We start from the raw sequence: 54,579 nt of genomic DNA on the forward strand, positions 1-54,579 counted from the left end.
CCGGCGCGAGCCGAGCAGCGTCGAAGAGGTCTGACGGGCCTGGCCGGGGGCTCCCACAAGGAGCCCCCGGCCATCCCCGGGACCGTTCAGACCATGATGAAGCGCCTTATTTCTCGCTAACGCGAGGGGCACAACCCCGAAAGAGGGATTGACGCACAGTGCTCGACGTCAACTTCTTCGACGAGCTGCGGATCGGCCTTGCCACCGCGGACGACATCCGGACCTGGTCTCACGGCGAGGTCAAGAAGCCCGAGACCATCAACTACCGCACCCTCAAGCCCGAGAAGGACGGACTCTTCTGCGAGAAGATCTTCGGTCCGACCCGGGACTGGGAGTGCTACTGCGGTAAGTACAAGCGTGTCCGCTTCAAGGGCATCATCTGTGAGCGCTGCGGCGTCGAGGTCACTCGCGCCAAGGTGCGTCGTGAGCGGATGGGCCACATCGAGCTGGCCGCCCCTGTCACGCACATCTGGTACTTCAAGGGCGTTCCCTCGCGCCTCGGCTACCTGCTTGATCTCGCCCCGAAGGACCTCGAGAAGGTCATCTACTTCGCGGCGTACATGATCACGTTCGTGGACGAGGAGCGCCGTACCCGCGACCTGCCCTCCCTCGAGGCGCACGTCCAGGTGGAGCGTCAGCAGATCGAGAACCGTCGCGACTCCGACCTGGAGGCCCGCGCCAAGAAGCTCGAGACCGACCTGGCCGAGCTCGAGGCCGAGGGTGCCAAGGCCGACGTGCGCCGCAAGGTGCGCGAAGGCGCGGAGCGCGAGATGAAGCAGCTGCGCGACCGTGCGCAGCGCGAGATCGACCGCCTCGACGAGGTGTGGAACCGCTTCAAGAACCTCAAGGTCCAGGACCTCGAAGGTGACGAGCTGCTCTACCGCGAGCTGCGTGACCGCTTCGGCACGTACTTCGACGGCTCCATGGGTGCCGCTGCCCTGCAGAAGCGCCTTGAGTCCTTCGACCTCGAGGAGGAGGCCGAGCGCCTCCGCGAGATCATCCGTACCGGCAAGGGCCAGAAGAAGACCCGTGCGCTCAAGCGCCTCAAGGTCGTCTCCGCGTTCCTGCAGACCAGCAACAGCCCCAAGGGCATGGTGCTCGACTGCGTGCCGGTCATCCCGCCGGACCTGCGTCCGATGGTGCAGCTGGACGGTGGCCGCTTCGCGACCTCCGACCTGAACGACCTGTACCGCCGCGTGATCAACCGCAACAACCGCCTGAAGCGACTCCTCGACCTCGGTGCCCCCGAGATCATCGTGAACAACGAGAAGCGCATGCTTCAGGAGGCCGTCGACGCGCTCTTCGACAACGGCCGTCGTGGTCGCCCGGTCACGGGCCCCGGCAACCGTCCGCTGAAGTCGCTGTCCGACATGCTCAAGGGCAAGCAGGGTCGCTTCCGTCAGAACCTGCTCGGTAAGCGAGTCGACTACTCGGCGCGTTCCGTCATCGTCGTCGGCCCGCAGCTGAAGCTGCACCAGTGCGGTCTCCCGAAGGCCATGGCGCTGGAGCTCTTCAAGCCGTTCGTGATGAAGCGCCTGGTCGACCTGAACCACGCGCAGAACATCAAGAGCGCCAAGCGCATGGTCGAGCGTGGCCGCACGGTCGTGTACGACGTCCTGGAAGAGGTCATCGCCGAGCACCCGGTTCTGCTGAACCGTGCGCCGACGCTGCACCGCCTCGGCATCCAGGCCTTCGAGCCGCAGCTGGTCGAGGGCAAGGCCATCCAGATCCACCCGCTCGTCTGCACCGCGTTCAACGCGGACTTCGACGGTGACCAGATGGCCGTACACCTGCCGCTCTCCGCGGAGGCGCAGGCCGAGGCCCGCATCCTGATGCTGTCCTCGAACAACATCCTCAAGCCCGCCGACGGCCGTCCGGTGACGATGCCGACCCAGGACATGGTCCTCGGTCTGTTCTTCCTCACCACCGACGGTGAACTCCGTGACACCAAGGGCGAGGGCCGCGCGTTCGGCTCCGTCGCCGAGGCGATCATGGCGTTCGACGCCGGCGAGCTCGCGCTGCAGTCGCGCGTGGACATCCGCTTCCCGGTGGGCACCATCCCGCCGCGCGGCTGGACCCCGCCGGCGGCCGAGGAGGGCGAGCCGGAGTACCAGACGGGCGACAGCTTCCGTCTGCGTACGACGCTGGGCCGCGCGCTCTTCAACGAGCTGCTGCCCGAGGACTACCCGTTCGTCGAGTACGCGGTCGGCAAGAAGCAGCTCTCCGAGATCGTCAACGACCTCGCCGAGCGCTACCCCAAGGTCATCGTGGCGGCGACGCTCGACAACCTGAAGGCGGCCGGCTTCTTCTGGGCGACCCGCTCCGGTGTCACCGTGGCCATCTCCGACGTCGTCGTTCCCGAGGCGAAGAAGGAAATCGTCGCGGGCTACGAGGCGCAGGACGAGAAGGTCCAGAAGCAGTACGAGCGCGGTCTCATCACAAAGGAAGAGCGCACTCAGGAGCTCATCGCGATCTGGACCAAGGCGACCAACGAGGTTGCCGAGGCGATGAACGCGAACTTCCCGAAGACGAACCCCATCTTCATGATGGTTGACTCGGGTGCCCGAGGAAACATGATGCAGATGCGTCAGATCGCCGGTATGCGTGGTCTGGTGTCGAACGCCAAGAACGAGACGATCCCGCGCCCGATCAAGGCCTCCTTCCGTGAGGGTCTGTCGGTGCTCGAGTACTTCATCTCGACCCACGGTGCTCGTAAGGGCCTCGCCGACACCGCTCTGCGTACCGCCGACTCCGGTTACCTCACCCGTCGTCTGGTCGACGTCTCCCAGGACGTCATCATTCGCGAGGAGGACTGCGGCACCGAGCGTGGTCTCAAGCTCGACATCGCCACGCGCGGCGCCGACGGCGTCCTGCGCAAGGCGGAGGACGTCGAGACCAGCGTGTACGCGCGCTGCCTGGCCGAGGACATCGTCGTCGACGGGAAGGTGCTCGCCCCGGCGGGTGTCGACCTCGGTGACGTGCTCATCGACCAGCTGGTCAACGCGGGTGTCGAGCAGGTCAAGACCCGTTCGGTCCTGACCTGTGAGTCCGCCGTCGGCACCTGCGCCATGTGCTACGGCCGCTCGCTGGCCACCGGCAAGCTGGTCGACATCGGTGAGGCGGTCGGCATCATCGCCGCCCAGTCCATCGGTGAGCCCGGTACCCAGCTGACGATGCGTACCTTCCACACCGGTGGTGTGGCCGGTGACGACATCACCCAGGGTCTGCCCCGTGTCGTCGAGCTCTTCGAGGCTCGTACGCCGAAGGGTGTCGCCCCGATCTCGGAGGCCAAGGGCCGCGTCCGGATCGAGGAGACCGAGAAGACCAAGAAGCTCGTCGTCACCCCGGACGACGGCAGCGACGAGACGGCGTTCCCGATCTCGAAGCGTGCCCGTCTCCTGGTCGGCGAGGGCGACGCGGTCGAGGTGGGCCAGAAGCTCACCGTCGGTGCCACGAACCCGCACGACGTGCTGCGGATCCTCGGTCAGCGTGCGGTCCAGGTCCACCTGGTCGGCGAAGTCCAGAAGGTCTACAACTCGCAGGGTGTGTCGATCCACGACAAGCACATCGAGATCATCATCCGGCAGATGCTGCGCCGCGTGACGATCATCGAGTCCGGCGACGCGGAGCTGCTGCCGGGCGAGCTCGTCGAGCGCTCGAAGTTCGAGACCGAGAACCGTCGTGTGGTCACCGAGGGCGGTCACCCCGCCTCCGGCCGTCCGCAGCTGATGGGTATCACCAAGGCCTCGCTGGCGACGGAATCCTGGCTGTCGGCCGCCTCCTTCCAGGAGACGACCCGAGTCCTGACGGATGCGGCGATCAACGCCAAGTCCGACAGCCTCATCGGCCTCAAGGAGAACGTCATCATCGGTAAGCTCATCCCGGCCGGTACGGGTCTGTCCCGCTACCGCAACATCCGGGTCGAGCCGACCGAAGAGGCCAAGGCCGCGATGTACTCGGCCGTCGGTTACGACGACATCGACTACTCGCCGTTCGGCACGGGCTCCGGCCAGGCCGTTCCGCTGGAGGACTACGACTACGGTCCGTACAACCAGTAAGGCGTACGTCTGACGAAGGGCGCCCACTCCGTTCTCACGGGGTGGGCGCCCTTCGGCGTTTCCAGGACTGATCGGCCGCGGTCAGCGGACGGGCTGGAGGCGGGGCTCCAGGGCACGCAGCCGGGTGTGGTCGCGGGGCCCAGGATCGGTGCGGTACCGGGGGAGTACGGCGGGGAGCAACAGGGAGGGCGCCAGGGCGGCGGCCCTGGCGCCCTCCGGGACGGATCCGGCTCCCGACAGTGCGGTGGGGCTCCGGTCCCGTCCTGCCGGCAGCCCGCTGGACGCTCCGGCCAGGATTCCTCACGCCGCCACCAGCACGGACGCCTTGCTGTCCGCGCGGGCGAGCTCGCCCCGTAACGTGGCGAGCATCCGTTCGCCGCGGGAGACAAGAGGGACGGCGGGTTCGAGGGCGGTTCGGGCGGGGCGTCGGGGGCGTTCATGCGTCGCCTCAGGCGCGGTGGTCGGCCGGCCCGGCGGTCGCGTAGGGCGCCCCGTAGGGGGGCCCGGGTGCCTGTCGGGGGACGTACGGCGTGCCGGACGTGGGCGGCGCGTACGGGTGCTCCGGCACCGTTCCTTGCCCGCCCTACCCTGCCCTGCCCCGCCGGAGCCGGAGATTGCCGCTCGGTCAAGTCGTTGACCGTCGGCAGCTGCGCGCGGGCGGACTCCGTCGTCTGGAAGTCCTCCGGCGAGTCCCCGGCGATCAGTTCCAACTCGTAGACCGCGCCGGGCGAGCAGGCCCTCGTACAGTAAATGTGCCCCTGTCATGTGCCCGTCGATCGTCACAGTGAGCGATCAAGCTACTCACATCGAGTGGTGCATGAACGTGGAACGGCCAGGATCGGGCCACGAACGGATGGTTCAGGGGTGCGAGAAGTCCGGCGTGTCGCGGTGGACTGCATTTGTTTTGACCGAACCCGATGAGGTAGGTACGCTCAGACCTTGTGCCTGGGGTGTGCCTGGGCTCCTGTGCGTGTCGTCAGCCGCTATGGGAGTCCGTGACGGGCCGCCGTAATCTGCGCCCTTCCCGCTTGGCGGCGGGAGTTCACAGTATTCGACACACCCGACCGCGTGGGTCGGGAAATGTTCCAGGTTAGCTTTACTACTCGGCACACAGAAACCGGAGAAGTAGTGCCTACGATCCAGCAGCTGGTCCGGAAGGGCCGGCAGGACAAGGTCGAGAAGAACAAGACGCCCGCACTCGAGGGTTCGCCCCAGCGTCGCGGCGTCTGCACGCGTGTGTTCACGACCACCCCGAAGAAGCCGAACTCGGCCCTCCGTAAGGTCGCGCGTGTGCGTCTGACCAGCGGCATCGAGGTCACGGCCTACATCCCGGGTGAGGGACACAACCTGCAGGAGCACTCCATCGTGCTCGTGCGTGGCGGCCGTGTGAAGGACCTGCCTGGTGTTCGTTACAAGATCATCCGCGGCTCGCTCGACACCCAGGGTGTCAAGAACCGCAAGCAGGCCCGCAGCCGCTACGGCGCCAAGAAGGAGAAGTAAGAATGCCTCGTAAGGGCCCCGCCCCGAAGCGCCCGGTCATCATCGACCCGGTCTACGGTTCTCCTCTGGTGACCTCCCTCATCAACAAGGTGCTGCTGAACGGCAAGCGCTCCACCGCCGAGCGCATCGTGTACGGCGCCATGGAGGGTCTGCGTGAGAAGTCGGGCAACGACCCGGTCATCACGCTGAAGCGCGCGCTGGAGAACATCAAGCCGACCCTCGAGGTCAAGTCCCGCCGTGTCGGTGGCGCCACCTACCAGGTGCCGATCGAGGTCAAGCCCGGTCGCGCCAACACGCTCGCGCTGCGCTGGCTCGTGGGTTACTCCCGCGCCCGCCGCGAGAAGACCATGACCGAGCGCCTCATGAACGAGCTGCTCGACGCCTCGAACGGTCTTGGCGCTGCCGTCAAGAAGCGTGAGGACACCCACAAGATGGCCGAGTCCAACAAGGCCTTCGCGCACTACCGCTGGTAGTCGCTACCCACATCGAGACCGAGAGAAGACTGAGCCGATATGGCTACCACTTCACTTGACCTGGCCAAGGTCCGCAACATCGGGATCATGGCCCACATCGACGCGGGCAAGACGACCACCACCGAGCGGATCCTGTTCTACACCGGTGTGTCGTACAAGATCGGTGAGGTCCACGACGGTGCCGCGACCATGGACTGGATGGAGCAGGAGCAGGAGCGTGGCATCACGATCACCTCTGCTGCCACCACCTGTCACTGGCCGCTGAACGACGTCGACCACACGATCAACATCATCGACACCCCGGGTCACGTGGACTTCACCGTCGAGGTGGAGCGTTCGCTCCGCGTCCTCGACGGTGCCGTGACGGTGTTCGACGGCGTTGCCGGCGTTGAGCCCCAGTCCGAGACTGTCTGGCGTCAGGCGGACCGCTACGGCGTGCCGCGCATCTGCTTCGTCAACAAGCTCGACCGTACGGGTGCCGAGTTCCACCGCTGCGTCGACATGATCGTCAACCGCCTCGGTGCGACCCCGCTCGTCATGCAGCTGCCCATCGGTGCAGAGGCCGACTTCCAGGGTGTCGTCGACCTCGTCACGATGAAGGCGTTCGTCTGGTCCGCCGAGGCGGCCAAGGGCGAGGCGTACGACATCGTCGACATCCCGGCCACGCACACCGAGGCTGCCGCCGAGTACCGCGGCAAGCTGCTCGAGGCCGTCGCGGAGAACGACGAAGAGATGATGGAGCTGTTCCTCGAGGGCGAAGAGCCTTCGGTGGACCAGCTGTACGCGGCCGTGCGTCGCATCACCATCGCCTCCGGCAAGGGCGGCGACACCACCGTCACCCCCGTGTTCTGCGGCACCGCGTTCAAGAACAAGGGCGTTCAGCCCCTGCTCGACGCCGTCGTGCGCTACCTGCCGTCGCCCCTGGACGTCGAGGCCATCGAGGGCCACGACGTCAAGGACGCGGAGACGGTCGTCAAGCGCAAGCCGTCCGACGAGGAGCCCCTCTCGGCGCTGGCGTTCAAGATCATGAGCGACCCGCACCTCGGCAAGCTCACCTTCGTCCGGGTCTACTCGGGCCGCCTGGAGTCCGGCACCGCCGTGCTGAACTCCGTCAAGGGCAAGAAGGAGCGCATCGGCAAGATCTACCGTATGCACGCGAACAAGCGTGAGGAGATCGAGTCGGTGGGCGCCGGTGACATCGTCGCCGTCATGGGTCTGAAGCAGACCACCACGGGTGAGACGCTCTGTGACGACAAGGCCCCGGTCATCCTGGAGTCCATGGACTTCCCGGCGCCGGTCATCCAGGTCGCCATCGAGCCGAAGTCCAAGGGTGACCAGGAGAAGCTGGGTGTCGCCATCCAGCGCCTCTCGGAGGAGGACCCCTCCTTCCAGGTTCACTCGGACGAGGAGACCGGCCAGACCATCATCGGTGGTATGGGCGAGCTTCACCTCGAGGTGCTCGTCGACCGCATGAAGCGCGAGTTCCGCGTCGAGGCGAACGTCGGCAAGCCGCAGGTCGCTTACCGCGAGACGATCCGTCGGGCCGTCGAGCGCGTGGACTTCACCCACAAGAAGCAGACCGGTGGTACGGGTCAGTTCGCCAAGGTGCAGATCGCGATCGAGCCGATCGACAGTGGCGACGCGACCTACGAGTTCGTGAACAAGGTCACCGGTGGCCGCATCCCCCGGGAGTACATCCCGTCGGTGGACGCGGGTGCGCAGGAGGCCATGCAGTTCGGCATCCTGGCCGGCTACGAGATGACGGGCGTCCGCGTCACGCTTCTCGACGGTGCCTACCACGAGGTCGACTCCTCCGAGCTCGCCTTCAAGATCGCCGGTTCGCAGGCGTTCAAGGAGGCCGCGCGCCAGGCCAAGCCCGTGCTGCTCGAGCCGATGATGGCCGTCGAGGTCACCACGCCCGAGGACTACATGGGTGACGTCATCGGCGACATCAACTCCCGCCGTGGCCAGATCCAGGCCATGGAGGAGCGCAGTGGCGCCCGTGTCGTGAAGGGCCTCGTGCCCCTCTCGGAGATGTTCGGCTACGTCGGAGACCTCCGCAGCAAGACGTCGGGTCGCGCAAGCTACTCGATGCAGTTCGACTCCTACGCCGAGGTTCCGCGGAACGTCGCCGAGGAGATCATCGCGAAGGCCAAGGGCGAGTAACTCACCCGAGTTCACGCTTTAGGCTTGACACCGACCGCTGGGGTTCGTGAATCCCGGACCCCGGCGGCGGGTTTCCCAGCAAAGATCACCTGGCGCCGATGAAGCAAGGCGTACAGAACCACTCCACAGGAGGACCCAGTGGCGAAGGCGAAGTTCGAGCGGACTAAGCCGCACGTCAACATCGGCACCATCGGTCACATTGACCACGGTAAGACGACCCTCACGGCCGCCATTACCAAGGTGCTGCACGACGCGTACCCGGACCTGAACGAGGCCTCGGCCTTCGACCAGATCGACAAGGCTCCTGAGGAGCGCCAGCGCGGTATCACGATCTCGATCGCGCACGTCGAGTACCAGACGGAGACGCGTCACTACGCGCACGTCGACTGCCCCGGTCACGCGGACTACATCAAGAACATGATCACGGGTGCCGCGCAGATGGACGGCGCCATCCTCGTGGTCGCCGCCACCGACGGCCCGATGCCGCAGACCAAGGAGCACGTGCTCCTGGCCCGCCAGGTCGGCGTTCCGTACATCGTCGTCGCCCTGAACAAGGCCGACATGGTGGACGACGAGGAGATCCTGGAGCTCGTCGAGCTCGAGGTTCGTGAGCTCCTCTCCGAGTACGAGTTCCCGGGCGACGACCTGCCGGTCGTCAAGGTCTCGGCGCTCAAGGCGCTCGAGGGCGACAAGGAGTGGGGTCAGTCGATCCTGAACCTCATGTCCGCCGTCGACGAGTCCATCCCGCAGCCCGAGCGTGACGTCGACAAGCCGTTCCTCATGCCGATCGAGGACGTCTTCACGATCACCGGTCGCGGTACGGTCGTCACCGGCCGTATCGAGCGTGGTGTCCTCAAGGTCAACGAGACCGTTGACATCGTGGGCATCAAGCAGGAGAAGACCACCACCACGGTCACCGGCATCGAGATGTTCCGCAAGCTGCTCGACGAGGGCCAGGCCGGTGAGAACGTCGGTCTGCTCCTCCGTGGCATCAAGCGCGAGGACGTCGAGCGCGGCCAGGTCATCATCAAGCCCGGTTCGGTCACGCCGCACACCGAGTTCGAGGCCCAGGCCTACATCCTGTCGAAGGACGAGGGTGGCCGTCACACCCCCTTCTTCAACAACTACCGCCCGCAGTTCTACTTCCGCACCACGGACGTGACCGGCGTCGTGACCCTCCCTGAGGGCACCGAGATGGTCATGCCGGGCGACAACACTGAGATGAAGGTCGAACTCATCCAGCCCGTCGCCATGGAAGAGGGCCTGAAGTTCGCCATCCGTGAGGGTGGCCGGACCGTGGGCGCCGGCCAGGTCACCAAGATCGTCAAGTAATTTCCTTGACGGTTTGACCTGGTAGCTCCAGCGAGCACCAGAAGGGGCCCGTACGACTTCGGTCGTACGGGCCCTTTCGCATGCCCGCTCAGGTGGGGCCGGGGCTCAGACCTTGCGGACGGTTCCGGTGCCGGTGGGGGTGTCCGGGCGCCACAGCCACGGCCGGGCGGCGGGGGAGAGGCCCGCGGCCACGGGACCGCGCGGGGTGGCGCGCAGGGCGGGTCCGTCGAGGGTGACCAGGTCGCGCGCGGCGCGCTGGATCCGGCCGCGGTGCAGCAGCTGGAGCGTGCCGCCGGTGTCCCGGCCCAGGAGGTACGCGCCGTCGGCGGTCACGGGTCCGTAGCCGGGGAAGTCGACCGGCGGTCCGGCCGTCGCGGTCAGCGCCGACGAGGCGGGGGCCCGGTAGTAGAGCCGGCCGCCCGCGGCGGCGACGGCGTCGGCGGGCACCGGCAGCCCGGCGAGCGGCGCGGGCCCCTCCGGCGTCCAGTGGTGCACGGTGTCGCGCCCCGGCGCGTACACATGGACGCCACCGTCCTCGCCGACGACCGCGGTCAGTCCGTCCTGTACGGGCCCGCCGCCGAGACCGCGCCACGGGGACCAGCGCCCGTCGCGACCGCGTACCCGTGTACTGATGCCCTGGTCCGCGTTCCGTACGAAGAGATGGACCTGCCCGTCGCGGGCGGTGACGGCGACGGGGACTCCGATGCGGCGGCCCCGCACGGGATCGGTCTCCGGGTTGCCGAGACCGGTCCACGCGCCGAACTCCCCGCCGGGAGCGCGCTGTTCAAGGGCCACGATCTCGCGCAGGTCGGAGCCGCCCCGCCCTTCGAGGGCCGCGAGCCGCAGGCCGAGCAGCAGTTGCCGTCCGTCGCGCAGGGCCGCGGAGCCGAGGGCCGGCGCGAGCGGGCCGCCGCCCAGGTCCGTGGGCCGGCCGAAGACCCCTTGCGGGGTCTCGCGCCAGCGGACGGCACGCATGCCGAGCACGCCGTAGCCGGTGAGCCTGCCGTCCGGTTCCTGGGCCAGGGCGATCCGTGGGCCCGGGTAGCGGTAGTGCGTCGAGCGGACCCAGCCCTTGCGGTTGGTGAGGGGGCGGTCGCCGCCCACGTTGTAGTCGCCGCATCCGGAGGGGTTGCCGCACTGCCAGTCCGGGGCCGCGCCGTACGGCATCAGATGGGCCGCCTTGGCGTGCAGCACGGCCTCGGGGAGGTTGTCGGGCCAGTGGTGGTTGTAGTAGCCGCGGAAGGCGGTGGCCGCGAACGGGGGCGGCCCGTCCACCGCGGTCTGCGACCAGCGGATCAGCGCCGCCCAGGTGAACGCTGCCACGGCCGTGTGGTCGGCGTGGTCGGAGAAACCGGGCTGCTCGCTGTCACGTATGCGCGTCAGCAGATCGCTGTGCTGGATGTCGGGGTCCGGGTCGAGCGTGTGCACCAGAGTGGGCCGGTAGCGCTCGAAGAGGGCCACGAGTACGTCGACGAGACCGTCGTAGTCGTACATCTGTGCCCGGCGCACCGGTGACCCGTCGACGACGACCGTGCGCAGCGGCAGTCCCCGCTCCCGCCACAGTGCCGGGGCGCCCATGTGGCCCGCCGGGGTGTGCATCGCGAGGTCGAGGAAGACCAGCTCGACGCGGCGGCCCCGGTGCTCCAGGGTGTTCACCTCGGCCTGGTGCCCGCCCGCGAGCGTGGTGACCTCGGTGCGCCAGCCGCTGAAGACCGGCAGGCCCAGCTGGGTCGCGTAGGACTGGCGGAGCCCCTGGTGGCGGGCGGAGGCGTACGCGGACTTGTCGGCCGGGGGGTGCGGGCGGCCGGGGATCTTGTTGACGCCGTCGGCCTCGCCGGCGGTGACGTACACGCAGACCAGCGGGATGCCGGTGGCGAGGGCCTGGCTGGTGTCCGGGTTCATGAAGTAAAGGTCGTCGTCGGGGTGGGCGAGGACCTGGAGCAGCAGGGCGTGGTCGCCCTGGACGGCGGGACGGCCGGAGGCGGGGGAGGGGGCGGTGGCGGTGGCCGGGGGCGCGGTCGTGGCCGCGTGGCCCACGAGGCCGGCCGCGGTGGCCGCGGCGACGGCGGCGCCCCCGATGAGGACGGCCCGGCGCCCGTGGACGCCGGGCCCCGCAGGGAGGCCCTCGCCCCTGTCGGCTATTCGCCCGCCGGCTCCGTCCACCGCGTTCTGATCACGTCTGTCCTGCCCATGTCCACGTCGCACGTGTCGTCCTCCGTCCGCCGTAGGCAGCGGTCGGAATGTGCGCTGCTTCTCGGTGCTTCAGCCGAGAAGAGGCTCGTCAGTGGGGTCAGGTTCCATGCAAGGACATCTTCTGTTCACTCGAACCGGCGTTCTTCGCGGGGAGAGTGTTTCGCGTCTCAGCCGCTGACGGCCCACCGCACCGCCGCCGTGACCCCGAGCACGAGAGCGGGCGCGACCCACCCCCACCCGACGACCCGCCGCACGGACGGCAGCAGCCAGAGTGCTGTCGCCGACCCGGCGGCCGCGACGGTGACGACGCACGAGAGCACGATCCCCCCGTACGCGTCGTCGTCCCAACTCCCGGACGGCCGGATGGACATGGCCGTCCAGCAGAAGTGCGCGGCGATGAGCGTGAGCACGCCGAACGGCAGGGCGAGCACCACCCGCAGACAGCCCCGCTCGCCGTCCGGGCGCGCGGGACCGTCGGGGTGTGCGGGAGCGGCGGGGCGGGCCGGGGTCGGGGCGGGGTCCGTCATCGGCGCAGCGCGTTCCTTGCGTCGTGCAGATGGTGGGTGAACCCGCGCCCGGAGGCCCGGGCATCGCCGGCCTCCCGGTAGGGGCCGCCGTTGTGGCGGGCGGCGAGTTCCCGGTGCCGCGCCGGCGTCGTCTCCTCGGCCGGTACGTCGGCGAAAGACAACTTGATCCACTCCCACGTGGGTCTGTTCCGTCTCGGACGGTGCACCGATCCTGGCATCGAGGTGGCGGGAACGGAGCGTGGTTCTCCGTCACTGTTCTGGTGCGAAGGCGCACGGGGGCGGGTATCGGTTCGCGGGGGCCTCCGGACGCGATGTTCTGACCAACTCCTGGGCCCCGCCGCCCAGTTCAGCGACGGAGGCCGTTGGCGCGCCGGGGGCGACCGCCTCTTGCGCGAGAAGTGCTCCCAGTGCAGACGCGGGCCCGCACCACCTTCACGGCTTCGTCCAGGTCCGTGCTCGGTTCGCTCCGCGCTTGCTGAGCGGCCGCCGCGCCCTCGTGCTCCCGATTCCGCGTGGCGCGAGCGTGATGGGCGGACAGGCCGGGATGGTCTCGGTGTCCCGGTCCCGGGCGAGGACCCGGTTCCGCACCGGGACGAGGACGCCCCCGCACAGCGAGTCGGCGGGCGGAAGCGGAAGCGATGACCCATGGGCAGTGACCCGAACGCCGTGACGGCCCGTGCGCAAGGCCCGGAGGGCCCGCGCGGGAGCCCCCGGTTTGACCTTCGTCACTCCAGGGGTACTCTCTACGGCTCGATTGGCCAGGCATGGTCGGCCTGTGGCAGACTGTCGGGGTTGCTCGGTTGAGTGCCGATGCTGCGCGCCTCCCGCCGGGAGGACCGGAAGCGAGTCCCACAGTACTCGTCGCCCCATCTGCCGTAAGGCAGCGCTAGGGCGGACGTACGGGAATCTTTCGGGAAGTGCAGCGAGGGGTTCAGCCAGGCGCCCGGTGGGTTTCTTCCCCCGGCTTCGCGGTTCTTGGGCCGCAGTCCCTCGCAGGGAAATCCGTATGGATATTTCCGTCAGTGAGACTGCGACACGCCCGACCGCGTGGGTCGGAGGAGGACGGAATAGAGCCCGCCAGGTTCCAGAGCGTTTCGAGAGACAGGACTACTAGTAGCCATGGCGGGACAGAAGATCCGCATCCGGCTCAAGGCCTACGACCACGAGGTCATCGACAGCTCGGCGAAGAAGATCGTCGAGACGGTGACCCGCACTGGTGCGTCGGTCGCAGGCCCGGTGCCGCTGCCCACTGAGAAGAACGTGTACTGCGTCATCAAGTCGCCGCACAAGTACAAGGACTCGCGCGAGCACTTCGAGATGCGCACGCACAAGCGCCTGATCGACATCCTCGACCCGACGCCCAAGACCGTTGACTCGCTGATGCGCCTGGACCTTCCGGCCGGCGTTGACATCGAGATCAAGCTCTGAGAGGCGCGGAAGAGATGGCTAAGCAGATCAAGGGCATCCTGGGCGAGAAGCTCGGCATGACCCAGGTCTGGGACGACAACAACCGCGTCGTCCCGGTCACCGTGGTCAAGGCCGGTCCGAACGTCGTGACCCAGGTCCGTACGAACGACACTGACGGCTACGAGTCGGTCCAGATCGCCTTCGGCGAGATCGACCCGCGCAAGGTGAACAAGCCCCTCAAGGGCCACTTCGCCAAGGCCGACGTCACCCCCCGCCGCCACCTCGTCGAGATCCGTACCGCTGACGCCAGCGAGTACACCCTCGGCCAGGAGCTCACCGCTGAGGTGTTCGAGGCCGGCGTGAAGGTCGACGTCACCGGCAAGAGCAAGGGCAAGGGCTTCGCCGGTGTCATGAAGCGTCACAACTTCAAGGGTCTCGGCGCCGGTCACGGCACCCAGCGCAAGCACCGCTCCCCCGGTTCCATCGGTGGCTGTGCCACCCCGGGCCGTGTGTTCAAGGGCCTCCGCATGGCGGGCCGCATGGGCAACGAGCGGGTCACCACCCAGAACCTGACCGTTCACGCCGTTGACGCGGAGAAGGGCCTGCTCCTCATCAAGGGCGCAGTTCCCGGTCCGAACGGTGGCCTCGTCCTGGTCCGTACCGCGGCCAAGGGGGTTTGAGGAACCGATGAGCACCATTGACATCCTTTCGCCGGCAGGCGACAAGGCCGGGACGGTCGAGCTCCCCGCGGAGATCTTCGACGTAGAGAAGATCAGCATCCCGCTTCTCCACCAGGTCGTCGTCGCTCAGCTGGCTGCTGCCCGTCAGGGCACGCACAAGACCAAGCGCCGTGGCGAAGTCCGCGGTGGTGGCAAGAAGCCGTACCGCCAGAAGGGCACCGGCCGCGCGCGCCAGGGTTCGACCCGTGCGCCGCAGTTCGCCGGCGGTGGCGTCGTCCACGGCCCGCAGCCGCGTGACTACTCGCAGCGGACCCCGAAGAAGATGAAGGCCGCGGCCCTGCGCCACGCCCTCACCGACCGGGCCCGCAACGCTCGCATCCACGTCGTCACCGGCGTGGTCGAGGGCGGAGTCTCCACCAAGGCCGCGAAGTCGCTGCTCGGCAAGATCAGTGAGCGCAAGAACCTGCTCCTGGTCATCGACCGTGCCGACGAGGCCGCGCTGCTCTCGGCGCGCAACCTGCCCCAGGTCCACATCCTGGAGCCGGGCCAGCTGAACACGTACGACGTTCTCGTCTCGGACGACGTGGTCTTCACTCAGGCCGCCTTCGAGTCCTTCGTGTCCGGCCCGAAGGCCACTGACACCGAAGGGAGCGAAGCCTGATGGCTACGCGTCACCCGAGCATTGCCCCCAAGGCGGCCAAGGCCGCCAAGGCCGCGCGCGTCGCCAAGGCGAAGCGCCACGAGGCCGAGGGCAAGAACACCGTTGAGACGCCGCTGAGCAAGAGCTTCACGGACCCCCGTGACGTCCTCCTCAAGCCGGTCGTCTCCGAGAAGAGCTACGCGCTCCTCGATGAGGGCAAGTACACCTTCATCGTCGACCCGCGTGCCAACAAGACCCAGATCAAGCAGGCCGTCCAGGCGGTCTTCTCGGTCAAGGTCACCGGAGTCAACACGATCAACCGCCAGGGCAAGCGCAAGCGGACCCGCACGGGCTTCGGCAAGCGTGCCGACAGCAAGCGCGCGATCGTGACCCTCGCTGAGGGCGACCGTATCGACATCTTCGGCCAGGCCTCCTAACGGAGCGCCCTGGTCCGAATATCGGACGAGGACTGAGAAATGGGTATCCGCAAGTACAAGCCGACGACGCCGGGCCGCCGTGGCTCCTCCGTCGCCGACTTCGTCGAGGTCACGCGGTCCACGCCGGAGAAGTCGCTGGTCCGCCCGCTGCACAGCAAGGGCGGCCGTAACAACGCCGGTCGTGTGACCGTTCGCCACCAGGGTGGCGGACACAAGCGCGCCTACCGAGTGATCGACTTCCGTCGTCACGACAAGGACGGCGTGCCGGCGAAGGTCGCGCACATCGAGTACGACCCCAACCGCACCGCGCGCATCGCGCTGCTGCACTACGCCGACGGCGAGAAGCGTTACATCGTCGCTCCGCGTGGCCTGTCGCAGGGTGACCGCGTCGAGAACGGTCCCGGGGCCGACATCAAGCCGGGCAACAACCTGGCGCTCCGCAACATCCCGGTCGGTACCACGATCCACGCGATCGAGCTCCGTCCCGGTGGCGGTGCCAAGTTCGCCCGCTCCGCAGGTGCCTCCGTGCAGCTGCTGGCGAAGGAGGGCCAGATGGCCCACCTGCGCATGCCGTCCGGCGAGATCCGCCTGGTCGACGTTCGCTGCCGCGCCACCATCGGCGAGGTCGGCAACGCCGAGCAGTCGAACATCAACTGGGGCAAGGCCGGCCGCAAGCGCTGGCTCGGCGTTCGTCCGACCGTCCGCGGTGTGGCGATGAACCCGGTTGACCACCCGCACGGTGGTGGTGAGGGCAAGACCTCCGGTGGTCGCCACCCGGTCTCCCCGTGGGGTCAGAAGGAGGGTCGTACTCGTTCGCCGAAGAAGGCTTCGAACAAGTACATCGTCCGCCGCCGCAAGACGAACAAGAAGCGCTAGGAGCGGGTTTAGATGCCGCGCAGTCTCAAGAAGGGACCCTTCGTTGACGGCCACCTCGTAAAGAAGGTGGACGCTCAGAACGAAGCCGGTACCAAGAACGTCATCAAGACCTGGTCCCGTCGCTCGATGATCATCCCGGCCATGCTGGGCCACACGATCGCGGTGCACAACGGCAAGACCCACATCCCGGTGTTCGTCACCGAGTCGATGGTCGGCCACAAGCTCGGCGAGTTCTCGCCGACGCGCACCTTCCGGGGTCACGTCAAGGACGACCGGAAGTCGAAGCGCCGCTAAGGCGGGGTGGAATCGACTATGACGAACACTGAAGGGACAACCATGGAAGCCAGGGCCCAGGCGCGGTACATCCGCGTCACGCCCATGAAGGCCCGCCGCGTGGTGGACCTCATCCGTGGCATGGATGCCACGGAGGCTCAGGCGGTCCTGCGTTTCGCCCCGCAGGCCGCGAGCGTGCCGGTTGGCAAGGTGCTGGACAGCGCCATCGCCAACGCTGCACACAACTACGACCACACCGACGCCTCTTCGCTGGTCATCAGCGAGGCGTACGTGGATGAGGGCCCGACCCTGAAGCGGTTCCGTCCGCGTGCTCAGGGCCGTGCCTACCGGATCCGTAAGCGGACCAGCCACATCACCGTGGTCGTCAGCAGCAAGGAAGGAACCCGGTAATGGGCCAGAAGGTAAACCCGCACGGGTTCCGGCTCGGTATCACCACGGACTTCAAGTCCCGTTGGTACGCCGACAAGCTGTACAAGGACTACGTCAAGGAAGACGTAGCCATCCGTCGCATGATGACCTCCGGCATGGAGCGCGCCGGTATCTCGAAGGTTGAGATCGAGCGCACCCGTGACCGCGTGCGTGTGGACATCCACACCGCTCGTCCGGGCATCGTCATCGGCCGCCGTGGCGCCGAGGCCGACCGTATCCGCGGTGACCTCGAGAAGCTCACGGGCAAGCAGGTCCAGCTGAACATCCTCGAGGTCAAGAACCCCGAGACCGACGCTCAGCTGGTTGCTCAGGCCGTTGCCGAGCAGCTGTCCTCCCGCGTCTCCTTCCGTCGCGCCATGCGTAAGAGCATGCAGACGGCGATGAAGGCCGGCGCCAAGGGCATCAAGATCCAGTGTGGTGGCCGTCTCGGCGGCGCCGAGATGTCCCGCTCGGAGTTCTACCGCGAGGGCCGTGTGCCCCTGCACACGCTCCGCGCGAACGTCGACTACGGCTTCTTCGAGGCCAAGACGACCTTCGGCCGTATCGGTGTGAAGGTCTGGATCTACAAGGGCGACGTCAAGAACATCGCGGAGGTCCGCGCCGAGAACGCTGCGGCCCGTGCGGGTAACCGCCCGGCCCGTGGTGGCGGCAACGACCGTCCGGCCCGCGGCGGTGGCCGTGGTGGCGAGCGTGGCGGCCGCGGCCGCAAGCCGCAGCAGCAGTCGGCTCCGGCCGCCGAGGCCCCCAAGGCTGACGCGCCCGCCGCTGCCGCTCCGGCTGAGAGCACCGGAACGGAGGCCTGACCGAAATGCTGATCCCCCGTAGGGTCAAGCACCGCAAGCAGCACCACCCCAAGCGCCGCGGTCAGGCCAAGGGTGGTACGACGGTTGCGTTCGGCGAGTACGGCATTCAGGCCCTCACGCCGGCGTACGTGACCAACCGCCAGATCGAGGCGGCTCGTATCGCGATGACCCGCCACATCAAGCGTGGCGGCAAGGTCTGGATCAACATCTACCCGGACCGCCCGCTGACGAAGAAGCCCGCCGAGACCCGCATGGGTTCCGGTAAGGGTTCCCCCGAGTGGTGGGTCGCGAACGTTCACCCGGGTCGGGTGATGTTCGAGCTGTCCTACCCGAACGAGAAGATTGCGCGTGAGGCGCTTACCCGCGCTGCTCACAAGCTTCCGATGAAGTGCCGGATTGTTCGGCGCGAGGCAGGTGAGTCGTGATGTCGGCCGGTACCAAGGCGTCCGAGCTGCGCGAACTGGGCAACGAGGAGCTCCTCAACAAGCTCCGCGAGGCCAAGGAAGAGCTGTTCAACCTCCGTTTCCAGGCGGCGACCGGTCAGCTCGAGAACCACGGTCGGCTGAAGGCCGTCCGCAAGGACATCGCGCGGATCTACACCCTCATGCGTGAGCGCGAGCTGGGCATCGAGACGGTGGAGAACGCCTGATGAGCGAGAGCAACGTGACTGAAGAGACTGCCGCCCGCGGCTTCCGCAAGACCCGTGAGGGTCTGGTCGTCAGCGACAAGATGGACAAGACCGTCGTCGTCGCTGTCGAGGACCGCGTCAAGCACGCCCTGTACGGCAAGGTCATCCGCCGTACGAACAAGCTCAAGGCGCACGACGAGCAGAACGCTGCCGGCGTCGGCGACCGCGTCCTCATCATGGAGACGCGTCCGCTGTCGGCGACCAAGCGCTGGCGCATCGTCGAGATCCTCGAGAAGGCCAAGTAATTCTCTGAGGGGTATCCCTCAGAGTTCGTTCCGCCAGGCTCCCGGGGCAGTTCACTGAACTGCCCCGGGGGAACCGGCAGACAATCAGGAGATAGACGTGATCCAGCAGGAGTCGCGACTGCGCGTCGCCGACAACACGGGTGCGAAGGAAATTCTCACCATCCGTGTTCTCGGTGGCTCGGGTCGCCGCTACGCGGGCATCGGTGACGTCATCGTCGCCACCGTCAAGGACGCGATCCCCGGCGGCAACGTGAAGAAGGGTGACGTCGTCAAGGCGGTCATCGTTCGCACCGTCAAGGAGCGCCGCCGTCCGGACGGCTCGTACATCCGCTTCGACGAGAACGCCGCCGTCATTCTGAAGAACGACGGCGACCCTCGTGGCACCCGTATCTTCGGCCCGGTGGGCCGTGAGCTGCGCGAGAAGAAGTTCATGAAGATCATCTCGCTCGCGCCGGAGGTGCTGTAAGCATGAAGATCAAGAAGGGCGACCTGGTTCAGGTCATCACCGGTAAGGACAAGGGCAAGCAGGGCAAGGTCATCGCGGCCTTCCCCCGCGAGGACCGCGTCCTGGTCGAGGGTGTCAACCGGGTCAAGAAGCACACCAAGGCCGGCCCCACCGCCAGCGGTTCGCAGGCCGGTGGCATCGTCACGACCGAGGCCCCTGTCCACGTGAGCAACGTTCAGCTCGTGGTGGAGAAGGACGGCAACAAGGTCGTCACGCGTGTCGGTTACCGCTTCGACGACGAGGGCAACAAGGTTCGCGTTGCCAAGCGGACGGGTGAGGACATCTGATGGCTACCACCACGACTCCGCGTCTCAAGACGAAGTACCGCGAGGAGATCGCGGGCAAGCTGCAGGAAGAGTTCTCCTACGAGAACGTCATGCAGACCCCGGGCCTCGTCAAGATCGTGGTCAACATGGGTGTCGGCGACGCCGCCCGTGACTCCAAGCTCATGGACGGTGCCGTCCGTGACCTGACCACGATCACCGGTCAGAAGCCGGCCATCACCAAGGCCCGCAAGTCCATCGCGCAGTTCAAGCTGCGTGAGGGTCAGCCGATCGGTGCCCACGTCACGCTCCGTGGCGACCGCATGTGGGAGTTCCTGGACCGCACCCTGTCGCTCGCGCTTCCGCGCATCCGCGACTTCCGTGGTCTGTCTCCCAAGCAGTTCGACGGCCGTGGCAACTACACCTTCGGTCTCACCGAGCAGGTCATGTTCCACGAGATCGACCAGGACAAGATCGACCGCGTCCGGGGTATGGACATCACCGTGGTCACCACGGCGACCAACGACGATGAGGGCCGTGCGCTCCTCCGTCACCTCGGCTTCCCCTTCAAGGAGGCGTAAGCGAGATGGCGAAGAAGGCTCTTATTGCCAAGGCTGCTCGTAAGCCGAAGTTCGGTGTGCGTGGCTACACCCGCTGCCAGCGCTGCGGCCGCCCGCACTCCGTGTACCGCAAGTTCGGCCTGTGCCGCGTGTGCCTTCGTGAGATGGCTCACCGTGGCGAGCTGCCGGGCGTGACCAAGAGCTCCTGGTAATCCCCTTCTGTCCTTAGGGACTTGGGAATTACCGGAAGCTCTCGGTAAGTATTTGGACGGCGGGACCCCTCCCTCACATGCCGTAGGCTTGTGGGGTTGGGCGCCCGCCGCCCATACCGACTTACTACGCCGTAGGTCCCCGCACCGCACCCGTCCCGCCTCTGTGTGGGGAGAGGGATGGCGCATACAGGAAACCCCGGCGAGAGAGGCCGAAGGCCAATTCATGACCATGACTGATCCGATCGCGGACATGCTGACTCGTCTGCGTAACGCGAACTCGGCGTACCACGACACCGTGGCGATGCCGCACAGCAAGATCAAGTCTCACATCGCGGAGATCCTCCAGCAGGAGGGCTTCATCACGGGCTGGAAGACCGAGGACGCCGAGGTGGGCAAGAACCTCGTCCTCGAGCTCAAGTTCGGCCCGAACCGTGAGCGCTCCATTGCGGGCATCAAGCGGATCTCCAAGCCCGGTCTCCGGGTTTACGCGAAGTCCACCAACCTGCCCAAGGTCCTCGGCGGCCTCGGCGTGGCGATCATCTCCACGTCGCACGGTCTCCTGACCGGCCAGCAGGCAGGCAAGAAGGGCGTAGGTGGGGAAGTCCTCGCCTACGTCTGGTAGTCGGGAACGGAGGAATAGCTAATGTCGCGTATTGGCAAGCTCCCCATCACGGTTCCCGCCGGCGTGGACGTCACCATCGACGGTCGTACGGTCTCGGTTAAGGGCCCCAAGGGTTCCCTCAGCCACACGATCGTCGCTCCGATCGTCATCACGAAGGACGAGGACGGCGTGCTGAACGTCGCCCGTCCCAATGATGAGCGTCAGAACAAGGCTCTGCACGGCCTGTCCCGCACGCTGGTGGCCAACATGATCACCGGCGTGACCGAGGGTTACGTGAAGAAGCTCGAGATCAGCGGTGTCGGTTACCGCGTCCTGGCGAAGGGCTCCAACCTGGAGTTCTCGCTCGGCTACAGCCACCCGATCCTGATCGAGGCGCCCGAAGGCATCTCCTTCAAGGTCGAGTCGCCGACCAAGTTCTCGGTCGAGGGCATCGACAAGCAGAAGGTCGGCGAGGTTGCGGCCAACATCCGCAAGCTGCGCAAGCCCGACCCGTACAAGGCCAAGGGCGTCAAGTACGAAGGCGAAGTCATCCGCCGCAAGGTCGGAAAGGCGGGTAAGTAAGCCATGGCATACGGTGTCAAGATTGCTAAGGGCGACGCTTACAAGCGTGCTGCCATCAAGCGCCGTCACATTCGTATCCGTAAGCACATCTCGGGTACGGCCGAGCGCCCGCGCCTGGTCGTGACGCGTTCGAACCGCCACATCGTGGCCCAGGTCATCGACGACGTTAAGGGTCACACCCTCGCGTCGGCGTCGACCCTGGACACCTCGATCCGTGGTGCCGAGGCCGACAAGTCCGCGCAGGCCGGCAAGGTCGGCGCCCTGGTCGCCGAGCGCGCCAAGGCCGCGGGCGTCGAGGCTGTCGTGTTCGACCGTGGTGGTAACCAGTACGCCGGGCGCATCGCCGCTCTGGCGGACGCCGCCCGCGAAGCCGGTCTGAAGTTCTGATCCGGTTCCGTAGCTAGCGGAAAACGAAGAGAGGTAATTCCAATGGCTGGACCCCAGCGCCGCGGAAGCGGTGCCGGTGGCGGCGAGCGGCGGGACCGGAAGGGTCGCGACGGTGGCGCTGCTGCCGCCGAGAAGACCGCATACGTTGAGCGCGTTGTCGCGATCAACCGTGTCGCCAAGGTTGTCAAGGGTGGCCGTCGCTTCAGCTTCACTGCGCTCGTCGTGGTGGGCGATGGCGATGGCACGGTAGGCGTCGGTTACGGCAAGGCCAAGGAGGTGCCGGCCGCCATCGCCAAGGGTGTTGAGGAGGCCAAGAAGCACTTCTTCAAGGTCCCCCGTATCCAGGGCACCATCCCGCACCCGATCACGGGCGAGAAGGCTGCGGGCGTCGTCCTGCTCAAGCCGGCTGCTCCCGGTACCGGCGTTATCGCCGGTGGCCCGGTGCGTGCCGTGCTCGAGTGCGCCGGCGTTCACGACATCCTGTCGAAGTCGCTCGGCTCGTCGAACGCGATCAACATCGTGCACGCGACCGTGGAGGCCCTCAAGGGCCTGCAGCGTCCCGAGGAGATCGCGGCTCGCCGTGGTCTGCCCCTCGAGGACGTCGCCCCCGCGGCTCTGCTCCGTGCGCGTGCGGGAGCGGGTGCGTAATGGCTCGCCTCAAGATCACGCAGACGAAGTCGTACATCGGTAGCAAGCAGAACCACCGCGACACCCTGCGTTCGCTCGGGCTCAAGCGCCTGAACGACGTGGTCGTCAAGGAGGATCGTCCCGAGTTCCGCGGCATGGCCAACACCGTGCGGCACCTCGTGACGGTCGAGGAGGTCGACTGATCATGGCGGAGAACAACCCGCTCAAGATCCACAACCTCCGTCCCGCCCCGGGCGCCAAGACCGCGAAGACCCGTGTGGGTCGCGGTGAGGCGTCGAAGGGTAAGACGGCCGGTCGTGGTACCAAGGGCACGAAGGCCCGTTACCAGGTTCCGGAGCGCTTCGAGGGTGGCCAGATGCCCCTCCACATGCGTCTCCCGAAGCTCAAGGGCTTCAAGAACCCGTTCAAGACCGAGTTCCAGGTCGTGAACCTCGACAAGCTGAGCGCGCTGTACCCGGAAGGTGGCGAGGTCACCGTCGAGGGTCTCGTCGCCAAGGGTGCCGTTCGCAAGAACAGCCTCGTCAAGGTGCTCGGCCAGGGTGAGCTCACCGTGGCGCTGCAGGTGACGGTCGACGCCGTCTCCAACTCCGCCAAGGAGAAGATCACCGCCGCCGGCGGTACCGTCACCGAGCTCGTCTGACCTTTTCAGGCGTCTTGATGACATGAGCGATTCCCGACCGGGGATGCCCCACATTTGGGGCATCCCCGGTTGGTCGTTCCAAGGGGGGCATGGTCGCCGGTATGGTGGCCTGCACTGTGCTGTATCCGTCTGGGGCTGATGCCTCGGGCCGGGCGGTGTGTCCTGAAGGCGACATGTCTGACGGATCTTCACCCGGTGCTTGACTGTTACGCATTCCTTCATTCATCGAACCTCAAGACCGTCACCTCTGACGCACGTGCGCGGGGGTCGCAGGAGGCACCGTGCTCACCGCGTTCGCCCGGGCGTTCAAGACGCCCGACCTGCGCAAGAAGCTGCTCTTCACGCTCGGCATCATCGTGATCTACCGCATCGGTACGCACGTACCGATCCCGGGAGTCAGCTACTCGAACGTCCAGACATGCGTGGACGCGAACAAAGGCACGCAGGGCCTGTTCGGTCTCGTCAACATGTTCAGTGGTGGCGCGCTCCTGCAGATCACGATCTTCGCGCTCGGCATCATGCCGTACATCACCGCGAGCATCATCCTGCAGCTGCTCACCGTCGTGATCCCGCGGCTCGAGGCCCTGAAGAAGGAGGGTCAGGCGGGTACGGCGAAGATCACGCAGTACACGCGATACCTGACCGTGGCGCTCGCCATCCTCCAGGGCACCGGCCTCGTCGCGACCGCTCGCAGCGGCGCCCTCTTCCAGGGCTGCCCCGTCGCGAACCAGATCGTCCCGGACCAGTCGATCTTCGTGACGATCACGATGGTCATCACGATGACCGCCGGTACCGCCATCGTCATGTGGCTCGGTGAGCTCATCACCGACCGCGGCATCGGCAACGGCATGTCGATCCTGATGTTCATCTCGATCGCCGCCACCTTCCCGAGCGCCCTGTGGACCATCAAGACGACCGGCGACCTCGCCGGCGGCTGGATCGAGTTCGGCGCCGTGATCCTGGTGGGCCTCGTCATGGTCGGCCTGGTGGTCTTCGTCGAGCAGGCGCAGCGCCGCATCCCTGTCCAGTATGCGAAGCGCATGATCGGTCGCCGGTCTTACGGCGGTACGTCCACCTACATCCCGCTGAAGGTCAATCAGGCGGGTGTGATCCCTGTCATCTTCGCTTCGTCGTTGCTCTACATCCCGGCCCTCGTCGCGCAGTTCGCGGGAGGCAATTCCGGGTGGAAGACCTGGATCAACGACCATCTGACCAAGGGAAATCACCCCTATTACATCGTTTCGTACTTCCTGCTGATCGTTTTCTTCGCGTTCTTCTACGTGGCGATCTCGTTCAACCCCGAGGAAGTCGCGGACAACATGAAGAAGTATGGTGGCTTCATCCCGGGCATCCGGGCTGGCCGGCCGACCGCTGAGTACCTCAGCTACGTGCTCAACCGGATCACCTGGCCGGGTTCGCTGTATCTGGGTCTGATCGCTCTCGTACCAACGATGGCGTTGGTTGGCTTCGGGGCAAGCCAGAACTTCCCGTTCGGTGGGACAAGCATCCTCATCATCGTGGGTGTCGGTCTGGAGACGGTGAAGCAGATCGAGAGCCAGCTTCAGCAGCGCAATTACGAAGGGTTCCTCCGCTGATGCGTATCGTCCTCGTCGGGCCGCCCGGTGCGGGCAAGGGAACGCAGGCCGCGTTCCTTGCCAAGAACCTGTCGATTCCGCACATCTCCACGGGCGACCTCTTCCGTGCCAACATCAGCCAGGGCACGGAGCTGGGCAAGCAGGCGAAGGCGTTCATGGACGCCGGCAACCTGGTTCCCGACGAGGTCACCATCGGGATGGCCAAGGACCGCATGGAGCAGCCGGACGCCGTGAACGGCTTCCTGCTCGACGGCTTCCCTCGTAACGTCTCGCAGGCCGAGGCGCTCGACGTCGCCCTCAAGGCGGACGAAGTGAAGCTCGACGCGGTCCTGGACCTCGAGGTCCCCGAGGACGAGGTGGTCAAGCGCATCGCCGGCCGCCGCATCTGCCGCAAGGACTCCGCGCACGTCTTCCACGTGTCGTACAAGCAGCCGAAGCAGGAAGGCGTCTGCGACGTCTGCGGCGGCGAGCTGTACCAGCGCGAGGACGACAGTGAGGACACCGTCCGCAAGCGGCTCGAGGTCTACCACACGCAGACCGAGCCGATCATCGACTACTACCGGGCCCAGGGTCTGGTGCGGACGATCTCGGCGCTCGGCAAGGTCGACGAGGTGACCGCGCGGGCCATGGACGCCCTCAAGCGCGACAAGTAAGTCGTTGTCACGCCGCTCCGGCCGCGGTGCCCGTACAGGGCGCCGCGGCCGTAGTGTTGTGCAGGTAAACCCGTAGTGCGGAAGACGGAGAGCGCAGGCCCCCATGGTGCAGATCAAGACCCCTGAGCAGATCGCCAAGATGCGTGAGGCGGGGCTGGTCGTCGCCGCGATCCACGCGGCGACGCGTGAGGCCGCGGTTCCCGGGACCACCACCCGGGACCTGGACGAGGTCGCGCGCAAGGTGCTCGACGAGCACGGGGCCAAGTCGAACTTCCTCGGCTACGGGGGATTCCCCGCGACCATCTGCACCTCGGTCAACGAGATCGTCGTCCACGGCATCCCGGACGACAAGACCGTCCTCAAGGACGGCGACATCATCTCCATCGACTGCGGCGCGATCATCGACGGGTGGCACGGCGACGCCGCGTACACCGCCTTCGTGGGCACCGGTCACGCTCCGGAGCTGATCGAGCTCTCCCGGGTGACCGAGGAGTCGATGTGGGCCGGCATCGCCGCGATGAAGAACGGCAACCGGCTCGTCGACATCTCCCGCGCCATCGAGTCCTACATCCGCCGCCAGCCCAAGCCGGGCGGCGGCAAGTACGGCATCGTCGAGGACTACGGCGGCCACGGCATCGGCACCGAGATGCACATGGACCCGCACCTGCTGAACTACGTCGAGCGCCGCCGCGGCAAGGGCCCGAAGCTCGTCCCCGGCTTCTGTCTCGCGATCGAGCCGATGGTCTCCCTCGGTACCCCGCGCACCGAGGTGCTCGAGGACGACTGGACGGTCATCACGACGGACGGCACCTGGTCCTCGCACTGGGAGCACTCCATCGCGCTGACCGAGCAGGGCCCCCTGGTCCTCACGGCGCCCGACGGCGGCAAGGCGAAGCTGGCCGAGCTCGGCGTCACCGCCGCTCCCGATCCCCTTGCATAATGATCTTCAGTGTGGGGCAAACTTCCCCGATTCGTCTTTCCGGGGGCCCTGACGTAGACTGACTCGTCGGCTCTCGTGCACACGCATGCCTGCATGTACGTGCTGAGTCGATCAAGGTAGTCGATTCGAAGGGCAAAGCGTGGCCAAGAAGCAAGGTGCCATCGAGATCGAAGGCACTGTCGTCGAGTCTCTCCCGAACGCCATGTTCAAGGTGGAGCTCCAGAACGGCCACCAGGTCCTGGCTCACATCAGCGGCAAGATGCGTATGCACTACATCCGCATCCTCCCTGACGACCGGGTCGTGGTGGAGCTGTCTCCGTACGACCTGACGCGTGGCCGGATCGTCTACCGGTACAAGTAGATCTTGCCCGCACCCTGCCTCGCGCGGGGTGGTGGCACTGACCCGGAGAACCTCACCCAATGAAGGTCAAGCCGAGCGTCAAGAAGATCTGCGACAAGTGCAGGGTGATCCGCCGTCACGGCCGGGTCATGGTTATCTGCGACAACCCGCGCCACAAGCAGCGCCAGGGCTGACGCACGACTGCAGTTCGCAGATTTTCGCGCGACGCAAGTAAGCACACATGCAGGACCCGTCCCTCTTCAGATCCATCGGTAATGGAGGGCGACACCCCCGGTCGGAGGCCGGGGACCCAGGATGTACCTCGTACGGCACCTGGGAACGGTCCTGCTGAAGACCTCCGAGTATCAACAGGAGCCTTGAATGGCACGCCTTGAAGGCGTTGACCTCCCGCGCGACAAGCGCGTAGAGGTTGCCCTCACCTACGTGTTCGGCATTGGCCGCACGCTGTCCCAGCAGACGCTGGACGCCACCGGTGTGGACCGCAACACCCGCGTTCGTGATCTGTCCGAAGAGGACCTGATCAAGATCCGCGAGTACGTGGACGCGAACATCCAGACCGAGGGTGACCTCCGTCGCGAGATCCAGGCCGACATCCGCCGCAAGGTCGAGATCGGCTGCTACCAGGGTCTTCGCCACCGTCGTGGCCTGCCCGTCCGCGGTCAGCGCACCAGCACGAACGCTCGTACCCGTAAGGGCCCGCGTCGCGCCATCGCCGGTAAGAAGAAGCCGGGCAAGAAGTAGTCCTCGCTCAGCGGTCTATCGACAGCTGTCGCTGCAGGACCGACCACCTCCCGTAGGAGTAATAGATGCCCCCCAAGGGTCGTCAGGGCGCTGCCAAGAAGGTGCGCCGCAAGGAAAAGAAGAACGTCGCCCACGGGCACGCTCACATCAAGAGCACGTTCAACAACACGATCGTGTCCATCACGGACCCGACCGGCAACGTGATCTCCTGGGCCTCCGCCGGCCACGTCGGCTTCAAGGGCTCGCGCAAGTCCACTCCGTTCGCCGCGCAGATGGCCGCCGAGTCGGCCGCGCGTCGCGCCCAGGAGCACGGCATGCGCAAGGTTGACGTCTTCGTCAAGGGTCCGGGCTCCGGCCGCGAGACCGCGATCCGCTCCCTCCAGGCCACGGGCCTCGAGGTCGGTTCGATCCAGGACGTCACGCCGACCCCGCACAACGGCTGCCGTCCGCCCAAGCGTCGCCGCGTCTGACCTGACGTACGACTGCTTGGTCTGAGGTTTTCGGGCGGTACGGCTCTTAGGGGCCGTACCGCCCGTACCCTTGTACTGCATCAACACCGGGCTGCTGTCCGGTGGCATCAGGGCATCAAATAGTGGGTGCCCCTGTCTGAAGGAATCACTTCATGCTGATCGCTCAGCGTCCCTCGTTGACCGAAGAGGTCGTCGACGAGTTCCGCTCCCGGTTCGTGATCGAGCCGCTGGAGCCGGGCTTCGGTTACACCCTCGGCAACTCCCTGCGCCGGACCCTTCTCTCCTCGATCCCGGGTGCGGCGGTCACGTCCATCCGTATCGACGGTGTCCTGCACGAGTTCACCACCGTGCCGGGCGTGAAGGAAGACGTCACCGACCTCATCCTGAACATCAAGCAGCTGGTCGTCTCCTCGGAGCACGACGAGCCGGTCGTGATGTACCTGCGCAAGCAGGGCCCGGGTCTGGTCACCGCCGCCGACATCGCGCCCCCGGCCGGTGTCGAGGTGCACAACCCCGACCTCGTCCTCGCCACGCTCAACGGCAAGGGCAAGCTGGAGATGGAGCTGACCGTCGAGCGCGGTCGCGGCTACGTCTCCGCCGTCCAGAACAAGCAGGTCGGTCAGGAGATCGGGCGCATCCCGGTCGACTCGATCTACTCGCCGGTCCTGAAGGTCACGTACAAGGTCGAGGCGACCCGTGTCGAGCAGCGCACCGACTTCGACAAGCTGATCGTCGACGTCGAGACGAAGCAGGCCATGCGTCCGCGTGACGCCATGGCGTCGGCCGGTAAGACCCTGGTCGAGCTGTTCGGTCTCGCGCGCGAGCTGAACATCGACGCCGAGGGCATCGACATGGGCCCGTCCCCCACGGACGCCGCCCTGGCCGCCGATCTGGCGCTGCCGATCGAGGAGCTCGAGCTCACGGTCCGTTCGTACAACTGCCTGAAGCGCGAGGGCATCCACTCCGTGGGTGAGCTCGTCGCCCGCTCGGAGGCGGACCTGCTCGACATCCGCAACTTCGGTGCGAAGTCGATCGACGAGGTCAAGGCGAAGCTGGCCGGTATGGGCCTCGCGCTCAAGGACTCGCCTCCCGGCTTCGACCCGACCGCCGCCGCGGACGCCTTCGGCGCGGACGACGACGCGGACGCCGGTTTCGTGGAGACCGAGCAGTACTAGGCGCTCCGCGAGGACGCCGGATTTTCTGCTGCGGGGCCGGCTTCGGCTGGTCGCACAGTTCCCCGCGCCCCTTACGGGGCGCGGGTCTCCGACGGGCAGCCGCCCGCTCGGATACTGACCCTGGTACCTGATACGGCCGGGGCAGACACCTAGGAGATACATCATGCCGAAGCCCACCAAGGGTGCCCGTCTGGGCGGCAGCGCTGCGCACGAGAAGCTGCTCATCGCGAACCTCGCGAAGTCGCTCTTCGAGCACGGCAAGATCACGACGACCGAGGCCAAGGCCCGTCGTCTGCGCCCGTACGCGGAGCGTCTGGTCACCAAGGCGAAGAAGGGCGACCTTCACAACCGCCGTCAGGTGCTCCAGGTCATCACGGACAAGAGCGTCGTCCACACGCTCTTCACCGAGATCGCCCCGCGCTACGAGAACCGTCCGGGTGGTTACACCCGCATCACCAAGATCGGTAACCGCCGTGGCGACAACGCGCCCATGGCTGTCATCGAGCTGGTCGAGGCGCTGACGGTCGCGCAGCAGGCCACCGGTGAGGCCGAGGCCGCCACCAAGCGTGCCGCCAAGGACGCCGAGGCTGCCGCTCCGGCCGCCGAGGTCGCCGAGGAGTCCAAGGACGCCTGAGGCTCTGCCTTGATGTGAGCGGGTCCGCCCTTCGGGGCGGGCCCGCTTTCGTATTGCCTTCGCCTGAGAGGATCTGTGTGTGAGTGACGAGGTAGAGCCCGGGTTCGTGCGGGTGCGGCTGGACGTGTCGTACGACGGCAAGGACTTCTCCGGGTGGGCGAAGCAGGCCAGCGGCCGGCGGACCGTACAGGGTGAGATCGAGGACGCGCTGAAGACCGTGACCCGGTCCGCGCAGACGTACGAGCTGACCGTGGCCGGGCGGACCGACGCGGGGGTGCACGCGCGCGGGCAGGTCGCGCATGTCGATCTGCCGGAGGACGTCTGGGCCGAGCACCAGGACAAGCTCCTGCGCCGGCTCGCGGGACGGCTGCCGCACGATGTGCGGGTGTGGAAGGTGGCGCAGGCGCCGAGCGGGTTCAACGCGCGCTTCGCCGCCGTGTGGCGTCGGTACGTGTACCGGGTGACCGACAACCCCGGCGGGGTCGATCCGCTGTTGCGCAGTCATGTGCTGTGGCACGACTGGGAGCTGGACATCGACGCGATGAACGCGGCCGCGGAGAAGCTGCTCGGGGAGCACGACTTCGCCGCGTACTGCAAGCGGCGCGAGGGCGCGACGACGATCCGTACGCTCCAGGAGCTGCGGTGGGAGCGGTCGCCCGACGGGATCCTCGAGGCGACCGTCCGGGCCGACGCGTTCTGCCACAACATGGTGCGCTCACTGGTCGGCGCGATGCTGTTCGTCGGTGACGGTCACCGGCCGCCGGACTGGCCCGCGAAGGTCCTGGCCGCCGGGGTGCGGGACTCGGCGGTGCACGTGGTGCGGCCGCACGGTCTGACGCTGGAGGAAGTCGGTTACCCCGCCGACGAGTTGCTCGCGGCGCGCAGCAAGGAGGCCAGGAACAGGCGGACGCTGCCGGGAGCGCCGTTCTCGGAGCCGGGGTGCTGCTGAGCCCCTACTGGGGCGCCTCGGCCGCGGCGGAGGCCTGCGCCTCGCCGCGCCGGGTGATCTGACGGAACGTGAACTCGGCCAGGTCGTCGCCGGTGGTGAAGACCGCGCGGTCCTTGGTGGTGACGTCCCGGCTGCCGCTGGTGAACCCGGCGGTCGTGAAATACGCGTAGCGGCCGTACGAGTTGGTGGTCGAGCGGCAGATCGTCGTACGGCAGAACTCGGGGACGCCCGAGCCGGACAGGGAGGTCACGGTGCCCTTGGTGTACTGGTTCTTGGCCTTGGTGGCCTGGGCCTCCGTGTCGAACACGGCGACGCCGACGGTGACCGCGACGCCGTCCTTCGCGTAGGTGGCGCGGATCAGACGCGTGCAGTCGTTGCCGGTCAGGACGCCGCCGAGCGCGCCGTGGGTGACGGAGGCGCAGCTCTGTGTGCTGGCGGTCGCGCCCTTCTTGTAGACGCGGTCGCCGACCGTGAGCCTGGTGCCGGGGAAGAGCGTGTCCGCGCTGAGCGGGGCCTTGTCCTTCTTGGCGCTGGAGATGAAGTCCTTGGGGTCGAGCGGGGGCGGCGGCGTGGTCTCCGCGAACGTCGGGTCCGCCGGGGTCGTGTCGCTCGGGATGTCCGCGGTCGTCGGCAGCTGGTCGGCGGGCTTGTTGGAGGCCGAGTCGGTGCCGTTGGCGGAGACGATCGCGAACGCGACCGCCGAGCCGACGGCGACCGTGGCGAGCGCGCCACCGCCGATCATCAGCCAGCGGCGGCGCCGCGCGCGTGCCTCGGACGCTTCGGCGAGCGCCGCCCAGTCCGGTCCCTGTGAACCACCGCTGCCCCCGGAACCCCACTGGGGTCCCCCCTGCCCAAAGCTCATGGGGCGCATCTTAGACCGCCGCGCAGGGGGTGCCGGGGCGTGGTGGGGAAGGGTGTGCGCAGGGTCTGGCCGATCTTGTGTGTGCCGTGTGTGCGCTCTTGTGTGCCAGGGGTCACGCTTGTGCGGCGCTGCCTGCGGCGACGTGCGGTTAGTCTGGTAGACGGCAGGGCCGCCCAGTGCGGCGGATCCGGCGGTGCCGGAGTCCAGGTCCGCGTTTTGACCCGTACGGGGAAGCGCGGGTATCCTGCTTGTTCGTTATGTGTATTGGCTTTCTCATGCTCACGTGAGGGGCCATGCACAGGTTCCCTGGAGCAGTTACCAGTGGGCGGCATACGGGCGCTGAACCCGGCACTGTCGTCCCCAGCTGCACGATCGCTTCAGTGATGCCACTTTCAGCACCCATCCACTGAAGAAGAAGAAGGCTGCTAAGTGCGTACGTACAGCCCCAAGCCCGGCGACATCTCTCGCCAGTGGTACGTCATCGACGCCCAGGATGTCGTCCTGGGTCGTCTGGCGACCACTGCCGCGAACATCCTGCGGGGCAAGCACAAGCCGATCTACGCCCCCCACGTCGACGCTGGTGACTTCGTCATCATCATCAACGCGGACAAGGTGCACCTCTCCGGCAACAAGAAGACCCAGAAGATGGCGTACCGCCACTCCGGTTACCCGGGCGGTCTGCGTTCGGTTCGTTACGACGAGCTGCTGGACAAGAACCCCGAGAAGGCCGTCGAGAAGGCCATCAAGGGCATGATCCCCAAGAACACCCTGGGCCGTCAGGTGCTCTCGAAGCTGAAGGTCTACTCGGGCGACCAGCACCCCCACGCTGCCCAGCAGCCGGTGCCGTTCGAGATCACCCAGGTCGCGCAGTAGTTCCGGCCACCCCCAAAGACGAAAAAGAATCTGAGGAGAATCGTGGCCGAGACCACCGTTGAGCAGCCGGTCGAAGAGACCGAGATTGTCGACGTCGAGCAGTACACCACCGAGTCCGAGGTCCCCGTCGAGGGTGAGTACACCTCGGAGTCGAACGCCGCGCGCTTCGGCGACCCGCAGCCGGCCGCCGGCCTGGGCCGTCGCAAGAACGCCATCGCGCGCGTTCGCATCGTGCCCGGCACCGGCAAGTGGAAGGTCAACGGGCGCACGCTCGAGGACTACTTCCCGAACAAGGTCCACCAGCAGGAAGTCAACGAGCCCTTCAAGGTGCTCGAGCTCGACAACCGCTACGACGTCATCGCCCGCATCTCGGGTGGCGGCGTCTCCGGTCAGGCCGGTGCGCTCCGTCTCGGTGTCGCCCGTGCGCTGAACGAGGCCGACGTCGACAACAACCGCGGCGCCCTCAAGAAGGCCGGTTACCTCAAGCGCGACGACCGTGCGGTCGAGCGCAAGAAGGCCGGTCTCAAGAAGGCCCGTAAGGCCCCGCAGTACAGCAAGCGCTAAATCGCTGCTGCTTGTTCGTTTCGTTCGCCCCGGCGGCACGCTGTGTGCCGCCGGGGCGTTCGTATATGACGGCCCTGGGCGTATGTGGGCACAAGATGCTCATAATAACGACACAAGGTGCTCATAAGTTTGCATGCTCGGATGATTTCCGACGCTTCTTCGAGAATTTCGATAGTTCGGAGGACACCAGTGGGACGACTGTTCGGCACGGACGGCGTACGAGGTGTCGCCAACGCGGATCTGACGGCCGAGCTCGCGCTCGGACTCTCCGTGGCGGCGGCTCATGTACTCGGCGAGGCGGGGACGTTCGAGGGGCACCGTCCGGTGGCCGTGGTTGGTCGTGACCCACGGGCTTCGGGCGAGTTCCTGGAGGCCGCGGTCGTCGCGGGTCTGGCCAGCGCCGGCGTCGACGTCCTGCGGGTCGGCGTGCTGCCCACCCCCGCGGTGGCGCATCTCACCGGCGCGCTGGGCGCCGACCTCGGCGTGATGCTGTCCGCCAGCCACAACGCGATGCCGGACAACGGCATCAAGTTCTTCGCGCGCGGCGGCCACAAGCTCGCCGACGAGCTGGAGGACCGTATCGAGCAGGTCTACGAGCAGCACCGCACCGGTGCGCCGTGGGACCGCCCGACCGGTGCCGGTGTCGGCCGCGTGAACTCGTACGCCGAGGGTGCCGACCAGTACGTCGCCCACCTCATCGGTGTGCTGCCCAACCGCCTCGACGGTCTGCGGATCGTCCTGGACGAGGCGCACGGCGCGGCGGCGCGGGTCTCGCCCGAGGCGTTCGCGCGGGCCGGCGCCGAGATCATCACGATCGGCGCCGACCCGGACGGCCTGAACATCAACGACGGCTGCGGATCCACCCACCTCGACCTGCTGAAGGCCGCCGTCGTCGAGCACGGCGCCGACCTCGGCATCGCGCACGACGGTGACGCCGACCGCTGCCTGGCCGTGGACCACACGGGCGCCGAGATCGACGGGGACCAGATCCTCGCGGTGCTCGCCCTGTCGATGCGGGAGCACGGCGCGCTGCGCCAGGACACCGTGGTCGCGACCGTCATGTCGAACCTCGGTTTCAAGCTGGCCATGGAGCGCGAGGGCATCGAGTTCGTGGCGACCGCCGTCGGTGACCGGTACGTCCTGGAGTCGATGAAGGAGCACGGGTACGCGCTCGGCGGCGAGCAGTCCGGGCACGTGATCATCCTCGACCACGCGACGACCGGCGACGGTACGCTCACGGGTCTGCTGCTCGCGGCCCGCGTCGCCCAGACCGGCCGCACCCTCCAGGACCTCGCCTCCGTCATGGAGCGCCTGCCTCAGGTCCTGGTCAATGTGCGCGACGTCGACAAGTCCCGCGTCACGACGTCCGCCGAGCTGGCCGCCGCCGTCACCGACGCCGAGCGCGAGCTGGGTGCGACGGGCCGGGTGCTGCTGCGTTCGTCCGGCACGGAGCCGCTGGTCCGCGTCATGGTCGAGGCCGCCGACATCGAGCAGGCCCGCTCGATCGCCGGCCGTCTCGCCGACGTCGTCAAGTCCACGCTGGGCTGAGGCAGTTCACCTTGCGTCAGGCCGGGTCGGACGCAGGAGCGGTGCGCTTGCGCTGTGTCGCCCAGAACCACTTCTGGGCGAGCAGCGTGAGCGTGCCGGCCAGGACGATGCCGCCGAGGTTCGCGAGGAGCTGAGCGGTCGAGCCCCAGGTCTGGGCGTAGTCGCTGTACGCGAAGGCCACCGCCGCGTTCGCGGCCGCCGGGACCGTCGTCACCGAGATGGCGACGCCGATCAGGGCCCCCGACTTCGCGGACGTGAGGGACAGCGTCCCGGCGATGCCCGCGAGGAACGCCACGACGAACGACATCCAGTCCGGCTTCCAGATGAACGACGTGTTCGGCCGGTCCGCCTCGATCATCGAGCGCGTGAACAGGCCGAACGTGTCCAGCAGCCAGCTGAATCCGGCCGTCAGCAGCATCGCGGCGGCGAACCCCGCGAGCAGGGCCCACAGTGAGCGCCACACCAGGCGCGGGGCGCGCTGCACCAGTGCCGTGGAGATTCCGGCGAGCGGCCCGAACTCGGGGCCGACGGCCATCGCGCCGACGATCAGGATCGCGTTGTCCAGCATCACACCGCAGGCGGCGAGCATCGTCGCGACGGCCAGGAACGCCACGTAGGTGACGTTGAGCGTGGACTCCTCGTGCGTCGCGTCCGTCAGCGCTTCCCACAGGACCGCGTCCGCGCCCTCGCCCGGGGCCTCGTCCTCCGCCCGGTCGGCCAGCCTCGACAGCGACAGGTCGATGTTCTCGACCGCGATCGAGCCCGTCGTGTCGATGTGCAGGCCGCGCAGCCCGCTGATCAGTTCGTCGCCGGCCTCCCGAGCGACGTCGCACATCACGACGTCGCCCTTCGGGTCGCGGGCCGCGCCCGGCACCACCACGAGATGCGTGGTGCCGACGGTCCTTTCGATCAGGCGGGCCACCGCGTCGGTCCTGTCGGCCGGGGTGATCAGTCGCAGGTGCAGCATGCGCGAAGCGTAGCTTCCCGGTTTTCTACAGCTTCCGCAGGCTCAGCCGCTGCACTTTGTGGTCGGGGCCCTTGCGCACGACGAGCGTCGCGCGGCCGCGCGTGGGCGCCACATTCTCCAGCAGGTTCGGCTTGTTGATGGTCCGCCAGGTCGTCCGCGCGTAGTCGAGTGCCTCCTCCTCGGAGACCTGCGTGTACTTGCGGAAGTACGAGGAAGGGTTCTGGAAGGCCGTCTGGCGGAGCTTCTTGAACCGGTTGAGGTACCAGCTCTCGATGTCCTCGGCGCGGGCGTCCACGTACACGCTGAAGTCGAAGTAGTCGGCGAGGCCGACGCGGGTGCGGCCGTCCTTGCCGGGCATGGCCGGCTGGAGCACGTTCAGGCCCTCGACGATGAGGATGTCGGGGCGGCGGACCGTGAGCTTCTGGCCGGGCACGATGTCGTAGATCAGGTGGGAGTAGACGGGCGCCGACACCTCGTCCTTGCCCGCCTTGATGTCGGCGACGAAGCGGGTCAGGGCGCGGCGGTCGTACGACTCGGGGAAGCCCTTGCGCGACATCAGGCCGCGCCGCTCCAGCTCCTTCGTCGGCAGCAGGAAGCCGTCCGTGGTGACCAGCTCCACGCGCGGGTGCTCGGGCCAGCGGGACAGCAGTGCCTGGAGGAGGCGGGCGACGGTCGACTTGCCCACCGCCACCGAACCGGCGACCCCTATGACGAAGGGCGTGCCCGACTGGGACGCCTTCTCGACGGTCTCGCCCAGGAAGGTGTTGAGCGCGCCGCGCAGGGTGTCGGTGGCGCCGACGTACAGGTTGAGGAGGCGTGAGAGCGGGAGGTAGATGTCCCGGACCTCGTCCAGGTCGATGACATCGCCGAGGCCGCGCAGTTTCTCCAGCTCATCGGCGGTGAGGGGCAGCGGCGTCTTGTTGCGCAGCGCGCTCCACTCGGTGCGGGTGAGGTCGACGTAGGGAGTCGCCTCCGGCTTGTGCCGGTGGGCGCTCCGGGGTGCCGTCGGGGGCACGGAGACCGAAGAGATCACAGTCCATTGTTACGGCTGTGTGGACGGGGTGGGGGGTGGGGTGCGTCACCTTGGGGTCGGCGGGGCGGGCCGGGGTGTGGTTTTCGTGCTCTGTTCGTGTCTGATGCGTGCCTGACAGGTGCTCGATTCCTGGAGTTCTGCGGTCGCAGGTCTGGACCGGGCAGGGGAACGGGGATACGTTCCCGGCACCCGGCGCCGAGCCGCGCCGTCCGGGTGGGAGGGAACCGTCATGACCGTGCCCCGCTTGCGTGACCTCGTCCGGCGCAGACCCGGACCCCTCGAGGACGACTTCGCCGGGCGAGTGCGCAGCGAACTCGCCCTCGACCTGCCCGACGAGGACCTGCGCGACGATCTCGACGACTGTCTCGACCTCTACGAGATGGGCAGCAAGCCGCGCTGCGAGGAAGTGGAGTATCTGCGTCTCCTGGAGGACGCGCGGGACCGGATCGTCTGGGGCTGCTGACCGCACGGCCTTAGGCTGCCGCTATGTGCGGAATCGTGGGATACGTCGGATCTCAGTCGGCGCTCGACGTCGTGCTCGCCGGACTGAAGCGGCTCGAATACCGGGGTTACGACTCGGCCGGGGTCGCGGTGCTGGCCGACGGCGGCCTCGCCTCGGCCAGGAAGGCGGGCAAGCTCGCCAACCTGGAGAAGGAGCTCGTGGAGCGGCCGCTGCCGGCCGGGGCCACGGGCATCGGCCACACCCGTTGGGCCACTCACGGCGGCCCGACCGATGTGAACGCGCATCCGCACCTCGACAACGCCGGCCGCGTCGCCGTCGTCCACAACGGCATCATCGAGAACTTCGCCGAGCTGCGCGCGGAGCTGGCCGAGCGCGGGCACGTCCTGGAGTCGGAGACCGACACCGAGGTCGTCGCGCATCTGCTCGCCGAGGAGTTCTCCGTGTGCGCCGGCCTCGCCGAGGCCATGCGCCTCGTCTGCCGACGCCTCGAAGGGGCGTTCACGCTGGTCGCCGTGCACGCCGACGAGCCCGATGTCGTCGTGGGCGCCCGGCGCAACTCGCCTCTGGTCGTCGGCGTGGGGGAGGACGAGGCGTTCCTCGCCTCCGACGTCGCCGCCTTCATCGCCCATACGCGCTCCGCGATCGAACTGGGCCAGGACCAGGTCGTCGAGCTGCGGCGGGACGGCGCAGGGGACGGGGTGACCGTCACCGACTTCGACGGGCGGCCCGCCGAGGTGCGGTCGTACCACGTCGACTGGGACGCCTCCGCCGCCGAGAAGGGCGGCTACGACTACTTCATGCTCAAGGAGATCGCCGAGCAGCCGAAGGCGGTCGCCGACACGCTGCTCGGGCGCATCGGCGTCGACGGGGCGCTGACGCTCGACGAACTCCGTATCCCCACAGCTGTGTTGAAGGAAGTCGACAAGGTCGTGATCGTGGCGTGCGGGACCGCGTTCCACTCCGGTCTCATCGCCAAGTACGCCATCGAGCACTGGACCCGGATCCCTTGCGAGGTGGAGCTCGCGAGCGAGTTCCGGTACCGGGATCCCATTCTCGGCGGGCGCTCGCTCGTCATCGCCATCTCGCAGTCGGGCGAGACGATGGACACGCTGATGGCGCTGCGGCACGCCCGCGACCAGGGTGCGACCGTCCTCGCCATCTGCAACACGAACGGGTCGACCATTCCCCGTGAGTCCGACGCCGTTCTCTACACGCACGCGGGGCCCGAGGTCGCCGTCGCCTCCACCAAGGCGTTCCTCACGCAGCTCGTCGCCTGTTATCTCGTGGCCATGTACCTGGGACAGGTGCGCGGAACGAAGTGGGGGGACGAGATCCGCGCGGTGATCCGGGACCTGGCCGACATCTCCGGTGAGGTCGAGCGCGTTCTGGAGACCATGGAGCCCGTGCGGGCGCTGGCCCGGTCGCTCTCCGACAAGCGGACCGTGCTCTTCCTGGGGCGGCACGTGGGCTATCCCGTCGCTCTTGAAGGAGCCCTGAAGCTCAAGGAGCTCGCCTATATGCACGCGGAGGGCTTCGCCGCCGGTGAACTCAAGCACGGCCCCATCGCGTTGATCGAGGACGACGTGCCTGTCGTGGTCGTCGTGCCGTCGCCCAAGGGACGGTCCGTCCTCCACGACAAGATCGTGTCCAATATCCAGGAGATCCGGGCCCGCGGGGCACGCACCATCGTGATCGCCGAGGAGGGGGATGAGGCGGTCGTCCCCTACGCCGACCATCTCGTACGGATCCCGGCCACCCCCACGCTCCTTCAGCCGCTGGTTGCGGCGGTGCCGTTGCAGGTGTTTGCTTGCGAGCTGGCCACGGCCCGGGGGAACGAGGTCGACCAGCCTCGCAACCTCGCCAAGTCCGTGACGGTGGAGTGAGCGGCTGATCTGATGACGAGGGGCTGGATTTGATTATTGGGGTCGGGATCGACGTCGCCGAGATCGAGCGGTTCGAGGCGTCGCTCGCGCGGACACCCGGAATGGCCGAACGGCTCTTCTGCGATCGGGAGTTGCTGCTTCCCAGCGGGGAGCGGCGCGGAGTCGCCTCGCTGGCCGCCCGGTTCGCCGCCAAGGAGGCGCTGGCCAAGGCGCTGGGGGCGCCGGCCGGGTTGCGGTGGACCGATGCGGAGGTCTGTGTCGAGGAGAGCGGGCAGCCGCGGCTACGGGTCACCGGGACCGTTGCCGCGCGTGCCGCGGAGATGGGTGTGCGGTCGTGGCATGTGTCGCTCAGTCATGACGCCGGGGTCGCGTCGGCGGTGGTGATCGCCGAGGGGTAGGGGCTCACGGGCAGGGGACGGTGCGCCGGCCTCGCGCCGGCTTCGGCTTGCGGCTTCGGCCGCGGGCGAGGTGTTCCCCTGTGCGGGAGACTCGGTCCCATGCGTACCGCTTACAGCGTCGAGACCGTACGGACCGCCGAGCGCGCCCTCATGGCGCGGCTTCCCGAGGGCGCCCTGATGCAGCGAGCGGCCGCCGGGCTCGCCGTCGTCTGTGCCGAACTCCTCGGCAAGGTGTACGGGGCCCGGGTCGTGCTCCTCGTCGGGTCCGGGGACAACGGGGGTGACGCCCTCTATGCCGGCGCCCGGCTCGCCCGTCGGGGCGCCGGGGTCTCCGCCGTGCTCCTGGACTCAGAGCGTGTGCACCGTGCCGGGCTTGCCGCGTTCCTGGCCGCCGGGGGGCGCGTCACCGCATCCGGTGAGCGCGCTCTGGCCGGCGCCGATCTCGTCGTCGACGGGATCGTGGGCATCGGGGGGCGGGGTGGGCTTCGCGCGGCTGCCCTGCCCGTTGTCCGTGCCGCCTCGGAGTCCGGTGCCGTTGTCGTCTCCGTGGATCTGCCCAGCGGCGTCGACGCCGATACCGGGCAGGTCGCCGGGGAGGCCGTCCGCGCCGATGTGACCGTCACCTTCGGCGTGTACAAGCCGGGGCTTCTCGTCGATCCCGGGCGGGAGTACGCCGGTGCCGTCCGGCTCGTCGACATCGAGCTCGAACTGGGGCGTGGCGAGGGGGATGTGGAGGCGCTTCAACACGGTGACGTGGCCCGGCTGCTGCCCGAACCCACCGGGGAGAGCGACAAGTACCGGCGCGGTGTCGTGGGCGTCGTCGCCGGGTCCGCCCGGTATCCGGGTGCCGCCGTGCTTGCCGTCGCCGGGGCTCTGCGGGGTGGGGCCGGGGCTGTCCGGTACGTCGGACCCGCGGCCGGCGCCGTCGTCTCGCGTTTCCCCGAGACCCTGGTGTCCGAAGGCGCGCCGGGGAAGGCGGGGCGGGTGCAGGCGTGGGTGGCCGGGCCCGGACTGGGTGACGAAGCCTTCGGGCTCGCGGATGTCCTGGGTGCGCAGGTGCCTGTTCTGATCGACGCCGACGGGCTGCGGCTCGCCGATCCCGAGGCCGTTCGGGGGCGGGCCGCGCCTACGTTGCTCACGCCTCATGCGGGAGAGGCCGCCGCGTTGTTGGGGGTTGCCCGGGAGGAGGTGGAGGCGGAGCGGCTTGCGGCTGTGCGGGAGTTGGCCGACCGGTTCTCCGCCACCGTGCTCCTGAAGGGGTCCACGACCTTGGTCGCCGAGGGGCGGCGGGAGGGTGCCGGGCATCCGGCCCGGGTCAATTCCACGGGCACCGCCTGGCTGGCCACCGCGGGCAGCGGTGACGTGTTGTCCGGGCTGTGCGGGTCGCTGCTCGCGGCGGGGCTGGGAGCGCTCGACGCCGGGTCTGTGGGGGCCTATCTCCATGGGCTTGCCGCTCGGCGTGTGTCGGGCGGGGCGCCTGTTGTTGCTCAGGATGTGGCTGGGGGGATTGCCGGGGCTTGGGGGGACATTCGGCACGAGGGGTAGGGCGTGGGGGGCTTGGGCTTGGGCTTGGGGCGGTGGGGTTCTTCTTCGCCGTCGTGGGCGCTTCGCCGTCTTCGGGGCGGGGGGCCGCTCTGGGATGTACGTGCTCGCTGTCCTATGGGTCGGCCCCGGTCGGCCAGGCGTCTGTAACGACGCGGAGGTGGCTCCGCGCGCACATCCCGGTGCGTTCCCTCCTGTTGTCGTACGGCTGCGGTGGTGGGGGAGCGGGCGAGCGTGGTGTTCTCCGTTCGATGTGGCGGCTCACCTGGCGATTTGGGTTGATGTGCGTGGTTTGGCGGGTGGTGGTCACGTGGGGGTGTCGGGGGGCTCTGAGAGACTGGGCGCACGATGACTGAGAGAGCACCTGCCGTGGGCCGTGCCCGGGCCGAGATCGATCTGGCCGCTCTGCGGGCCAATGTGCGATCCCTGCGCGATCGTGCGCCGGGGGCCGCCTTCATGGCTGTGGTCAAGGCTGATGCCTACGGCCACGGCATGATCCCCTGCGCGCGCGCCGCGCGGGAGGCCGGCGCCACCTGGATCGGTACGGCCACGCCCGAGGAGGCCCTCGCGGTGCGCGCCGCGGGCATCGAGGGGCGCGTCATGTGCTGGCTCTGGACGCCCGGCGGGCCCTGGCGCGAGGGCATCGAGGCCGATCTCGACATGTCCGTGAGCGGCATGTGGGCTCTGGACGAGGTCGTCGCAGCCGCTCGGGTGGTCGGGCGCGCCGCGCGTATCCAGTTGAAGGCCGACACGGGGCTCGGACGCAATGGGTGCCTGCCCGGTGACTGGCCCGAGCTTGTGCGTTCCGCCGTGGCCGCGGAGCGCGAGGGGCTCGTCGTCGTCACGGGGCTCTGGTCCCACTTCGCCTGTGCCGACGAGCCGGGGCATCCGTCGATCGCCGCTCAGCTGGAGCGTTTTCGCGAGATGGTCTCCTTCGCGGAGGCGGCCGGGGTCCGGCCCGAGGTCCGGCACATCGCCAACTCGCCGGGGACCCTGACTCTGCCCGAGACCCATTTCGACCTGGTGCGGCCCGGCATCGCCATGTACGGGATCTCCCCCAGCCCCGAGATCGGCACGCCCGAGGACTTCGGGCTGCGGCCCGTCATGACCCTGTCCGCCTCGCTCGCCCTGGTGAAGCACGCCCCGGGCGGGCTCGGCGTCAGTTACGGGCATCACTACGTCACCCCGGGCGAGACCACCCTGGGGCTCGTGCCCCTCGGGTACGGGGACGGGATCCCCCGGCATGCCTCGGGGGCCGGGCCCGTACTCATCGGGGGCAAGCTGCGTACCGTCGCCGGGCGCGTCGCCATGGACCAGTTCGTCGTCGATCTCGGCGGCGACGAGCCGGCGGCCGGGGACGAGGCCGTGCTGTTCGGGCCCGGCGACCGGGGCGAGCCGACCGCCGAGGACTGGGCGCAGGCCGCCGGCACCATCGCGTACGAGATCGTCACCCGGATCGGGGCGCGTGTTCCGCGCGTCTATGTGGACGACGGAGGAGCGGCACGTGAGTGAGAGCAGCGCCGAGGTCACGGCGGCCGTCGCGAGCTGGCGGCGGGCCGGGTTGGCCGGCGCCGCGATAGGTGTCGTCGCGGCCGGCGCCGCGGCCGGTGTCGCCGTGGAGCGGCTCACCGTCGGCCGCGGCATGCGCAGAAAGGCGCGGCTCGCGCTGGATGCCTCCGGCCCCTACGGGTCTTTGCGTGGCACCCCCGGCAAGGCCCGTGCCGAGGACGGCACCGAGCTCTACTACGAGGTCGAGGAAGTGGAGGCCGAGGGCGGCGCAGGTCCTCGCAAGCGTCGCCTCTTCGGCCGTAAGGCCCCGGCGCCGGTCACCGTGGTCTTCAGTCACGGGTACTGCCTCAATCAGGACTCCTGGCATTTCCAGCGTGCCGCCCTGCGGGGCGTGGTGCGCTCCGTCTACTGGGATCAGCGCAGCCACGGGCGGTCCGGGCGCGGGGTGGGGCAGGGCGACGGCGGCCCCGGAGTCACCATCGACCAGCTCGGGCACGATCTGAAGGCCGTCATCGACGCCGCCGCCCCCGAGGGGCCGCTCGTCCTCGTCGGGCACTCCATGGGCGGCATGACCGTGATGGCGTTCGCCGACCAGTTTCCCGAGGTCGTGGCCGAGCGCGTCGTCGGCGTCGCCCTCGTCGGGACCTCCTCCGGCAAGCTCGGCGAGGTCAGCTACGGGCTGCCCGTGGCCGGCGTCAACGCCGTGCGGCGCGTGCTCCCCGGCATCCTGAAGATCCTGGGCCAGCGCGCCGACCTCGTGGAGAGGGGGCGCCGGGCGACCGCCGACCTGTTCGCCGGCATCATCAAGCGCTACTCGTTCGCCTCACGTGACGTCGATCCCGCCGTCGCCCGCTTCGCCGAGCGGATGATCGAGAGCACGCCGATCGACGTCGTCGCCGAGTTCTACCCCGCCTTCCAGGAACACGAGAAGAGCGAGGCCCTCGAGCGGTTCGCCCGGCTGCCCGTCCTCGTGCTGGCCGGCGACCAGGATCTCGTCACCCCCAGTGAGCACAGCGAGGCCATCGCCGGGCTGCTCCCCGACGCCGAGCTGGTGCTCGTGCCCGACGCCGGGCACCTGGTGATGCTGGAGCACCCCGAGGCCGTCACCGACCGGCTGGCCGACCTTCTCTCGCGCACGGGAGCCGTTCCCGCAGGGGCTACCGTGGGAAGTTATGGAGACACCGCACAGCCCGGCAGCTGACGCCGCCATCGCCTCGATCACCGTCAACTCGCCCACCCGTATGGGGGATCTGGGCCGCCGCCTCGCCAAGCTGCTCCGCCCGGGCGACCTGGTCATGCTCACCGGCGAGCTGGGCGCGGGCAAGACCACGCTGACCCGCGGGCTCGGCGAGGGGCTCGGTGTACGGGGCGCCGTGACCTCTCCGACCTTCGTCATCGCCCGCGTCCACCCGCCCCTCGGCGACGGGCCCGCCCTGGTGCACGTGGACGCGTACCGGCTCGGCGGTGGGCTCGACGAGATGGAGGACCTCGACCTCGACGTCTCGCTGCCCGACTCCGTGGTCGTCGTCGAGTGGGGCGACGGCAAGGTGGAGGACCTCGCCGACGACCGGCTCCATGTGGTGATCCACCGCGCCACGGGCGACACGGACGACGAGGTGCGTTCCGTGACGTTGCGTGGCCTCGGGGCGCGCTGGGCCGGCGCCGGCCTGGAGGCTCTGGCCGCCTGACTCTCGTACCTTCACCCGAACGTTCCGACATGGCGTCGGCAAAATGTTGCGCGGCGTGCGCTCGGCATGGTCACATGGAGGTCAGTCCTGGTTAGGTCTACCTAACTTTGCTGCCCCGGAGCCCCAGGAGGCATCCATGTCGGCTTCAGAACGTGACGTGCCGCAGCAGCCCCGCGTGATGCCGGGGCACGGGGACATGTCCGGGATCGCCGCCTCGGGGCTGTCCATGAGCGATCTGCTCGCGTCCTGTGCCGCCGCCTCGGCCGTGTCCACCCCGCCTGCCGTCGAGGAGGGGGAGGGGGACACCGAAGGCGCACGTGCCCGTGCCGGTGAGGGGCGTCGCGACGCCGCGTGAGGGTGTGCGCGGCGCGTGTTCGAAGGACGGGTTCTACTGGACCACGACGATCTTCTTGCCGATCGTCGCGAAGTCCCACATCGCGTCGCCGTCCGCCCGCTTCTCGCGGATGCCGCCCGTCTTCTTGGCCGGGTCCGGCTCCGGCATCGAGCCGTCGACCGCCGCGCTGAAGCCGATCGTGATGCCGTCGACGTTCGCGAACCGCACCACGTGCTCGATCGGAACGCCGTCGCTTCCGGTGATCGAAGCCGAGCGCGACGTCACCACGTACTTGCCGACCGGCGGGTCCACCGTGCTCGGCGTCACCTTGAAGGTGCGCTGCGTCGTGCCACCGTCCGCGACCAGCCACACCCGGTCGTCGTCCACGGAGTAGACGACCCGCTCGCCGGTGCCGGACTTCGCGGGTACCGCGTTCAGGTTCTTCTTGTCCTTGGGGGAGTGGGAGGCGGCCGTGGAGGGGGTCTTCCCGGCCGTCGACGGGGCCAGGCTGTCCGGCGCGCTGGCCGACGCCTGGTAGGCGAGGAAGCCGACCACGGCGAGCGCCGCCGCGGTGAGCCCGGCCACGAATCCCGAGCTGCTCCGTGCCACCTGTGTGCCCACCTCTCGTGCCCGTACGTCTTTGGGGTGACGGTAGCAGCAGGCGTGCGGGTCACCGGGGCGGCCGTGGGCGGGGCGCCGGAGCCGTAGGCTGTTTGCGTGCTGTTGCTCGCGCTGGATACCGCCACCCCCGCCGTCACCGTCGCCCTGCACGACGGCTCGTCCGTCGTCGCCGCATCGAGCCAGGTGGACGCCCGCCGCCACGGGGAGCTGCTGCTGCCCGCCGTCGACCGGGTGCTCGCCGAGGCCGGCGTCAGACTCGACGCCGTCACCGGCATCGTCGTCGGCGTGGGCCCCGGCCCCTACACCGGCCTCCGCGTCGGCCTGATGACCGCCGACACCTTCGGGCTCGCTCTCGGCGTGCCCGTCCACGGTCTGTGCACGCTGGACGGACTCGCCTACGCCGCGGAGGTCGACGGCCCCTTCGTCGTCGCCACGGACGCGCGGCGCAAGGAGGTCTACTGGGCGCGCTACGAGGACGCGCGCACCCGTGTCACCGAGCCCGCCGTCGACCGCCCCGCCGACATCGCCGAGCAGGTCGCGGGTCTTCCCGCGGTCGGCGCCGGCGCCGTGCTGTACCCGGACGCGTTCCCGGACGCGCGCACCCCCGAGAACGTGTCGGCGGCCGCCCTCGCCGCCCTCGCCGCCGAGAAGCTCGGCGCCGGCGAGGAGCTCCAGGCGCCGCGCCCCCTGTATCTGCGGCGGCCCGACGCGCAGGTGCCCAAGAACTACAAGGTGGTCACTCCGAAGTGAGCGCTGTGCTGCGCGAGATGCGCTGGTGGGACATCGACTCCGTGCACGCGCTCGAGAAGGATCTCTTCCCGGACGACGCGTGGTCCCGCGGCATGTTCTGGTCCGAGCTCGCGCACGCGCGCGGCGCCGGGTCGACCCGCCGCTATGTCGTCGCCCACGACGGCGACCGGCTCGTCGGGTACGCGGGCCTCGCCGCGTCCGGCACGGACTACGAAGGCGGCTCCGGCGTGGGGGCCGACGTGCAGACCATCGCCGTCGTGCGTGACCAGTGGGGCACGGGGCTCGGCGCCCGGCTCCTCACCGTCCTGCTGCGCCATGCGACCGACCTCGAGTGCTCCGAGGTGACGCTCGAGGTGCGGGTCGACAACACCCGGGCGCAGAAGCTCTACCAGCGCTTCGGCTTCGAGCCCATCGGCTTCCGCCGCGGCTACTACCAGCCGGGCAACGTGGACGCGCTCGTGATGCGTCTGACCGACCCCTCGACCTCAGTGACACCCGTACAAGGAACCGAAAATGGCTGACGAACCGCTCGTCCTCGGCATCGAGACCTCCTGCGACGAGACCGGTGTCGGCATCGTCCGCGGCCACACGCTGCTCGCCGACGCGGTCGCCTCCAGCGTCGACGAGCACGCCCGCTTCGGCGGTGTCGTCCCCGAGGTCGCCTCGCGCGCACACCTGGAAGCCATGGTGCCGACCATCCAGCGCGCCCTGAAGGACGCCGGGGTCGCCGCCTCCGACCTGGACGGGATCTCCGTCACCGCGGGCCCGGGGCTCGCGGGCGCGCTCCTCGTGGGCGTCTCGGCGGCCAAGGCGTACGCGTACGCGCTCGGCAAGCCGCTCTACGGCGTGAACCACCTCGCCTCGCACATCTGCGTCGACCAGCTGGAGCACGGGCCGTTGCCCGAGCCCACGATGGCGCTGCTCGTCTCGGGCGGGCACTCGTCGCTGCTGCTCTCCTCCGACATCACCTCCGATGTGCGCCCCCTCGGCGCGACCATCGACGACGCGGCGGGCGAGGCCTTCGACAAGATCGCCCGGGTGCTGAACCTCGGCTTCCCCGGCGGTCCCGTCATCGACCGGTACGCGAAGGAGGGCGACCCCGGCGCGATCACCTTCCCGCGCGGGCTGACCGGGCCGCGCGACCCCGCGTACGACTTCTCCTTCTCCGGACTGAAGACGTCCGTGGCGCGCTGGATCGAGGCGAAGCGGGCCGCCGGTGAGGACGTTCCGGTGCGGGACGTGTCGGCGTCCTTCCAGGAGGCCGTCGTCGACGTGCTGACCCGCAAGGCCGTGCGCGCCTGCAAGGACGAGGGTGTCGACCACCTCATGATCGGCGGCGGTGTGGCCGCCAACTCGCGGCTGCGGGCCCTCGCCCAGGAGCGGTGCGAGGCGGCCGGGATCCGGCTGCGCGTGCCGCGGCCCAAGTTGTGCACGGACAACGGCGCGATGGTCGCGGCCCTCGGCGCCGAGATGGTGGCGCGCAACCGGTCCGCGTCCGCCTGGGACCTGTCGGCCGACTCGTCGCTGCCGGTGACGGAGACGCACGTGCCGGGGCACACGCACGACCACGACCACGCGCACGAGGCCGCGAAGGACAACCTGTACTCATGACCGTCGCGTTGATGTGGGAGGCCCGGGCGGCCGAGGGGCGGGGCGAGGAGTTGCTCGCCTGGGCGCGGGGGCAGGTCCTCGCGGCGGAGCCTCTGCGGCGGGAGTTCTTCCGTGCCCCGCAGGACCGAGTGCTCGTCATCACCTGGTGGGACGCGTCGTACGGCGCCGAACTGCCCGAACTGCCTGAGCCGGAGGGTGAGTTGGTGACCCGGACGGTGCATCGGTGGCGGTTCGAGGCGGTCGCGCCCGCCTGAGGAGGCGTCGTCCGGAGACGTGAGAACCGTCTGAGATTCCCGAATAACGGCGCCCGACTGGTTTACCGTTGTAATAATTCCGACTTATGTTCGCCCTGTGAAGCGAATACAGCGCCGTCGTGGGCGTTTGGTGAAGACGGCAGGTGTCGTGGCCGGTTGCGTGCTCGTCCTCACCGGGGGCGGGGCCGCGTGGGCGTACTGGCATCTGGACCACAACATCCGGGGCGTCGACATCGACAGCGCGCTCGGCGACGACCGGCCCCCGAAGCCGGCCCCGGCCACGCCGGAGCCCTCGGCGACCGCGCCGCCCGCCGGGGCGCTGAACATCCTCGTCCTCGGCTCCGACTCGCGCAGCGGCAGCAAGAACTCCGCGCTCGGCGGCGGCCACAGCGAAGGCGCCCGCTCCGACACCGCGATGGTGGTGCACCTGGACGCCGACCGTTCGGCGGCGACCGTCGTCAGCATCCCCCGCGACACCCTCGTCGAGCGGCCCGCGTGCCCGGCCTCGTCCGGCGGCAGCACGCAGGCCGCGTACGGCGTCATGTTCAACAGCGCGTACTCCGTGGGCGGTCCCGTCTGCGCGGTGAAGGCGGTCGAGAAGCTCACCGGCGTGCGCATGGACCACTATCTGGAGATCGACTTCTCCGGCTTCGCCTCGGTCGTCGACGCGCTCGGCGGCGTGGACCTCACCACGACCGAGGACATCCACGACGACCTGAGCCACCTCCAGCTCGACGCGGGCCACCACCACCTCGACGGCAAGCAGGCCCTCGCCTTCGCCCGCACCCGCCACGGCGTCGGTGACGGCAGCGACCTCGGGCGCATCAAACTCCAGCAGCAACTGGTGAAGGCTCTGGTCGAGGAGGTCTCGGGCAGCGATCTCCTGTCGGACCCGGCCCGCCTCTACAAGGTCGCCGACGCCCTCACGGAAAGCCTCACGACGGACACCGGGCTCGACTCGCTCGGTGAACTCCAGAGCCTGGCGGGCAGCCTGAAGGGGCTGTCGGCCGACGAGGTGAAGACAGTGATGATGCCGGTGCTCCCGGCGCCGTCCGACCCCAACCGTGTCGTCGCCGACGAGCCGGAGGCCGGGAAGCTGTGGGCCTCGCTGCGATGACGCGTCAGGTGCCGTACGTCAACGGGTAGCGCCGGAAGAGGAGTTGACGCACCTGGCTGCCGGGGAGGAGCCGGTTGACACGGGGCGTGTAGGTGGCATGCGGAGGAAAGTCATTCCCTTCCGGTCACCCGCGCCGCTACAGTGACGCAGCTGTCGTACAGGAACGTGAGGTTTCCGTTCCGTGTCGGGGAGACGAACGACGGCCTTTCGGACACTCTTGTGGGGGCACATGAAGATTCGCAGATGCCGCGTGCTCGCGGCATTGGGCACCACCGTCGCTCTGGCGGCGGGCATGGCGGCGCCGGGGGCGGCCGCCGCCGAGCCGGTCACGTGGCAGGCCACGGACGGCACGCTGATGTTCCTCAACGGCGCGCTGAACGTGCTGCAGACGCACGAGCTCGGCACCAGCACCTACACCGACTTCCTCGCCGGCGCGGCGCAGCCCGCGTGGTCGCCGGACGGCAGCCGGGTCGCGTACGTGAAGGACGGCAGGGTCGAGACGCGCCGCTACACGGGCTCCACCCTGGTGAAGATTCCTGAGCACGACAGCTCGGTGCGCGGCGTCGCCCACCCGACGTTCCTGTACGGCGGCGGCACCGTCGTCTACTCGGGCGATGGCCGGCTGCGCTACGCACCGTCCGACGGCTCCGGCTATGCGCAGCCGCTGTTCTCCACGACGGAGGACGGCTGCGACCGCGCGCCGAGCGCCTCGGTGAACGGCCTGATCGCCTTCGTCCGTACGGGCGACACCTGTGGCACGACGACCGGTTCGGCGATCTGGCTGTACGACGCGGGCACCGGCGGCTTCACCAAGCTCACCGACGTCGGCCAGGACCCCGCGATCTCGCCCGACGGCACGCAGGTCGCCTTCGTGCGGGAAGCGGGCGGGCTGACCAGGCTCTTCGTCATCGGCGTCGACGGTACGGGCGAGCGCCAGCTCACCTTCAGCGACGCCGCCTACACCCCGTCCTGGTCGCCGAGCGGCACGCGCATCGCGTTCAACAACGGCTACGACGAAGACGCGTCGGCGACCCGCATCGTCGATGTGAAGAGCGGCGACGTCACGACGATGCCGAACCCCTCCAGCACCTCGTCCACCACGGACATCGCCTGGCAGCCCCTGCGCCACAACGACACCATGCGGGTCTGGGGCGCCGACTCGCCGGGCACCAACGCCGCCGTGTCCCGCTGGAGCTGGAACAGCGTCGGACAGGGCGAGCCCGGCCTCGTCGACGCCAGGACAGCCGTGCTGGTCAGCCAGGACAGCCCGTCCTACGCGCTCACGGCCCAGTCGCTCGGCGGCCAGAAGCAGGGCCCGGTCCTGATGACGCCGAAGTCGTCGCTGTCGACCGCGGTCCAGAGCGAACTGAAGCGCACGCTCAAGCCCGGCTCGACCGTCTATCTCGTCGGCGGCACGGACATCCTCTCCAGCGCGGTCGCCACCAAGGTCACCTCGCTCGGCTTCACCCCGAAGCGGCTGGCGGGCACCTCGCGCTACTCGACGTCGGTGGCCGTGGCGAAGGCGGTCACCGGCGCGCCCAAGTACGTGTTCCTCGCCACCGGAACGGACTACCACTCGGCGATCGCGGCCTCGGTGGCGGCGGGCGCGCTCGGTTACGGGGGCAAGGGCACCGTCGTCCTCAACGACGGCAACTCTCTGACGTCCTCAGTGAACTCGTACCTCAACTCGCTCGACCCGGACACGACCATGGTCATCCCGGTCGGCGCCTCGGCGAAGTACGCGCTCACGCACACCGCGTTCTCCCACTGGCCCGACCGCTGGTCGTACTACCCGGTCTCGGGCAGCGGCCACGACGGAACCTCGGTGGCGCTGGCCAGGTTCTGGTGGTCCTCGCCGCACCAGGTGGGTCTCGCCTGGACGGACAGCTGGCGTGGCGGGATCTCCGCGGCCACCGGGCAGCTCTGGTACGGGCCCGTGCTGTGGACCGACGAGACGACTCTGACGGACGCGGACGCGGCCTATCTGCGTTCTCAGGCCGCCGGTCTCCAGCACGTCATCGCGTACGGCGGCACCGGTTCGGTGTCGGCATCCGAACTCGCGGCGGCCGGTTCCGCGGTCAGCGCGAGAAGCTCGCTCGTGGACTACCTCCCGTACTACAAGGGGGTGGCTCCGGCGGGAACGGCGACGACGCGGCAGTCCGAGCGGCCGGCAGCCTCCGTGGCGCCGCAGCCGCAGCCGCAGGCCCGCTCGCTGAAGACCACCGTCGAGTAGGCATCACAGCAGGTCGGGGGCCCCGGGCGGACACATCCGCCCGGGGCCCCCGGCCTGCCGGAGAAAACTCCCGAAGAAAATCCGGCGAGCGCGTCGATTCGCCGGTCTTCCGTTCGACGCGTAAGTGAGAGCGGGGAGAACCCCCGACCGCACCGAACGAGGAGTCACCATGCCGCGCTACATGACGCTGGTCCGTATCGACGAGAGCAAGGCCCCCGCCGAGGGCCCCAGCGAGGCCCTGATGCAGCGCATGGGCGAGCTGATCGAGGAGATGACCAAGGCCGGCGTGCTGCTCGACACCGCGGGCCTGCACCCGTCGTCCGAGGGCACCCGCGTGCACTACGAGAACGGCGAGATCACCGTCACCGACGGGCCGTTCACCGAGTCCAAGGAGGTCATCGGCGGCTACGCGATCATCCAGGCCAAGGACCGGGCCGAGATCCTGGAGTGGACCAAGCGCTTCCTGAAGGTGCACGAGGAGCACTGGACGGTCACCTCCGAGATCCGGGAGATCGCTGAGGGCTGAGCCACGCCGGACAGGACCTTGGTCGCCGTACGGCCGGGGGTGTCTGATGGTGGGCCGTGACAGCAGAACGTACTGCCGAAGCGGCCCACGCCATCGAGACCGTCTTCCGTCTGGAGGCGCCCCGCATCATCGCGGGCGTCACGCGCATCGTCCGGGACGTGGGCATGGCCGAGGAACTGGCGCAGGACGCGCTCGTCGCCGCCCTGGAGCAGTGGCCGGACGAGGGGATCCCCGACAACCCCGGCGCGTGGCTCATGGCCACCGCCAAGCACCGGGCGATCGACCTCGTGCGCCGCAAGGAGCGGTACGCGCGCAAGCTGGCGGAGGTCGGCCGTGAGCTGGAGGCCGCGCCGCCCCACCTGGACGAGCCCACCGACCCGGACGACATCGACGACGACCTGCTCCGCCTCGTCTTCACGGCCTGCCACCCGGTCCTGTCCGCCGAGGCCCGGGTCGCTCTCACGCTGCGGCTTCTCGGCGGCCTGACCACCGCCGAGATCGCCCGCGCGGTCCTGGCCCCCGAGTCGACGGTCGCCCAGCGCATCGTGCGCGCGAAACGCACCCTCGCCAAGAAGAACGTCGCCTTCGAAGTGCCCTACGGCCCCGAGCGGGCGGCCCGCCTCGGCTCGGTCCTCGAGGTCATCTACCTCATCTTCAACGAGGGGTACGCGGCCACGGCCGGCGACGACTATCTGCGCCCCGGCCTGTGCGAGGACGCGCTGCGGCTCGCCCGGCTCCTGGCCGGCCTGATGCCGAAGGAGCCCGAAGTGCACGGTCTGGCCGCGCTGTTGGAGCTCCAGGCCTCGCGCTCGGCCGCCCGCACGGGCCCGTCGGGCGAGCCGGTTCTCCTCAAGGACCAGGACCGTACGCGCTGGAACCAGCTCCTGATCCGGCGCGGGTTCGCGGCGCTCGGCCGCGCGGAGGCGGTGTCCACCGGCGGCGGCCCCGGCCCGTACGCCCTCCAGGCCGCGATCGCCGCCAGTCACGCGCACGCCCACACGTACGCGGAGACGAACTGGAAGGGGATCGCGACGCTGTACGGGCTGCTCGCCGCCCGGGCGCCCTCCCCCGTCGTCGAGCTGAACCGGGCGGTGGCGGTGTCCATGGACGAGGGGCCAGCGGCCGGTCTGGCCCTGGTGGACGCCCTGGCCGGTGAACCGGCGCTGCGCGACTACCACTTGCTGCCGAGCGTGCGCGGAGACCTGCTCGAGCGGCTCGGGCGGCGCGAGGAGGCACGGGCCGAGTTCGAGCGGGCCGGTTCGCTGACCCGTAATGAGCGGGAGCGGGAGTTGCTGCTGGCCCGTGCGCAGGCGTGAGGGTAGGGCGTTTCGTGTGGATCAGGCCGGGCTCGCGGGTGCCGGCACCCGCGCCTCGCGGCGTTGTCCTCCATTGCCGGCGCTCCGCGTGGGCTCCTTCCTCCGCCTTGCGACGCACCGGGTCGGAACCCGCTCCCCGGTCCGGCCTGATCCACACGAAACGCCCTGGGGCGCCTCGTTCTCCGGCGAGGGTGGGGCTGTTGCCGCTCAGGAGTCGGCGTCGCCTCCGGTGTCCGGCTGCGCGGGCGCCCCCAGCAGCATCGTCGGGGCGCCCGCGACGCGGGTCAGGAAGACCGTCACGGCGTTCGGGCCGTGCCGCTTCGGCAGCGCCTTGCGGCGCAGCTCCTCCGGTTCCACGGCCGACCCCCGCTTCTTCACCGTCAGGATCCCGACCTCGCGCTCCCGCAGCAGCGCCTTCAACTTCTTCACGTTGAACGGGAGCCGGTCCGTGATCTCGTACGCGGTGGCGTACGGCGTCGCCCGCAGCGTGTCGGACGTGACGTAGGCGATCGTCTCGTCGATCAGCCCGCCGGCCACCTCCTCGGCCACCTCGGCGACCAGGTGGGCGCGGATGACGGCGCCGTCGGGCTCGTACAAGTACCGTCCCACGGACCGCACTTCGGGATCCGGGAGGCCCCGGCCGGTGAGTGCGCGCGGCCCGGGGAGCAGCGTCGCCCGCATGCGGCCCGGCTCGGTGCCGAACCAGAGCACGGCCTCCTTCACGTCCCCGCCGTCCGAGATCCACTCGGCGTCGGCCGCGTCGGGGATCGCCTCGTGGGGGATGCCGGGCGCGATCTTCAGGGCCGCGTGCGGGGCCCCGAGCGCCGCGCCGACCGCCCAGGACAGGGGCGGGGAGTACGCCTCCGGATCGAAGATCCGGCCGCCCCCCTTGCCGCCGCCCCGGCGGGCGGGGTCGACGAACACCGCGTCGTACGGCTCCGTGTCGACCTCGGTGACATCGGCCTCGCGGACCTCGATCAGCCCGTCGAGGTCCAGGGCCCGAGCGTTCGCGCGGGCGACCTCGCAGGTCAGGGGGTCACGGTCGACGGCGAGTACGGAGATCCCGGCGCGGGCCAGCGCGATCGCGTCGCCGCCGATTCCGCAGCACAGATCGGCGACGGAGCGCACCCCGAGCGCCTTGAACTCCTGCGCGCGACGGGTGGCGACGCTCGTGCGGGTCGCCTGCTCGACGCCGTTCGCCGTGAAGTACATGCGGCGCGCGTCCGCCTCGCCGAACTTCGCCGCGGCCCGCTGCCGCAGCCGGGCCTGCGCGATGGCCGCCGAGACGAGGTCCGCCGGGTGGTCGCGGCGCAGCCGGGTGGCGACGGCGAGCTCCTGGCCGGGGGTGATGTCCCGTACGTCGTCGAGGAGCGCCTGGCCCTCCGCGGAGAGCAGCGAGCTGAAGGAGGCGAGGTCGTTCACCAGGCCCATTGTGGGCCAGTCGGTGGACGGTGCGCGCCCGGCCGCGGTGTCGGGCCCTGATCGGCGCTGTGAGCTGCGAGGATCCGGCGCCATGCGACTTGTACGACAAAACGACAAAAGAGCGGTGAAAGGGATGTCGGGTCGGGGGACCCGTCACGCCCGTACGCGGGCCGTTCTCGCCGTTCTCGCCGCCTGCGCGGTCGCCTCCGGGTGCGCCGCGGTCGACAGCACGAAGGCCGTCGAGCCCGCGCCCGGCCAGCAGCCCCTCCATGCGCCGCCCGCCGGCGCCCTCGACTCCCACGCGGGCACGATGCGTGCCGCCCGGGTCGCGATGGCCAAGAAGTGGCGCCTGTCGGAGCCGCCGCTCCTCGCGCCGCCCGCGCCCGCCCAGAAGCCCGTGA

The 54,579-nt window shown here is 68.7% G+C and carries 65 protein-coding genes (2 of these 65 only partly in view); 57 read left to right on the forward strand and 8 right to left on the reverse strand.

Annotation, left to right across the window (positions count from 1 at the left end; all coding sequences use genetic code 11):
- From rpoB to tuf, 6 genes are all read left to right on the forward strand, one after another.
- A protein-coding gene (gene rpoB, locus ACFC96_RS21155) for a DNA-directed RNA polymerase subunit beta (protein ID WP_376260178.1) crosses the window boundary here: on the forward strand, positions 1-34 show its 3' portion. The gene continues 3,452 nt to the left of window position 1, outside the view; only the last 34 of its 3,486 coding nucleotides appear in the window; the start codon falls outside the window, past its left edge; it ends in the stop codon at positions 32-34.
- Between the two features lie 124 nt (positions 35-158).
- Complete coding sequence (locus ACFC96_RS21160) at positions 159-4,058, forward strand: DNA-directed RNA polymerase subunit beta' (protein ID WP_376260176.1); 3,900 nt, start codon at positions 159-161, stop codon at positions 4,056-4,058.
- A gap of 1,128 nt (positions 4,059-5,186) precedes the next feature.
- Positions 5,187-5,558, forward strand: coding sequence for a 30S ribosomal protein S12 (gene rpsL / locus ACFC96_RS21165; protein ID WP_003948652.1), 372 nt, complete (start codon positions 5,187-5,189; stop codon positions 5,556-5,558).
- 2 nt (positions 5,559-5,560) lie between these two features.
- The gene (gene rpsG / locus ACFC96_RS21170) at positions 5,561-6,031 is read left to right on the forward strand and encodes a 30S ribosomal protein S7 (RefSeq protein WP_116511074.1); all 471 of its coding nucleotides are present in this window, start codon (positions 5,561-5,563) and stop codon (positions 6,029-6,031) included.
- A 39-nt stretch (positions 6,032-6,070) separates the two neighbouring features.
- Positions 6,071-8,197, forward strand: coding sequence for an elongation factor G (fusA, locus tag ACFC96_RS21175; RefSeq protein WP_376260174.1), 2,127 nt, complete (start codon positions 6,071-6,073; stop codon positions 8,195-8,197).
- 138 nt (positions 8,198-8,335) lie between these two features.
- Complete coding sequence (gene tuf / locus ACFC96_RS21180) at positions 8,336-9,529, forward strand: elongation factor Tu (RefSeq protein ID WP_376260172.1); 1,194 nt, start codon at positions 8,336-8,338, stop codon at positions 9,527-9,529.
- A 105-nt stretch (positions 9,530-9,634) separates the two neighbouring features.
- Here tuf and ACFC96_RS21185 read toward each other — a convergent pair whose 3' ends face one another.
- The 3 genes from ACFC96_RS21185 to ACFC96_RS21195 all read right to left on the reverse strand — a co-directional run bounded on the left by ACFC96_RS21185 (position 9,635) and on the right by ACFC96_RS21195 (position 12,410).
- Entirely contained in the window at positions 9,635-11,671 is a 2,037-nt protein-coding gene (locus ACFC96_RS21185; RefSeq protein WP_376613740.1) for a PIG-L family deacetylase, read from the reverse strand.
- Between the two features lie 218 nt (positions 11,672-11,889).
- Entirely contained in the window at positions 11,890-12,249 is a 360-nt protein-coding gene (locus ACFC96_RS21190) for a hypothetical protein (RefSeq protein WP_376613582.1), read from the reverse strand.
- On the reverse strand, positions 12,246-12,410 hold the full coding sequence (locus ACFC96_RS21195; protein ID WP_376613583.1) for a hypothetical protein: 165 nt from the start codon (positions 12,408-12,410) through the stop codon (positions 12,246-12,248). The genes ACFC96_RS21190 and ACFC96_RS21195 overlap by 4 nt, the downstream gene beginning before the upstream one ends.
- 958 nt (positions 12,411-13,368) lie before the next feature.
- Here ACFC96_RS21195 and rpsJ point away from each other — a divergent pair.
- The 31 genes from rpsJ to truA all read left to right on the forward strand — a co-directional run bounded on the left by rpsJ (position 13,369) and on the right by truA (position 30,664).
- On the forward strand, positions 13,369-13,677 hold the full coding sequence (gene rpsJ / locus ACFC96_RS21200) for a 30S ribosomal protein S10 (RefSeq protein WP_003948644.1): 309 nt from the start codon (positions 13,369-13,371) through the stop codon (positions 13,675-13,677).
- A gap of 14 nt (positions 13,678-13,691) precedes the next feature.
- A complete protein-coding gene (rplC, locus tag ACFC96_RS21205) occupies positions 13,692-14,336 on the forward strand; it encodes a 50S ribosomal protein L3 (protein ID WP_116511066.1) in 645 nt (214 codons plus the stop codon).
- A 7-nt stretch (positions 14,337-14,343) separates the two neighbouring features.
- A complete protein-coding gene (rplD, locus tag ACFC96_RS21210) occupies positions 14,344-14,997 on the forward strand; it encodes a 50S ribosomal protein L4 (protein WP_376260168.1) in 654 nt (217 codons plus the stop codon).
- Entirely contained in the window at positions 14,997-15,413 is a 417-nt protein-coding gene (gene rplW, locus ACFC96_RS21215; RefSeq protein ID WP_116511062.1) for a 50S ribosomal protein L23, read from the forward strand. The genes rplD and rplW overlap by 1 nt, the downstream gene beginning before the upstream one ends.
- Before the next feature lie 39 nt (positions 15,414-15,452).
- Positions 15,453-16,289, forward strand: a complete 837-nt coding sequence (gene rplB, locus ACFC96_RS21220; RefSeq protein ID WP_116511060.1) for a 50S ribosomal protein L2 — start codon at positions 15,453-15,455, stop codon at positions 16,287-16,289.
- 12 nt (positions 16,290-16,301) lie between these two features.
- Positions 16,302-16,583, forward strand: coding sequence for a 30S ribosomal protein S19 (gene rpsS, locus ACFC96_RS21225; protein ID WP_015035577.1), 282 nt, complete (start codon positions 16,302-16,304; stop codon positions 16,581-16,583).
- Positions 16,584-16,625: 42 nt separating this feature from the next.
- A complete protein-coding gene (gene rplV, locus ACFC96_RS21230) occupies positions 16,626-16,973 on the forward strand; it encodes a 50S ribosomal protein L22 (RefSeq protein ID WP_004571827.1) in 348 nt (115 codons plus the stop codon).
- A complete protein-coding gene (rpsC, locus tag ACFC96_RS21235; protein ID WP_116511058.1) occupies positions 16,973-17,815 on the forward strand; it encodes a 30S ribosomal protein S3 in 843 nt (280 codons plus the stop codon). The genes rplV and rpsC overlap by 1 nt, the downstream gene beginning before the upstream one ends.
- A gap of 5 nt (positions 17,816-17,820) precedes the next feature.
- Positions 17,821-18,240 (forward strand): 50S ribosomal protein L16, encoded by a 420-nt coding sequence (gene rplP / locus ACFC96_RS21240; RefSeq protein WP_030782563.1) that lies wholly within the window; start codon positions 17,821-17,823, stop codon positions 18,238-18,240.
- Positions 18,240-18,464: a 50S ribosomal protein L29 gene (rpmC, locus tag ACFC96_RS21245; RefSeq protein WP_059079052.1), complete on the forward strand. Its 225-nt coding sequence runs from the start codon at positions 18,240-18,242 to the stop codon at positions 18,462-18,464. The genes rplP and rpmC overlap by 1 nt, the downstream gene beginning before the upstream one ends.
- Positions 18,464-18,748: a 30S ribosomal protein S17 gene (gene rpsQ, locus ACFC96_RS21250; protein ID WP_100594880.1), complete on the forward strand. Its 285-nt coding sequence runs from the start codon at positions 18,464-18,466 to the stop codon at positions 18,746-18,748. Before rpmC ends, rpsQ begins: the two co-directional genes overlap by 1 nt.
- Positions 18,749-18,845: 97 nt before the next feature.
- Complete coding sequence (gene rplN, locus ACFC96_RS21255; protein ID WP_003974257.1) at positions 18,846-19,214, forward strand: 50S ribosomal protein L14; 369 nt, start codon at positions 18,846-18,848, stop codon at positions 19,212-19,214.
- Positions 19,215-19,216: 2 nt separating this feature from the next.
- Entirely contained in the window at positions 19,217-19,540 is a 324-nt protein-coding gene (rplX, locus tag ACFC96_RS21260; RefSeq protein ID WP_100594879.1) for a 50S ribosomal protein L24, read from the forward strand.
- On the forward strand, positions 19,540-20,097 hold the full coding sequence (gene rplE / locus ACFC96_RS21265; protein ID WP_116511056.1) for a 50S ribosomal protein L5: 558 nt from the start codon (positions 19,540-19,542) through the stop codon (positions 20,095-20,097). The genes rplX and rplE overlap by 1 nt, the downstream gene beginning before the upstream one ends.
- Before the next feature lie 5 nt (positions 20,098-20,102).
- Positions 20,103-20,288 carry a type Z 30S ribosomal protein S14 gene (locus ACFC96_RS21270; protein ID WP_003948630.1) on the forward strand — a complete coding sequence of 62 codons (186 nt, stop codon included), beginning with the start codon at positions 20,103-20,105 and terminating at the stop codon, positions 20,286-20,288.
- A gap of 223 nt (positions 20,289-20,511) precedes the next feature.
- On the forward strand, positions 20,512-20,910 hold the full coding sequence (rpsH, locus tag ACFC96_RS21275) for a 30S ribosomal protein S8 (protein WP_030221010.1): 399 nt from the start codon (positions 20,512-20,514) through the stop codon (positions 20,908-20,910).
- 21 nt (positions 20,911-20,931) lie between these two features.
- Positions 20,932-21,471, forward strand: a complete 540-nt coding sequence (gene rplF, locus ACFC96_RS21280) for a 50S ribosomal protein L6 (protein WP_376260166.1) — start codon at positions 20,932-20,934, stop codon at positions 21,469-21,471.
- A 3-nt stretch (positions 21,472-21,474) separates the two neighbouring features.
- Positions 21,475-21,858 (forward strand): 50S ribosomal protein L18, encoded by a 384-nt coding sequence (rplR, locus tag ACFC96_RS21285; protein ID WP_376260164.1) that lies wholly within the window; start codon positions 21,475-21,477, stop codon positions 21,856-21,858.
- 42 nt (positions 21,859-21,900) lie between these two features.
- Positions 21,901-22,506, forward strand: coding sequence for a 30S ribosomal protein S5 (rpsE, locus tag ACFC96_RS21290; RefSeq protein WP_116511048.1), 606 nt, complete (start codon positions 21,901-21,903; stop codon positions 22,504-22,506).
- Positions 22,506-22,688: a 50S ribosomal protein L30 gene (gene rpmD, locus ACFC96_RS21295; protein WP_041985698.1), complete on the forward strand. Its 183-nt coding sequence runs from the start codon at positions 22,506-22,508 to the stop codon at positions 22,686-22,688. Before rpsE ends, rpmD begins: the two co-directional genes overlap by 1 nt.
- A 2-nt stretch (positions 22,689-22,690) precedes the next feature.
- On the forward strand, positions 22,691-23,146 hold the full coding sequence (gene rplO / locus ACFC96_RS21300) for a 50S ribosomal protein L15 (RefSeq protein WP_100594874.1): 456 nt from the start codon (positions 22,691-22,693) through the stop codon (positions 23,144-23,146).
- A 281-nt stretch (positions 23,147-23,427) separates the two neighbouring features.
- A complete protein-coding gene (secY, locus tag ACFC96_RS21305) occupies positions 23,428-24,741 on the forward strand; it encodes a preprotein translocase subunit SecY (RefSeq protein ID WP_116511045.1) in 1,314 nt (437 codons plus the stop codon).
- Positions 24,741-25,394, forward strand: coding sequence for an adenylate kinase (locus ACFC96_RS21310; RefSeq protein ID WP_116511042.1), 654 nt, complete (start codon positions 24,741-24,743; stop codon positions 25,392-25,394). The genes secY and ACFC96_RS21310 overlap by 1 nt, the downstream gene beginning before the upstream one ends.
- A 103-nt stretch (positions 25,395-25,497) precedes the next feature.
- Positions 25,498-26,334, forward strand: coding sequence for a type I methionyl aminopeptidase (gene map / locus ACFC96_RS21315; RefSeq protein WP_376260162.1), 837 nt, complete (start codon positions 25,498-25,500; stop codon positions 26,332-26,334).
- Positions 26,335-26,473: 139 nt separating this feature from the next.
- The gene (gene infA / locus ACFC96_RS21320; RefSeq protein ID WP_003948620.1) at positions 26,474-26,695 is read left to right on the forward strand and encodes a translation initiation factor IF-1; all 222 of its coding nucleotides are present in this window, start codon (positions 26,474-26,476) and stop codon (positions 26,693-26,695) included.
- A 59-nt stretch (positions 26,696-26,754) separates the two neighbouring features.
- Positions 26,755-26,868: a 50S ribosomal protein L36 gene (rpmJ, locus tag ACFC96_RS21325; protein ID WP_003974245.1), complete on the forward strand. Its 114-nt coding sequence runs from the start codon at positions 26,755-26,757 to the stop codon at positions 26,866-26,868.
- Positions 26,869-27,055: 187 nt separating this feature from the next.
- Positions 27,056-27,436 (forward strand): 30S ribosomal protein S13, encoded by a 381-nt coding sequence (rpsM, locus tag ACFC96_RS21330; protein WP_116511038.1) that lies wholly within the window; start codon positions 27,056-27,058, stop codon positions 27,434-27,436.
- A 65-nt stretch (positions 27,437-27,501) separates the two neighbouring features.
- Entirely contained in the window at positions 27,502-27,906 is a 405-nt protein-coding gene (gene rpsK / locus ACFC96_RS21335) for a 30S ribosomal protein S11 (protein ID WP_003948617.1), read from the forward strand.
- 152 nt (positions 27,907-28,058) lie between these two features.
- Positions 28,059-29,081, forward strand: a complete 1,023-nt coding sequence (locus ACFC96_RS21340) for a DNA-directed RNA polymerase subunit alpha (RefSeq protein ID WP_003966937.1) — start codon at positions 28,059-28,061, stop codon at positions 29,079-29,081.
- A gap of 163 nt (positions 29,082-29,244) precedes the next feature.
- Positions 29,245-29,715, forward strand: coding sequence for a 50S ribosomal protein L17 (gene rplQ, locus ACFC96_RS21345; RefSeq protein WP_376260159.1), 471 nt, complete (start codon positions 29,245-29,247; stop codon positions 29,713-29,715).
- Positions 29,716-29,794: 79 nt separating this feature from the next.
- Entirely contained in the window at positions 29,795-30,664 is an 870-nt protein-coding gene (gene truA, locus ACFC96_RS21350) for a tRNA pseudouridine(38-40) synthase TruA (RefSeq protein WP_376613585.1), read from the forward strand.
- A gap of 4 nt (positions 30,665-30,668) precedes the next feature.
- Here truA and ACFC96_RS21355 read toward each other — a convergent pair whose 3' ends face one another.
- Positions 30,669-31,526, reverse strand: a complete 858-nt coding sequence (locus ACFC96_RS21355) for a hypothetical protein (protein ID WP_376613587.1) — start codon at positions 31,524-31,526, stop codon at positions 30,669-30,671.
- 429 nt (positions 31,527-31,955) lie between these two features.
- Here ACFC96_RS21355 and rplM point away from each other — a divergent pair, with 429 nt between their 5' ends.
- The 3 genes from rplM to glmM all read left to right on the forward strand — a co-directional run bounded on the left by rplM (position 31,956) and on the right by glmM (position 34,511).
- Positions 31,956-32,399: a 50S ribosomal protein L13 gene (rplM, locus tag ACFC96_RS21360; RefSeq protein WP_266673369.1), complete on the forward strand. Its 444-nt coding sequence runs from the start codon at positions 31,956-31,958 to the stop codon at positions 32,397-32,399.
- A gap of 42 nt (positions 32,400-32,441) precedes the next feature.
- Positions 32,442-32,963, forward strand: coding sequence for a 30S ribosomal protein S9 (rpsI, locus tag ACFC96_RS21365; RefSeq protein WP_100594864.1), 522 nt, complete (start codon positions 32,442-32,444; stop codon positions 32,961-32,963).
- A gap of 189 nt (positions 32,964-33,152) precedes the next feature.
- Positions 33,153-34,511 carry a phosphoglucosamine mutase gene (gene glmM, locus ACFC96_RS21370; RefSeq protein ID WP_376260153.1) on the forward strand — a complete coding sequence of 453 codons (1,359 nt, stop codon included), beginning with the start codon at positions 33,153-33,155 and terminating at the stop codon, positions 34,509-34,511.
- Between the two features lie 16 nt (positions 34,512-34,527).
- Here glmM and ACFC96_RS21375 read toward each other — a convergent pair whose 3' ends face one another.
- A complete protein-coding gene (locus ACFC96_RS21375; protein WP_376613589.1) occupies positions 34,528-35,478 on the reverse strand; it encodes a DUF389 domain-containing protein in 951 nt (316 codons plus the stop codon).
- A 25-nt stretch (positions 35,479-35,503) separates the two neighbouring features.
- Positions 35,504-36,493: a type I pantothenate kinase gene (gene coaA, locus ACFC96_RS21380; protein WP_100594970.1), complete on the reverse strand. Its 990-nt coding sequence runs from the start codon at positions 36,491-36,493 to the stop codon at positions 35,504-35,506.
- A 247-nt stretch (positions 36,494-36,740) separates the two neighbouring features.
- On the opposite strand from coaA, the gene ACFC96_RS21385 reads away from it, so the two are divergent.
- The 8 genes from ACFC96_RS21385 to ACFC96_RS21420 all read left to right on the forward strand — a co-directional run bounded on the left by ACFC96_RS21385 (position 36,741) and on the right by ACFC96_RS21420 (position 44,349).
- On the forward strand, positions 36,741-36,974 hold the full coding sequence (locus ACFC96_RS21385; RefSeq protein WP_376260149.1) for a hypothetical protein: 234 nt from the start codon (positions 36,741-36,743) through the stop codon (positions 36,972-36,974).
- Positions 36,975-36,997: 23 nt separating this feature from the next.
- The gene (glmS, locus tag ACFC96_RS21390; RefSeq protein ID WP_376613591.1) at positions 36,998-38,857 is read left to right on the forward strand and encodes a glutamine--fructose-6-phosphate transaminase (isomerizing); all 1,860 of its coding nucleotides are present in this window, start codon (positions 36,998-37,000) and stop codon (positions 38,855-38,857) included.
- Between the two features lie 29 nt (positions 38,858-38,886).
- Positions 38,887-39,255 carry a holo-ACP synthase gene (locus ACFC96_RS21395; RefSeq protein ID WP_116511020.1) on the forward strand — a complete coding sequence of 123 codons (369 nt, stop codon included), beginning with the start codon at positions 38,887-38,889 and terminating at the stop codon, positions 39,253-39,255.
- Between the two features lie 99 nt (positions 39,256-39,354).
- Positions 39,355-40,800, forward strand: coding sequence for an NAD(P)H-hydrate dehydratase (locus ACFC96_RS21400; protein ID WP_376613593.1), 1,446 nt, complete (start codon positions 39,355-39,357; stop codon positions 40,798-40,800).
- 345 nt (positions 40,801-41,145) lie between these two features.
- Positions 41,146-42,309, forward strand: coding sequence for an alanine racemase (gene alr, locus ACFC96_RS21405; protein ID WP_376260143.1), 1,164 nt, complete (start codon positions 41,146-41,148; stop codon positions 42,307-42,309).
- Complete coding sequence (locus ACFC96_RS21410) at positions 42,302-43,507, forward strand: alpha/beta fold hydrolase (protein ID WP_376260141.1); 1,206 nt, start codon at positions 42,302-42,304, stop codon at positions 43,505-43,507. The genes alr and ACFC96_RS21410 overlap by 8 nt, the downstream gene beginning before the upstream one ends.
- Complete coding sequence (gene tsaE, locus ACFC96_RS21415; RefSeq protein WP_376260139.1) at positions 43,479-43,994, forward strand: tRNA (adenosine(37)-N6)-threonylcarbamoyltransferase complex ATPase subunit type 1 TsaE; 516 nt, start codon at positions 43,479-43,481, stop codon at positions 43,992-43,994. The genes ACFC96_RS21410 and tsaE overlap by 29 nt, the downstream gene beginning before the upstream one ends.
- A gap of 136 nt (positions 43,995-44,130) precedes the next feature.
- Positions 44,131-44,349: a hypothetical protein gene (locus ACFC96_RS21420; RefSeq protein ID WP_376260137.1), complete on the forward strand. Its 219-nt coding sequence runs from the start codon at positions 44,131-44,133 to the stop codon at positions 44,347-44,349.
- Between the two features lie 33 nt (positions 44,350-44,382).
- On the opposite strand, the gene ACFC96_RS21425 is transcribed toward ACFC96_RS21420, so the two are convergent.
- Positions 44,383-44,937 (reverse strand): hypothetical protein, encoded by a 555-nt coding sequence (locus ACFC96_RS21425; protein ID WP_376613594.1) that lies wholly within the window; start codon positions 44,935-44,937, stop codon positions 44,383-44,385.
- A 108-nt stretch (positions 44,938-45,045) separates the two neighbouring features.
- Here ACFC96_RS21425 and tsaB point away from each other — a divergent pair, with 108 nt between their 5' ends.
- From tsaB to ACFC96_RS21465, 8 genes are all read left to right on the forward strand, one after another.
- The gene (gene tsaB / locus ACFC96_RS21430; protein ID WP_376260133.1) at positions 45,046-45,699 is read left to right on the forward strand and encodes a tRNA (adenosine(37)-N6)-threonylcarbamoyltransferase complex dimerization subunit type 1 TsaB; all 654 of its coding nucleotides are present in this window, start codon (positions 45,046-45,048) and stop codon (positions 45,697-45,699) included.
- A gap of 17 nt (positions 45,700-45,716) precedes the next feature.
- The gene (rimI, locus tag ACFC96_RS21435; protein WP_227300514.1) at positions 45,717-46,220 is read left to right on the forward strand and encodes a ribosomal protein S18-alanine N-acetyltransferase; all 504 of its coding nucleotides are present in this window, start codon (positions 45,717-45,719) and stop codon (positions 46,218-46,220) included.
- Complete coding sequence (tsaD, locus tag ACFC96_RS21440; protein WP_376260132.1) at positions 46,213-47,310, forward strand: tRNA (adenosine(37)-N6)-threonylcarbamoyltransferase complex transferase subunit TsaD; 1,098 nt, start codon at positions 46,213-46,215, stop codon at positions 47,308-47,310. Before rimI ends, tsaD begins: the two co-directional genes overlap by 8 nt.
- Positions 47,307-47,564, forward strand: a complete 258-nt coding sequence (locus ACFC96_RS21445) for a hypothetical protein (protein ID WP_376613596.1) — start codon at positions 47,307-47,309, stop codon at positions 47,562-47,564. The genes tsaD and ACFC96_RS21445 overlap by 4 nt, the downstream gene beginning before the upstream one ends.
- A gap of 130 nt (positions 47,565-47,694) precedes the next feature.
- The gene (locus ACFC96_RS21450) at positions 47,695-48,681 is read left to right on the forward strand and encodes an LCP family protein (RefSeq protein WP_376613742.1); all 987 of its coding nucleotides are present in this window, start codon (positions 47,695-47,697) and stop codon (positions 48,679-48,681) included.
- Positions 48,682-48,910: 229 nt separating this feature from the next.
- Entirely contained in the window at positions 48,911-50,914 is a 2,004-nt protein-coding gene (locus tag ACFC96_RS21455; RefSeq protein ID WP_376227247.1) for a cell wall-binding repeat-containing protein, read from the forward strand.
- A 169-nt stretch (positions 50,915-51,083) separates the two neighbouring features.
- Entirely contained in the window at positions 51,084-51,440 is a 357-nt protein-coding gene (locus ACFC96_RS21460) for a YciI family protein (RefSeq protein ID WP_376613598.1), read from the forward strand.
- 56 nt (positions 51,441-51,496) lie between these two features.
- Positions 51,497-52,756, forward strand: coding sequence for an RNA polymerase sigma factor (locus ACFC96_RS21465; RefSeq protein WP_376613600.1), 1,260 nt, complete (start codon positions 51,497-51,499; stop codon positions 52,754-52,756).
- A 207-nt stretch (positions 52,757-52,963) separates the two neighbouring features.
- Here ACFC96_RS21465 and ACFC96_RS21470 read toward each other — a convergent pair whose 3' ends face one another.
- Positions 52,964-54,187 carry a methyltransferase domain-containing protein gene (locus tag ACFC96_RS21470; RefSeq protein WP_376260123.1) on the reverse strand — a complete coding sequence of 408 codons (1,224 nt, stop codon included), beginning with the start codon at positions 54,185-54,187 and terminating at the stop codon, positions 52,964-52,966.
- An 82-nt stretch (positions 54,188-54,269) separates the two neighbouring features.
- Between ACFC96_RS21470 and ACFC96_RS21475 the strand changes: the two genes are divergently transcribed.
- Positions 54,270-54,579, forward strand: partial view of a polysaccharide deacetylase family protein gene (locus ACFC96_RS21475; RefSeq protein WP_376613602.1) — the 5' end (the start) only. 629 nt of this gene lie beyond the right edge of the window; only the first 310 of its 939 coding nucleotides appear in the window; it begins with the start codon at positions 54,270-54,272; its stop codon lies beyond the right edge, outside the window.

Origin of the sequence: Streptomyces sp. NPDC055955 (assembly GCF_042270245.1) — a bacterium.
GTDB lineage: Bacteria > Actinomycetota > Actinomycetes > Streptomycetales > Streptomycetaceae > Streptomyces.

Excerpts from the sequence above, each read along its gene's own strand:
- alr (WP_376260143.1), top strand. The coding sequence starts at position 41,146 with ATGACTGAGAGAGCACCTGCCGTGGGCCGTGCCCGGGCCGAGATCGAT.
- fusA (WP_376260174.1), top strand. The coding sequence starts at position 6,071 with ATGGCTACCACTTCACTTGACCTGGCCAAGGTCCGCAACATCGGGATC.
- ACFC96_RS21420 (WP_376260137.1), top strand. The coding sequence starts at position 44,131 with ATGTCGGCTTCAGAACGTGACGTGCCGCAGCAGCCCCGCGTGATGCCG.
- rpsM (WP_116511038.1), top strand. The coding sequence starts at position 27,056 with ATGGCACGCCTTGAAGGCGTTGACCTCCCGCGCGACAAGCGCGTAGAG.
- rplR (WP_376260164.1), top strand. The coding sequence starts at position 21,475 with ATGGCATACGGTGTCAAGATTGCTAAGGGCGACGCTTACAAGCGTGCT.
- rimI (WP_227300514.1), top strand. The coding sequence starts at position 45,717 with ATGCGCTGGTGGGACATCGACTCCGTGCACGCGCTCGAGAAGGATCTC.
- rpmC (WP_059079052.1), top strand. The coding sequence starts at position 18,240 with ATGTCGGCCGGTACCAAGGCGTCCGAGCTGCGCGAACTGGGCAACGAG.
- ACFC96_RS21190 (WP_376613582.1), bottom strand. The coding sequence starts at position 12,249 with ATGACGGACCCCGCCCCGACCCCGGCCCGCCCCGCCGCTCCCGCACAC.
- rplX (WP_100594879.1), top strand. The coding sequence starts at position 19,217 with ATGAAGATCAAGAAGGGCGACCTGGTTCAGGTCATCACCGGTAAGGAC.
- rplW (WP_116511062.1), top strand. The coding sequence starts at position 14,997 with ATGGCTACGCGTCACCCGAGCATTGCCCCCAAGGCGGCCAAGGCCGCC.
- ACFC96_RS21445 (WP_376613596.1), top strand. The coding sequence starts at position 47,307 with ATGACCGTCGCGTTGATGTGGGAGGCCCGGGCGGCCGAGGGGCGGGGC.
- ACFC96_RS21310 (WP_116511042.1), top strand. The coding sequence starts at position 24,741 with ATGCGTATCGTCCTCGTCGGGCCGCCCGGTGCGGGCAAGGGAACGCAG.
- ACFC96_RS21460 (WP_376613598.1), top strand. The coding sequence starts at position 51,084 with ATGCCGCGCTACATGACGCTGGTCCGTATCGACGAGAGCAAGGCCCCC.
- rplP (WP_030782563.1), top strand. The coding sequence starts at position 17,821 with ATGCTGATCCCCCGTAGGGTCAAGCACCGCAAGCAGCACCACCCCAAG.
- rplF (WP_376260166.1), top strand. The coding sequence starts at position 20,932 with ATGTCGCGTATTGGCAAGCTCCCCATCACGGTTCCCGCCGGCGTGGAC.
- ACFC96_RS21470 (WP_376260123.1), bottom strand. The coding sequence starts at position 54,187 with ATGGGCCTGGTGAACGACCTCGCCTCCTTCAGCTCGCTGCTCTCCGCG.
- rpsK (WP_003948617.1), top strand. The coding sequence starts at position 27,502 with ATGCCCCCCAAGGGTCGTCAGGGCGCTGCCAAGAAGGTGCGCCGCAAG.
- tsaE (WP_376260139.1), top strand. The coding sequence starts at position 43,479 with ATGGAGACACCGCACAGCCCGGCAGCTGACGCCGCCATCGCCTCGATC.
- rplV (WP_004571827.1), top strand. The coding sequence starts at position 16,626 with ATGGAAGCCAGGGCCCAGGCGCGGTACATCCGCGTCACGCCCATGAAG.
- rpmD (WP_041985698.1), top strand. The coding sequence starts at position 22,506 with ATGGCTCGCCTCAAGATCACGCAGACGAAGTCGTACATCGGTAGCAAG.
- rplE (WP_116511056.1), top strand. The coding sequence starts at position 19,540 with ATGGCTACCACCACGACTCCGCGTCTCAAGACGAAGTACCGCGAGGAG.
- rpsE (WP_116511048.1), top strand. The coding sequence starts at position 21,901 with ATGGCTGGACCCCAGCGCCGCGGAAGCGGTGCCGGTGGCGGCGAGCGG.
- ACFC96_RS21340 (WP_003966937.1), top strand. The coding sequence starts at position 28,059 with ATGCTGATCGCTCAGCGTCCCTCGTTGACCGAAGAGGTCGTCGACGAG.
- rpsJ (WP_003948644.1), top strand. The coding sequence starts at position 13,369 with ATGGCGGGACAGAAGATCCGCATCCGGCTCAAGGCCTACGACCACGAG.
- tsaD (WP_376260132.1), top strand. The coding sequence starts at position 46,213 with ATGGCTGACGAACCGCTCGTCCTCGGCATCGAGACCTCCTGCGACGAG.
- ACFC96_RS21270 (WP_003948630.1), top strand. The coding sequence starts at position 20,103 with ATGGCGAAGAAGGCTCTTATTGCCAAGGCTGCTCGTAAGCCGAAGTTC.
- rpsH (WP_030221010.1), top strand. The coding sequence starts at position 20,512 with ATGACCATGACTGATCCGATCGCGGACATGCTGACTCGTCTGCGTAAC.
- ACFC96_RS21355 (WP_376613587.1), bottom strand. The coding sequence starts at position 31,526 with ATGAGCTTTGGGCAGGGGGGACCCCAGTGGGGTTCCGGGGGCAGCGGT.
- rplO (WP_100594874.1), top strand. The coding sequence starts at position 22,691 with ATGGCGGAGAACAACCCGCTCAAGATCCACAACCTCCGTCCCGCCCCG.
- rpsC (WP_116511058.1), top strand. The coding sequence starts at position 16,973 with ATGGGCCAGAAGGTAAACCCGCACGGGTTCCGGCTCGGTATCACCACG.
- glmS (WP_376613591.1), top strand. The coding sequence starts at position 36,998 with ATGTGCGGAATCGTGGGATACGTCGGATCTCAGTCGGCGCTCGACGTC.
- rplC (WP_116511066.1), top strand. The coding sequence starts at position 13,692 with ATGGCTAAGCAGATCAAGGGCATCCTGGGCGAGAAGCTCGGCATGACC.
- rpmJ (WP_003974245.1), top strand. The coding sequence starts at position 26,755 with ATGAAGGTCAAGCCGAGCGTCAAGAAGATCTGCGACAAGTGCAGGGTG.
- rpsG (WP_116511074.1), top strand. The coding sequence starts at position 5,561 with ATGCCTCGTAAGGGCCCCGCCCCGAAGCGCCCGGTCATCATCGACCCG.
- ACFC96_RS21375 (WP_376613589.1), bottom strand. The coding sequence starts at position 35,478 with ATGCTGCACCTGCGACTGATCACCCCGGCCGACAGGACCGACGCGGTG.
- ACFC96_RS21455 (WP_376227247.1), top strand. The coding sequence starts at position 48,911 with ATGAAGATTCGCAGATGCCGCGTGCTCGCGGCATTGGGCACCACCGTC.
- ACFC96_RS21400 (WP_376613593.1), top strand. The coding sequence starts at position 39,355 with ATGCGTACCGCTTACAGCGTCGAGACCGTACGGACCGCCGAGCGCGCC.
- rplD (WP_376260168.1), top strand. The coding sequence starts at position 14,344 with ATGAGCACCATTGACATCCTTTCGCCGGCAGGCGACAAGGCCGGGACG.
- ACFC96_RS21385 (WP_376260149.1), top strand. The coding sequence starts at position 36,741 with ATGACCGTGCCCCGCTTGCGTGACCTCGTCCGGCGCAGACCCGGACCC.
- rpsQ (WP_100594880.1), top strand. The coding sequence starts at position 18,464 with ATGAGCGAGAGCAACGTGACTGAAGAGACTGCCGCCCGCGGCTTCCGC.
- rplQ (WP_376260159.1), top strand. The coding sequence starts at position 29,245 with ATGCCGAAGCCCACCAAGGGTGCCCGTCTGGGCGGCAGCGCTGCGCAC.
- rpsS (WP_015035577.1), top strand. The coding sequence starts at position 16,302 with ATGCCGCGCAGTCTCAAGAAGGGACCCTTCGTTGACGGCCACCTCGTA.
- map (WP_376260162.1), top strand. The coding sequence starts at position 25,498 with ATGGTGCAGATCAAGACCCCTGAGCAGATCGCCAAGATGCGTGAGGCG.
- rplB (WP_116511060.1), top strand. The coding sequence starts at position 15,453 with ATGGGTATCCGCAAGTACAAGCCGACGACGCCGGGCCGCCGTGGCTCC.